The 57126-nt window shown below is 67.0% G+C and carries 50 protein-coding genes (2 of these 50 running past the window's edge); 27 read left to right on the top strand and 23 right to left on the bottom strand.

What is annotated here, in order from left to right; translation table 11 throughout:
* Positions 1-667, bottom strand: partial view of a TonB-dependent receptor gene (locus tag AC1PLA_RS00715; RefSeq protein ID WP_481105366.1) — the 5' portion only. 2114 nt of this gene lie to the left of the window's left edge; only the first 667 of its 2781 coding nucleotides appear in the window; its start codon is at positions 665-667; its stop codon lies off the left edge, out of view.
* Between the two features lie 285 nt (positions 668-952).
* Between AC1PLA_RS00715 and AC1PLA_RS00710 the strand changes: the two genes are divergently transcribed.
* On the top strand, positions 953-1975 hold the full coding sequence (locus tag AC1PLA_RS00710; RefSeq protein WP_104561984.1) for a sugar kinase: 1023 nt from the start codon (positions 953-955) through the stop codon (positions 1973-1975).
* 170 nt (positions 1976-2145) lie between these two features.
* Here the strand turns inward: AC1PLA_RS00710 and AC1PLA_RS00705 are convergent, their stop codons facing one another.
* Positions 2146-2433 carry a hypothetical protein gene (locus AC1PLA_RS00705; RefSeq protein ID WP_054591801.1) on the bottom strand — a complete coding sequence of 96 codons (288 nt, stop codon included), beginning with the start codon at positions 2431-2433 and terminating at the stop codon, positions 2146-2148.
* A 167-nt stretch (positions 2434-2600) separates the two neighbouring features.
* Complete coding sequence (gene fabV, locus AC1PLA_RS00700; protein ID WP_481105365.1) at positions 2601-3809, bottom strand: enoyl-ACP reductase FabV; 1209 nt, start codon at positions 3807-3809, stop codon at positions 2601-2603.
* A gap of 293 nt (positions 3810-4102) precedes the next feature.
* On the opposite strand from fabV, the gene AC1PLA_RS00695 reads away from it, so the two are divergent.
* Together AC1PLA_RS00695 and AC1PLA_RS00690 are read left to right on the top strand one after the other, a co-directional pair.
* Positions 4103-7453 carry an nSTAND1 domain-containing NTPase gene (locus AC1PLA_RS00695; RefSeq protein WP_481105364.1) on the top strand — a complete coding sequence of 1117 codons (3351 nt, stop codon included), beginning with the start codon at positions 4103-4105 and terminating at the stop codon, positions 7451-7453.
* Complete coding sequence (locus tag AC1PLA_RS00690) at positions 7450-7854, top strand: hypothetical protein (RefSeq protein WP_016902904.1); 405 nt, start codon at positions 7450-7452, stop codon at positions 7852-7854. The genes AC1PLA_RS00695 and AC1PLA_RS00690 overlap by 4 nt, the downstream gene beginning before the upstream one ends.
* 363 nt (positions 7855-8217) lie before the next feature.
* Here AC1PLA_RS00690 and AC1PLA_RS00685 read toward each other — a convergent pair whose 3' ends face one another.
* From AC1PLA_RS00685 to AC1PLA_RS00675, 3 genes are all read right to left on the bottom strand, one after another.
* A complete protein-coding gene (locus tag AC1PLA_RS00685; RefSeq protein WP_249503140.1) occupies positions 8218-8676 on the bottom strand; it encodes a hypothetical protein in 459 nt (152 codons plus the stop codon).
* Between the two features lie 241 nt (positions 8677-8917).
* Entirely contained in the window at positions 8918-9550 is a 633-nt protein-coding gene (locus tag AC1PLA_RS00680) for a response regulator transcription factor (RefSeq protein ID WP_024939865.1), read from the bottom strand.
* Entirely contained in the window at positions 9547-10773 is a 1227-nt protein-coding gene (locus tag AC1PLA_RS00675) for a sensor histidine kinase (RefSeq protein WP_104596909.1), read from the bottom strand. Before AC1PLA_RS00675 ends, AC1PLA_RS00680 begins: the two co-directional genes overlap by 4 nt.
* A 33-nt stretch (positions 10774-10806) precedes the next feature.
* On the opposite strand from AC1PLA_RS00675, the gene AC1PLA_RS00670 reads away from it, so the two are divergent.
* Together AC1PLA_RS00670 and lldD are read left to right on the top strand one after the other, a co-directional pair.
* Positions 10807-11373 (top strand): methyltransferase family protein, encoded by a 567-nt coding sequence (locus AC1PLA_RS00670; protein ID WP_104596907.1) that lies wholly within the window; start codon positions 10807-10809, stop codon positions 11371-11373.
* A 136-nt stretch (positions 11374-11509) separates the two neighbouring features.
* Positions 11510-12673 carry an FMN-dependent L-lactate dehydrogenase LldD gene (gene lldD / locus AC1PLA_RS00665; protein ID WP_039517894.1) on the top strand — a complete coding sequence of 388 codons (1164 nt, stop codon included), beginning with the start codon at positions 11510-11512 and terminating at the stop codon, positions 12671-12673.
* A gap of 77 nt (positions 12674-12750) precedes the next feature.
* On the opposite strand, the gene AC1PLA_RS00660 is transcribed toward lldD, so the two are convergent.
* The gene (locus tag AC1PLA_RS00660; RefSeq protein WP_481105363.1) at positions 12751-13668 is read right to left on the bottom strand and encodes a LysR family transcriptional regulator; all 918 of its coding nucleotides are present in this window, start codon (positions 13666-13668) and stop codon (positions 12751-12753) included.
* A 112-nt stretch (positions 13669-13780) separates the two neighbouring features.
* On the opposite strand from AC1PLA_RS00660, the gene AC1PLA_RS00655 reads away from it, so the two are divergent.
* Positions 13781-14944 carry a TDT family transporter gene (locus tag AC1PLA_RS00655; RefSeq protein WP_481105362.1) on the top strand — a complete coding sequence of 388 codons (1164 nt, stop codon included), beginning with the start codon at positions 13781-13783 and terminating at the stop codon, positions 14942-14944.
* Positions 14945-15009: 65 nt separating this feature from the next.
* Here AC1PLA_RS00655 and ligD read toward each other — a convergent pair whose 3' ends face one another.
* Positions 15010-17787, bottom strand: coding sequence for a DNA ligase D (ligD, locus tag AC1PLA_RS00650; RefSeq protein WP_481105361.1), 2778 nt, complete (start codon positions 17785-17787; stop codon positions 15010-15012).
* Between the two features lie 9 nt (positions 17788-17796).
* On the bottom strand, positions 17797-18756 hold the full coding sequence (ku, locus tag AC1PLA_RS00645; protein ID WP_024940465.1) for a non-homologous end joining protein Ku: 960 nt from the start codon (positions 18754-18756) through the stop codon (positions 17797-17799).
* Between the two features lie 154 nt (positions 18757-18910).
* Here ku and AC1PLA_RS00640 point away from each other — a divergent pair, with 154 nt between their 5' ends.
* A complete protein-coding gene (locus AC1PLA_RS00640) occupies positions 18911-19090 on the top strand; it encodes a hypothetical protein (protein ID WP_024940466.1) in 180 nt (59 codons plus the stop codon).
* A gap of 49 nt (positions 19091-19139) precedes the next feature.
* Here AC1PLA_RS00640 and AC1PLA_RS00635 read toward each other — a convergent pair whose 3' ends face one another.
* The 3 genes from AC1PLA_RS00635 to adh all read right to left on the bottom strand — a co-directional run bounded on the left by AC1PLA_RS00635 (position 19140) and on the right by adh (position 22250).
* Positions 19140-19535, bottom strand: coding sequence for a DUF779 domain-containing protein (locus tag AC1PLA_RS00635; RefSeq protein ID WP_016902914.1), 396 nt, complete (start codon positions 19533-19535; stop codon positions 19140-19142).
* A 21-nt stretch (positions 19536-19556) separates the two neighbouring features.
* On the bottom strand, positions 19557-20585 hold the full coding sequence (gene adhP / locus AC1PLA_RS00630) for an alcohol dehydrogenase AdhP (protein ID WP_211921498.1): 1029 nt from the start codon (positions 20583-20585) through the stop codon (positions 19557-19559).
* Positions 20586-20720: 135 nt separating this feature from the next.
* Positions 20721-22250 (bottom strand): aldehyde dehydrogenase, encoded by a 1530-nt coding sequence (adh, locus tag AC1PLA_RS00625; RefSeq protein ID WP_481105360.1) that lies wholly within the window; start codon positions 22248-22250, stop codon positions 20721-20723.
* 239 nt (positions 22251-22489) lie between these two features.
* Here adh and AC1PLA_RS00620 point away from each other — a divergent pair, with 239 nt between their 5' ends.
* Positions 22490-24373 (top strand): sigma-54-dependent Fis family transcriptional regulator, encoded by a 1884-nt coding sequence (locus AC1PLA_RS00620; protein WP_481105359.1) that lies wholly within the window; start codon positions 22490-22492, stop codon positions 24371-24373.
* A gap of 123 nt (positions 24374-24496) precedes the next feature.
* Here AC1PLA_RS00620 and AC1PLA_RS00615 read toward each other — a convergent pair whose 3' ends face one another.
* From AC1PLA_RS00615 to AC1PLA_RS00600, 4 genes are all read right to left on the bottom strand, one after another.
* On the bottom strand, positions 24497-24991 hold the full coding sequence (locus tag AC1PLA_RS00615) for a hypothetical protein (protein ID WP_481105358.1): 495 nt from the start codon (positions 24989-24991) through the stop codon (positions 24497-24499).
* 203 nt (positions 24992-25194) lie between these two features.
* Positions 25195-25575 carry a cupin domain-containing protein gene (locus AC1PLA_RS00610; RefSeq protein ID WP_039517928.1) on the bottom strand — a complete coding sequence of 127 codons (381 nt, stop codon included), beginning with the start codon at positions 25573-25575 and terminating at the stop codon, positions 25195-25197.
* A gap of 123 nt (positions 25576-25698) precedes the next feature.
* Entirely contained in the window at positions 25699-25998 is a 300-nt protein-coding gene (locus tag AC1PLA_RS00605; RefSeq protein WP_481106249.1) for a hypothetical protein, read from the bottom strand.
* A 285-nt stretch (positions 25999-26283) separates the two neighbouring features.
* Positions 26284-28422 (bottom strand): TonB-dependent receptor family protein, encoded by a 2139-nt coding sequence (locus AC1PLA_RS00600; RefSeq protein ID WP_481105357.1) that lies wholly within the window; start codon positions 28420-28422, stop codon positions 26284-26286.
* A gap of 157 nt (positions 28423-28579) precedes the next feature.
* On the opposite strand from AC1PLA_RS00600, the gene AC1PLA_RS00595 reads away from it, so the two are divergent.
* The 6 genes from AC1PLA_RS00595 to AC1PLA_RS00570 all read left to right on the top strand — a co-directional run bounded on the left by AC1PLA_RS00595 (position 28580) and on the right by AC1PLA_RS00570 (position 33753).
* Positions 28580-29782: an amino acid aminotransferase gene (locus AC1PLA_RS00595; RefSeq protein WP_016903903.1), complete on the top strand. Its 1203-nt coding sequence runs from the start codon at positions 28580-28582 to the stop codon at positions 29780-29782.
* Between the two features lie 262 nt (positions 29783-30044).
* Positions 30045-31061, top strand: a complete 1017-nt coding sequence (locus tag AC1PLA_RS00590; RefSeq protein ID WP_016903904.1) for a class 1 fructose-bisphosphatase — start codon at positions 30045-30047, stop codon at positions 31059-31061.
* Between the two features lie 23 nt (positions 31062-31084).
* Complete coding sequence (locus tag AC1PLA_RS00585) at positions 31085-31375, top strand: hypothetical protein (RefSeq protein ID WP_481105356.1); 291 nt, start codon at positions 31085-31087, stop codon at positions 31373-31375.
* 1071 nt (positions 31376-32446) lie between these two features.
* A complete protein-coding gene (locus AC1PLA_RS00580) occupies positions 32447-32914 on the top strand; it encodes a LuxR family transcriptional regulator (protein WP_481106248.1) in 468 nt (155 codons plus the stop codon).
* A gap of 79 nt (positions 32915-32993) precedes the next feature.
* Positions 32994-33380 (top strand): hypothetical protein, encoded by a 387-nt coding sequence (locus tag AC1PLA_RS00575; protein WP_237348114.1) that lies wholly within the window; start codon positions 32994-32996, stop codon positions 33378-33380.
* A gap of 118 nt (positions 33381-33498) precedes the next feature.
* Positions 33499-33753 (top strand): DUF2164 domain-containing protein, encoded by a 255-nt coding sequence (locus AC1PLA_RS00570; protein ID WP_039509942.1) that lies wholly within the window; start codon positions 33499-33501, stop codon positions 33751-33753.
* A 148-nt stretch (positions 33754-33901) separates the two neighbouring features.
* Here the strand turns inward: AC1PLA_RS00570 and AC1PLA_RS00565 are convergent, their stop codons facing one another.
* Entirely contained in the window at positions 33902-34543 is a 642-nt protein-coding gene (locus AC1PLA_RS00565) for a TetR/AcrR family transcriptional regulator (RefSeq protein ID WP_047126455.1), read from the bottom strand.
* A gap of 178 nt (positions 34544-34721) precedes the next feature.
* On the opposite strand from AC1PLA_RS00565, the gene AC1PLA_RS00560 reads away from it, so the two are divergent.
* From AC1PLA_RS00560 to AC1PLA_RS00510, 11 genes are all read left to right on the top strand, one after another.
* Positions 34722-35636 (top strand): NmrA family NAD(P)-binding protein, encoded by a 915-nt coding sequence (locus AC1PLA_RS00560; protein ID WP_237348117.1) that lies wholly within the window; start codon positions 34722-34724, stop codon positions 35634-35636.
* Between the two features lies 1 nt (position 35637).
* Positions 35638-36792 (top strand): epoxide hydrolase family protein, encoded by a 1155-nt coding sequence (locus AC1PLA_RS00555; protein WP_237348116.1) that lies wholly within the window; start codon positions 35638-35640, stop codon positions 36790-36792.
* A 195-nt stretch (positions 36793-36987) separates the two neighbouring features.
* Positions 36988-38616, top strand: a complete 1629-nt coding sequence (locus tag AC1PLA_RS00550) for a TldD/PmbA family protein (RefSeq protein WP_180970335.1) — start codon at positions 36988-36990, stop codon at positions 38614-38616.
* Positions 38617-39401: 785 nt separating this feature from the next.
* Entirely contained in the window at positions 39402-41036 is a 1635-nt protein-coding gene (locus tag AC1PLA_RS00545) for a TldD/PmbA family protein (RefSeq protein ID WP_164739551.1), read from the top strand.
* A 14-nt stretch (positions 41037-41050) separates the two neighbouring features.
* On the top strand, positions 41051-42385 hold the full coding sequence (locus tag AC1PLA_RS00540) for a TldD/PmbA family protein (protein WP_039517956.1): 1335 nt from the start codon (positions 41051-41053) through the stop codon (positions 42383-42385).
* Positions 42382-43200, top strand: a complete 819-nt coding sequence (locus AC1PLA_RS00535) for a DUF4159 domain-containing protein (protein WP_102580197.1) — start codon at positions 42382-42384, stop codon at positions 43198-43200. Before AC1PLA_RS00540 ends, AC1PLA_RS00535 begins: the two co-directional genes overlap by 4 nt.
* 246 nt (positions 43201-43446) lie before the next feature.
* Positions 43447-44439: an AAA family ATPase gene (locus AC1PLA_RS00530; protein WP_024940482.1), complete on the top strand. Its 993-nt coding sequence runs from the start codon at positions 43447-43449 to the stop codon at positions 44437-44439.
* Positions 44440-44452: 13 nt separating this feature from the next.
* Positions 44453-45349, top strand: a complete 897-nt coding sequence (locus AC1PLA_RS00525) for a DUF58 domain-containing protein (RefSeq protein ID WP_349779621.1) — start codon at positions 44453-44455, stop codon at positions 45347-45349.
* 43 nt (positions 45350-45392) lie between these two features.
* Positions 45393-46580 (top strand): BatA domain-containing protein, encoded by a 1188-nt coding sequence (locus AC1PLA_RS00520; protein ID WP_481105355.1) that lies wholly within the window; start codon positions 45393-45395, stop codon positions 46578-46580.
* Positions 46577-48850 (top strand): hypothetical protein, encoded by a 2274-nt coding sequence (locus tag AC1PLA_RS00515; RefSeq protein WP_481105354.1) that lies wholly within the window; start codon positions 46577-46579, stop codon positions 48848-48850. The genes AC1PLA_RS00520 and AC1PLA_RS00515 overlap by 4 nt, the downstream gene beginning before the upstream one ends.
* A gap of 115 nt (positions 48851-48965) precedes the next feature.
* A complete protein-coding gene (locus tag AC1PLA_RS00510; protein ID WP_481105353.1) occupies positions 48966-50723 on the top strand; it encodes a carboxypeptidase regulatory-like domain-containing protein in 1758 nt (585 codons plus the stop codon).
* 127 nt (positions 50724-50850) lie between these two features.
* Here AC1PLA_RS00510 and AC1PLA_RS00505 read toward each other — a convergent pair whose 3' ends face one another.
* Positions 50851-51495 (bottom strand): DUF938 domain-containing protein, encoded by a 645-nt coding sequence (locus AC1PLA_RS00505; protein ID WP_481105352.1) that lies wholly within the window; start codon positions 51493-51495, stop codon positions 50851-50853.
* A 183-nt stretch (positions 51496-51678) separates the two neighbouring features.
* On the opposite strand from AC1PLA_RS00505, the gene AC1PLA_RS00500 reads away from it, so the two are divergent.
* Positions 51679-52035, top strand: coding sequence for a hypothetical protein (locus tag AC1PLA_RS00500; protein ID WP_146090922.1), 357 nt, complete (start codon positions 51679-51681; stop codon positions 52033-52035).
* Positions 52036-52130: 95 nt separating this feature from the next.
* Here AC1PLA_RS00500 and AC1PLA_RS00495 read toward each other — a convergent pair whose 3' ends face one another.
* Complete coding sequence (locus AC1PLA_RS00495) at positions 52131-52919, bottom strand: EcsC family protein (protein ID WP_212579568.1); 789 nt, start codon at positions 52917-52919, stop codon at positions 52131-52133.
* 172 nt (positions 52920-53091) lie between these two features.
* Here AC1PLA_RS00495 and AC1PLA_RS00490 point away from each other — a divergent pair, with 172 nt between their 5' ends.
* Positions 53092-53565: an SRPBCC family protein gene (locus tag AC1PLA_RS00490; RefSeq protein WP_039517977.1), complete on the top strand. Its 474-nt coding sequence runs from the start codon at positions 53092-53094 to the stop codon at positions 53563-53565.
* A gap of 140 nt (positions 53566-53705) precedes the next feature.
* Here AC1PLA_RS00490 and proP read toward each other — a convergent pair whose 3' ends face one another.
* The 4 genes from proP to AC1PLA_RS00470 all read right to left on the bottom strand — a co-directional run.
* The gene (gene proP, locus AC1PLA_RS00485; RefSeq protein WP_481105351.1) at positions 53706-55196 is read right to left on the bottom strand and encodes a glycine betaine/L-proline transporter ProP; all 1491 of its coding nucleotides are present in this window, start codon (positions 55194-55196) and stop codon (positions 53706-53708) included.
* A 357-nt stretch (positions 55197-55553) separates the two neighbouring features.
* Positions 55554-55889 carry a thioredoxin family protein gene (locus AC1PLA_RS00480; protein ID WP_102250662.1) on the bottom strand — a complete coding sequence of 112 codons (336 nt, stop codon included), beginning with the start codon at positions 55887-55889 and terminating at the stop codon, positions 55554-55556.
* A gap of 21 nt (positions 55890-55910) precedes the next feature.
* Entirely contained in the window at positions 55911-56309 is a 399-nt protein-coding gene (locus AC1PLA_RS00475) for a host attachment family protein (protein WP_481105350.1), read from the bottom strand.
* 100 nt (positions 56310-56409) lie between these two features.
* Positions 56410-57126 carry the 3' portion of an alpha/beta hydrolase gene (locus AC1PLA_RS00470; protein ID WP_481105349.1) on the bottom strand. Its footprint extends 420 nt past the window's final position, so only the last 717 of its 1137 coding nucleotides appear in the window; its start codon lies beyond the right edge, outside the window — the gene reads right to left on this strand; the stop codon is at positions 56410-56412.

Genomic DNA, 57126 nt, shown 5'->3' with positions numbered 1-57126 from the left:
TGTTGTCGGCCCAGGTGTTGGCGATCAGCGCGGCCACGCGCGGGTTGGCCTTCTCGGCCATGGCGTTGTAGGCGGCCTGGCCGCTGGCGGCGAAGGTGAAGCCGTTGTAGTCGAACGGGCGCGCGGTGCGCAGGTCGACGGTGGCGCCGAGCGAGCCTTCTTCCACATCGGCCGAGGCGGTCTTGCGCGCGATCAGCTGCGAGAACAGGTCCGAGGCGAACACGTTGAAGTCGAAGCCGCGGCCGCGGTTGGTGCCGCCGCTCTGGTCGCCGGCGCCGACGGTGGTGAGCGCTTCCATGCCGTTGATGCGCACACGGGTGAACTCCGGGCCCAGGCCACGCACCGAGATGGCGCGGCCCTCGCCGGCCTCACGGGTGATCACCACGCCGGGGATGCGCTGCAGCGACTCGGCCAGGTTGAGGTCGGGGAACTTGCCGATGTCCTCGGCGACAATCGCATCGACCACGCCGGCTTCGCCGCGCTTGATGTCCAGGGCCTTTTCCACCGAGGCGCGATAGCCGGTCACCGTGACGGTGTCCAGGTCGACGGCCGGTTCTGCGGGCGCTTGGGTGGTTTCTTGTGCTGCCAGGTGGCCGCTCAGCGCAAGGCCGATCGACAACGCCAGCAAGGTAACCGGTGTCTTCCGGCTGGTGGTCCGAAATTGCATGTCCTCCCCTCCCAAGGGTCCATGAACAACATGAAAGTCTGGTTGTGAGCGGCAATGACACCGCTGGTCAAAACGACGTTACCAGCTGAATCCTCCCGTAACATCTTGCAGCGCAGCAGAAAACGTCACCAAATTTGCCCAAAAGGGGTGCAAGCGGTCACTGCGCGTCGCATCATGGGCCTCGCCCGGCGCGTTTGCCGCCGGCTAGAATGACACCGATGGTCATCCTGACGCGCGACGGTTCCCCCACACCGTGACGCACCACACAGCCGAGGTAATTGCCGCATGAGTCGTGCCCGTATCCTGTGCTTTGGAGAGTTGTTGCTGCGCCTGGGGGCGCCTGGTCACGAGCTGCTGCTGCAGCAACCGCGGCTGGACGTGCATTGCGGCGGGGCCGAGGCCAATGTCGGCGTGTCGCTGGCGCATTTCGGCCATGACGTGGCCATGGTCAGCACGGTGGCGGACAACCCGCTGGGGGCGGCGGTGCTGGGCGAGCTGCGCCGCCATGACGTGGACACGCGGCATGTGCGGCGGGTGGATGGGCGCATGGGGTTGTACTTCCTGACCACCGGCGCGATCCACCGCCCCAGCGAAGTGGTCTACGACCGCGCCGACTCGGCGTTTGCGCTGGCCCCGGCCGACGCCTACGACTGGCCGGCCCTGCTGGACGGCGTGCAGTGGCTGCATCTGTCCGGGGTCAGCCCGGCACTGGGTGCGGACGTGGCGCAGGCCACGCTGGCGGCGGCACGCGCGGCGCGTGCGGCCGGGGTCAAGGTCTCGTTCGACGGCAATTACCGGCCCAAGCTATGGCAACGCTGGCAGGGCGATGCGCGCGGCATCCTGCACCAGCTGTTCGCCTGTGCGGACGTGGTGTTTGCCGACTACCGCGACATCGGCGTGGTGCTGGGCGGCGAGTTCCCGCAGGACACCCTGGAGGCGCGTGTGGAAGCAGCCGCAACACAGGCGTTTGCCGCATTCCCGCAGTTGCAGTTGATGGCCTGCACGCAGCGCGTGGCGCACAACGTGGACCACCACAGCCTGGGCGCACTGCTGGTGCCGCGCAGTGGTGCGGTGGCGCGCGCGCCCAGCGAGGAACTGAGCCCGATCATCGACCGCATCGGCGGCGGCGACGCGTTTGCCGCCGGCGTGCTGCACGGCCTGATCGAAGGCTGGTCGCTGGACGACACGGTGCGCTTCGGCCTGGCGGCCGGCTGCCTGAAGCACTCGATTCCCGGCGATTTCAACCCGCTGTCGGTGGCCGATGTGCAGGCCTGCGTGGGGGATGCGCGGTTTGATGTGAGGCGCTGACGCGCTGGGAATCGGGAATCGGGATTGGGGAATCGTAAGGAGCTTAAGAGCGCTGGCTTTCGGCGCTCTGTCCAGGCTTGTTGCTAACGGAGCGCGGTGCGCTGAGGGCTGATGCGCCCGTGGGCAGCGGGCAGGTGCTTGCTAGGTGTTGTTCGCTGCGCTCACGCGTTTCAGGCGGGCGCACGGCTGCGGCGTTTGTTGGTGATCCATTTGAAGCCTGCGCTCAGCAGCACCACACACAGCGACGCCGGGACGCTGAAGAACAGCGTGATCAGCAAGGCGTGGTTCCAGGGCGGTGCAGAGCCGTCCTGCATCACCACGGCGCAGACAACGGCCGTGGTGATCAACAGATTGGCGATCGCCTTTAATGACCAGTGCAACCTGACGAAGCGCAGCAACACGGCACAGGCCACGCTGACCACAACGGCCAGCACCAGAAAGGCAATCAGTTTGTCCATTGGGGGCGGGGATTTGGGATTGGGGAGTGGGGATTCGTAACAGCGAGGACAGCCGGCATCGCGTGCCGATTGTCCTTGCCGCAACGCATTTGGATCCAGCGAAGATCAACGATGCAGCCACCCACCGCTCTTGCAAATCCCAAATCCCGATTCCCGAATCCCTGCTCTCAGCTCAGCTCGATGCAGTCGAACTTCACGTCCGTCTCCACATCGGCGTCGTAATCCACATCGTTGCGCTCGAAGCCGAACAGCTTGAGGAACTCGTGCTTGTAGCCGGCGTAGTCGGTGAGCTGGAACAGGTTCTCGGTGGTGACCTGCGGCCAGAGCGCCTTGCAGGCGTCCTGCACGTCGTCGCGCAGTTCCCAGTCGTCCAGGCGCAGGCGGTTTTCGGCGTCCACCTCGGCGGGCTGGCCGTCTTCGCGGTACAGGCGCTCGCGGAACAGGCGGTCGAGCTGCTCGATGGTGCCTTCGTGCAGGCCCTTTTCCTTCATGATCTTGTAGACCATGGAGATATACAGCGGCATCACCGGGATCGCCGCGCTGGCCTGGGTGACCACCGACTTGAGCACCGCCACGTTGGCGCTGCCGCCGCGCTTGGCCAGGCGCGCGTTCAACCGCTGCGCGGTGTGGTCCAGGTCGACCTTGGCCTTGCCCAGCGCGCCGTGCCAGTAGATCGGCCAGGTGATCTCGGTACCGATATAGCTGAAGGCCACGCTGCGCGCGCCGTCGGCGAGCACGCCGGCGCCTTCCAGCGCGTCGATCCACAGCTCCCAGTCCTGCCCGCCCATCACGGTGACGGTGTCTTCAATCTCCTGTGCGCTGGCCGGCTCGATCGAGGCCTGGATGATGGTGTCCTTGTTGGTGTCGATGGCGGTGGCGGTGTAGGTGTTGCCGATCGGCTTGAGCGCCGAGCGCTTCACTTCACCCGTGCCCGGCAGCTTGCGCACCGGCGAGGCCAGCGAATACACCACCAGGTCGACCTGGCCGCCCATCTCGGTCTTGATCAGCTCGATGACCTTCTCGCGCGCGGCATCGGAAAACGCATCGCCATTGATCGACTTGCTGTACAGGCCCGCGGCCTTGGCGTGCTTGTCGAACGCGGCGGAGTTGTACCAGCCGGCGGTGCCGGCCTTGCTGGGGCTGCCGGGTTTTTCGAAGAACACGCCCAGCGTGTCGGCACCGAAGCCGAACGCGGCGGTGATGCGTGAGGCCAGGCCGTAGCCGCTGGATGCGCCGATCACCAGCACCTTCTTCGGGCCGTCGTTGCGGACGCCGCGCGCGCGCGTGGCCGCGATCTGCTCGAGCACATTGCGCTCGCAGCCAAGCGGATGCGTGGTGGTGCAGATGAAGCCGCGCACTTTGGGATGGATGATCAACGTGGACTCCTGGTCAGCAAGATGCTGGCGGCATCTTAATCGCTGGCCTGCTGGCGAAACAGCCTGAGGCGCACCACACGCCGCTGTATGGCGCTGCGTGAAGCCCGCTTGCAGCGCCTGGCATGCCGCACGACCGGGCATGCATCTTCCGCGCACGGACGCGAACGAACGGCGATCACCATCGATTTCCTGCGTCAGCGCCTGTGCTACTTTTGCGCCTGCCGTGCCGTGCCTGGCCGCGCCTGATGGCGATCGTCGAGGCTCCTCCCACCGTGCGACCGGTATCCGAGCGAATGTCTCTTCGAAGCGAGCGCGTCACGCAGCTGGGCTCGGTCCCGCGGTTTCGGCTTGGGCCCTTGCTGGTCGAGCCGGAACGGCTTGCGCTGATCGACGACGGCCAGACCATCGCGCTGGAACCGCGCATGATGGAAGTGCTGATCGCGCTGGCCGAACGGGCCGGCGAGGTGGTCAGCGCCGAGCAGTTGCTGATCGAGGTGTGGCACGGCAGCTTCTACGGCGACAACCCGGTGCACAAGACCATCGCCCAACTGCGCCGCAAGCTGGGCGACGACAGCCGCCAACCGCGCTACATCGAAACCATCCGCAAGCGCGGGTACCGGCTGCTGCCCAAGGTGGTGTTTCCCGACGATTATCGCGGTGCGGTGATGGGCACGCAGGTGTGGGGACACGGCAGCCCGTACGTGGGGCTGCAGGCGTTCGATCCCGCTCATGCCGAGGTCTTCTTCGGCCGCAGCCATGCGATTGCGCAGGTGCTGGGCGCGATGCGCGCGCAATTGCACAGCCAGCGCGGGCTGGTGCTGGTGAGCGGTGCCAGCGGCTGCGGCAAGACCTCGTTGCTGCGCGCCGGCGTGGTGCCGTTGCTGGCGCAGCCCGGCGGGCTGGATGGGCTGGAAGCCATTGCGGTGGCGTACTGCAACCTGGCGCAATGCCGTGGCGGCGATGTGCTCGACACGTTGGCGCGCGCACTCGGCGACTGGGAAGCGGGCGGGCGCGCGGTGTTTTCGCCGGCGCAGATGGCGGCGTTGCCCGAGTGGCTGCAGCGCCCTGCCCCGCTGCATGCGGCCATTGGCGAGGCGATGCGTCAACGCGCACCAGCGCGCGACAGCGCGCAGACCCAGCGCCATCTGCTGCTGGTGATCGACCACGCAGAAGCGCTGGTGGCCACGCCCGGGATCACCGATGCCGACCGCGCCGCACTGGCCGCGGCCTTGCAGGCACTGTGCAGCAGCGCGCAGGTGGCGGTGCTGATGCTCACCCGCAGCGATTTCTACCCGCGCCTGATCGACGCCTTGCCGCAGATCGTCGAACTCAAACGCGGCGACGGGCACGTGGATCTGCTGGCGCCGCGCGATGGCGAGATCGGCCAGATCATCCGCGTGCCGGCGGCCATGGCCGGGCTGCGTTTCGAAGAGGACCGCGACAGCGCCAGCCGGCTGGACGATGTGCTGCGCGATGCCACCGCGCGCCAGCCCGATGCCCTGCCGTTGCTGCAGCATCTGCTGCATGCCTTGCACGCGCAACGCAGCGACGACGGGCTGCTGACCTTTGCCGCCTACCGCGCATTGGGCGGGCTGGAAGGCGCATTGGCGCACCATGCCGAACACACCTTCCGTGCCCTGCCGGCTGCCGCACAGGCGGCGCTGGGCCAGGTGCTGAGCTTGCTGAGCGTGATCCATCCCGACAGCGATGCGGTGACCGCGCGGCGTGCGCTGTGGTCGGCGCTGCCGGCGCATGGCGCAGCGCGCGTGCTGGTGGATGCCTTCGTGCAGGCGCGCCTGTTCGTCAGCGAGCTGGTGGCCGGCGAGCCGGGGTTTGCGGTCGCGCACGAAGCCTTGCTGCGGCAATGGCCGCGCGCGGCCGAGTGGATCCACGAAAACCGCCGTCTGCTGCAGGCACGCAAGCGGCTGCAGCTGGCCGCACAGCGCTGGGCAGCCGAAGGCCGGCGCAGCGATCACCTGCTCAACAGCGGGCGCCCGTTGAGCGAAGCGCGCGAGGCGGCGCGGCGCATGCCGCAGGATCTGGATGCGCTGGATCACGCGTTCCTGCATGCCTGCGAACGCTCGCAACGGCGCCGCCGCGGCCTGTATGCAGCGGCAGCGACCTTGCTGGTGGTGCTGGCAAGCGCCTCGATGCTGCTGGGCTGGCAGGCGCGGCAAGCGCAGCAGGTGGCCGAACAACGGCGCGACCAGGCCCAGCAACTGGTGAGCTACATGCTGGGCGACCTGGCCGAGCAGTTGCGCACGGTGGGCAACCTCAAGCTGCTCGACAGCGTAGGCAGCCGCGCGCTGCGCTACCTGGAGGACCTGCCCAGCGCGAGCATGCAAACAGGCGATCTGATCAACCACGCCCGTGCGCTGCGCACCACCGGCGAGGTGCTGATGAACCAGGGCAAGCTGGACGAGGCGCAGGCGGCATTCACGCGTGCCGCCGCCACTGCCGAGCAGGCGCGTGCGCGTGCACCGGCGTCGCTGGAGGCGCATGCCGAAACCGGGCAGACCGCGTATTGGCTGGGCGATCTTGCCTACCGGAGCAAGCAGTTGCCCGTGGCACAGCGCTACTGGTCGCAGTACCTGGCCGCCTGCGAACAGCTGGTACGCGCCGCGCCGCAGGATCCGCACTGGCAACTGGAACTGTCCTACGCCCTCAACAACCTCGGCACGCTTGCCAAGGAGCAAGGCCGGACCGGCGCGGCGATCGGCTTGTTTGCACGCTCGATCGCCCTCAAGCGCCAGTTGCTGGCGCGCACACCGGACAACGCGGCGCTGCGCTACGAGCTGGTGGACAGCCTGTCCTGGCTGAGCCTGGCGCAGGAAATGCAGGGCTCGCTGGCCCCCGCCGAGCAGGGTTACCGCGAGCAGATCGCCATGCTGCGCGTGCTGGTCGAGCACGATCCCGACGCGCATGCCTGGCGCAGGCGTCTGGCCGGCTCACTGATCCGCGTCTCCAACCTGGCACTGGCGCGCGGCCAGCTGCGCCAGGCGCAGACCGATGCGCAGGACAGCCTGCGCATGCTGCAGGCGCTGGTGGCCTTGCAGCCGGACAATGTCGCCTGGCGCCGCGATCTGGCGCATGCCGACGCCCAGATCGGCTGGATGGCCGCGTTGGACGGGCAGCCCGAACTGGCGGTGCGGCACCTCGAGCGCGCCCGCCAGACCATGGCCGGGTTGCTGACACAGGCGCAACCGCTGCCGGAGTGGCAGTGGCTGGACGCCATCATCGCGCTGCGCCTTGAGCGCGTGCAGCGCACGCGCGCGGGCACCCACGCCGATGGCCTGGCGCCGATCGTTGCGCAACTGGATGCCCTGCACCGCGCCAGGCCCGACGATCTGCTCGGCCTGGCCGCGCTGGCCCAGGCGCTGGTCTGGCAGGGCGAACAACAGGCCGCCGCCGGCGACGCGGCCGGCGCCCGCGCGGCGTGGCAGCGCGCGGTGGCGGTGTTGGGCAAGGACATCGGCAACAGCCGCGACAAGAACCTGCTGGACCCCTGGATTCGCGCACAGGTGCATCTGGGCCAGCGCAGCGCCGTTACGCAACAGCTCGGATGGCTGTATCACGCGGGCTACCGCCACCCGGGATTCGTCTCCCTCTATGCCCCGCTTTTCAAGGAACAGGACAGCTCATGACGGACTTCAAGATCAAGCTCACGGTGGCGCGGGTGGGATTCGGCGGCAACACCGGTGCCGGCGAGTATTTCTACAGCTTCGCCCCGGACCTGCTGATTGTGGACAAGCACGACAAGGCATCGACGCTGCTCTACTACTTCGATGAAGACGTCGTCCCCCGGCATTTCAAGATCAGGAGCCTGCTGAGTTCCGATGCCTTGAAACAGATCGGGCAACCCACGATCAGCCCCGACGGCCGCAGCGTGCAGGTCACCAACGCCAATAGCGTCCCGACCCTGATCTTCCTGACCATCATCGTCGAGGACGAAAGCCGGAAGGACAAGAAGACCTGGTTCAGCTGTGACCCCCAGGTGGGCAACGATCCGCAGATCAACCCGCAAGAAACCCCGCCCCGGCCGTAAGCCCTGCGTCGACCACCGTCTGGCGGCTCGCCGCCAGGCAGTGTGTTGCTGCGGTGTGTTGCTGCGGTGTGTTGCTGCTGCGTGTTGCTGCGATGTGTTGCTGCGGTGCGTTGACGTAGTACGTTGATGCAGTGCGTTGGCGCGGCGTAGCGTGCGCATGCACGGGACTTGGGCCAGCGATGGCCAAGCCACTGCCGTCGACCTGCACACTGGACCAGTCGCCACGGAGGAGACTCCTGGCGGTCGCGATATACCGCGCTGCGAGCTGGCTGGCGTGCGCGTTGCCGGGCGCTCCGGCCAACCGTAGATCGCGGCAGGCAGGCCCGCCGCGGTGTCGCCCGCGTCGCCTGGCGACGTTCTTGCTTATCCCACGCAGTCCGGCGCGCGCGGCTGGATGCCGGCCGGCGCGTCCGCCAGGCCGGCAGCGCAGTGCGGCGCCACCGGGTGCAGCCGGTCATCGCGCTCGGAGCCGTTGCTGAAAGCCACCTTGAACTGGCCGCGGCTAGACCACGCGCCGGGCATGCCGGTGCCGATGCGATGGGTGCTGCCAACGCCGCGCCCTGCCCATGACCGACAGGCCGGGCCCGGGCTGCAACCGCCCTGGTCGGTATGGGCGGACAAGCTGTCGCAGGTTCGTGCCGCCGCGCCCTGCGCGGTCAGCTCGCAGGGCGCCACGCCGACACGCAGGTCACGCTCGGTTGGCGGCTGCGTGTGCAGTGCGGCCTGGCCCCAGGCGATCGGCAAGTCGGCCTGGGTAGGCGCCGCCCAGGCGCTGGTGGACAACACGACGATCAACACGAACAGATACCGGACCAGGCGCATGACGGACTCCGCAGCGGACCGGAGCGCGGCGCGTCCCCGAGCGACCTCGGTGGCCGCCGGACGACCTTCCCGCCTGGCCGCCCACACGACCTGACGGCAACCTTACGGTTCTTACCCAATCCTGCCGAATCCGGGAAATCCCTTATGAAACAATGCCATGCAACCTGGTGAGTCGTGTCCGATTCCCGATTCCCGAGTCCGCTCTGACCAATCCCCAATCCCGACTCCCCAATCCCCGCCCTCAAATCACCCGCAACGTGATCGCCTTCAACACCGCCCTTGTGCGGTCGCGGGTGCCGAGCTTTTCCAGAATGGTGGAGACGTAGTTCTTCACCGTGCCTTCGGCCAGGAACAGGGTGCGGGCGATCTCCTTGTTGGAATAGCCGCCGGCCAGCAGGCGCAGGATCGCCACCTCGCGCTCGCTGAAGGTCTCGCGCGGGGGCTGCTGGTCGCGGAACTGGTAACGCGCCCGCACCGGGTCGGTGCTGACCGGCTGCAGCAGGGTCTCGCCGTGGGCAACCCGCTCGATCGCCTCGCGCAGGTCTTCCGGGGCGGCGTCCTTGAGCAGGAAGCCCTGCGCGCCGGCCTCGGTGGCGCGCAGCAGCAGGTCGCTGTCGTCGAAGGTGGTCAGCAGCAGCACCGGGGTGCGGTCGCCACGGGCGCGCAGTTGCTGCAGCGCCTGGATGCCGTCCACGCCGGGCATGCGGATGTCGCTGAGCACCACGTCCACCGTGGTGCTGACCAGCGCGTCCAGCAGGCCCTGGCCGTCGTCGGCCTCGCAGACCACCTCCACGCCCTGTTGCTGCAACAGCGCGCGCAGGCCGGCGCGGACCAGGATCTGGTCGTCGGCCAGCGCGATGCGATGGGCACTCATGCCGGTAGCCTCGCCATCAGGTGCATGCCGCCAGTGGGCGTGCGGCCAAGCTCAAGCTGCCCGTGCAGGGCGGCCAGGCGTTCGCGCATGCCGGTGATGCCGTTGCCTTCGCGGATGCGCTCGGCGCGGCGGCCATCGTCGCAGATGTCCACCTGCAGCTGCGCGCCCGCGCAGTGCAGGTGCACCGCGACCTCGTTGGCGTCGGCATGCCGCACCGCGTTGGTCAGCGCCTCCTGCACCAGCCGCAACAGCAGCTCGGCCACACGGGCATCGGTGATGCGCACGGCCGGGTCGATCTGCAGGCGCAGCGCCGGGCGCGGGAACGGTGCGGCCAGCGCGCGCAAGGCGGTCTGCAGGTCCAGGCCCTGATCGTCGCGCAGCGACTGCACCACGTTGCGGATGTCCGACAGCAGTTCGGCCGACAGCTGCTCCACCACCGCGACCTCGTCGCGCCGCGCCAACGCCGGGTCGGCGCCGAGCAGGCGCAGGTTGATGCGCATGGCGGTGAGCTTGTGCCCGGCCACGTCGTGCAGCTCGCGCGCCAGGCGCAGGCGCTCGGCATCGCGCGCGCTGTCGGCCAGCAGCGCGCGGGTGGCCAGCAGGTCGGCATTGACGTAGGCCAGCGCATCGCGCGCACGCTCGGCGCTGCGCGCGTAATGCGCGGTCAGCGCGGCGAAGGCCTGGAAACCGGCGTAGATGCCGACGATCAACCACGGTCGCTCGAACCCGGCCTGCACCAGCAGCGCATACATGCCCGCGTTCAATACGAGCGCCAGCAACAGCACGCGCACCGGTGGCCAGGTCATGCCCGCCTGCGCCACCAGCATGACCAGCAGCACCGGGGCGGTGCCGGCACGCGGCTCCATCCACACCAGCAGCAAGGCCAGGACCGCCTGCAGCAACGTGGCGACAGTGCGCAAGGCATGCAGCGACGGCAACACGGTGTGCAGCAGAAACAACGCGGTGAAGCCGGCCAGCACGCCCCAGCGCCAGGCGCCCTGCGGTGACGCATCGGGCATGAACGACAACGCCACCGCCGCAATGGTGAACGCACCGGCCAGCCGCAGCGGATGCGAGAGATGACTCAGGGAAGAATGCATGCGGCGATGCTGACGGCCGCGCGGCCACTCGGCAATGGTGCGCGTGCAGAAAGTGACTTCCGGCAGGTGGGATCGATGACCTGCGGCCCCTGTGCCGTGCGCAGCGCGTGCGCACACTGGCATCACCCCGCCACCCCATCGCCACGGAGTCACACCATGTCTGCTTCCAGTCTGTTTCTCGCTCTCACTCTGGTCTGGGGAGGCTATGAAATGCTGCTCAGCCGCCGTCGCCGCGCCAACGATGGCGGCGCGCACGACCAGGGCACGCTGCAGCAGCTGTGGCGGGTGCTGTCTGTGGCGGTGGCCATTGCGGTGGCGCTGGCCTATAGCGGGCTGGCGCGCTGGCCGCAGGGCTGGTACGCACCGCTGCAGTGGGCCGGCTGCGCCCTGATCGTCAGTGGGCTGGCGTTGCGCGTATGGGCCATCCAGGTGCTGGCACGCTGGTTCACGGTGGATGTGACCATCCAGTCAGACCACCAACTGGTACGCAGCGGCCCATACCACTGGCTGCGTCACCCGTCCTATACCGGCGCGCTGATGGCGTTCTACGGGCTGGCGCTGGGCATGGGCAATGGGTTGTCGGTGGCGGCGATCGTGGTGCCGGTGACGTTGGCGTTTCTGCACCGCATCCGGATCGAAGAGGCCGCGTTGCAGCGTGCATTTCCGGTTGCCTACCCGGCCTATGCCGCGCAGAGCCGGCGCCTGCTGCCGCTGGTGTGGTGAGAGTTGATAAGGCTGCGGCGCAGCACCACTGCGCTGGGCCTTGCCGGGCTTGCGTCCTGCAGATCGCGCAGCGGTCCACCGGCCACACCGATGGTCTTACACTCAGTGGCTACCCCGCCGCTGCCGTTCGTCTTCGATGATCATTTCCGCCGCTTCCGACTACCGTGCCGCCGCGCAGGCGCGCCTGCCGCCGTTCCTGTTCCACTACATCGATGGCGGGGCGTACGCCGAGCACACCTTGCGGCGCAATGTCGCGGATCTGGCCGATATCGCGCTGCGCCAGCGGGTGCTGCGCAACATGTCGGACCTGAGCCTGGGCACCGAGCTGTTCGGCGAGACGCTGGCGATGCCGGTAGCGTTGGCGCCGGTCGGGCTGACCGGCATGTATGCGCGGCGTGGCGAAGTTCAGGCCGCGCGCGCGGCGGCCGCACGCGGGATCCCGTTTACGTTGTCCACCGTCTCGGTGTGCCCGATCGAGGAAGTGGCGCCGGCGATCGCGCGGCCGATGTGGTTCCAGCTGTACGTGCTCAAGGACCGTGGCTTCATGCGCAACGCGCTGGAGCGCGCCAAGGCGGCCGGGGTGACCACGCTGGTGTTCACCGTGGACATGCCCACGCCGGGCGCGCGCTACCGCGATGCGCACTCGGGCATGAGCGGGCCCAACGCGTCGCTGCGGCGCATGCTGCAGGCGGTGACGCATCCGCGCTGGGCCTGGGACGTGGGCCTGCTGGGCCGCCCGCACGATCTGGGCAATATCTCGACCTACCGCGGCAGCCCGACCGGCCTGCAGGACTACATCGGCTGGCTGGGCGCCAACTTCGACCCGTCCATCGCCTGGAAAGACCTGGAATGGATCCGCGAGTTCTGGACCGGGCCGATGGTGATCAAGGGTATCCTGGACCCGGACGATGCGCGCGATGCGGTGCGCTTCGGCGCCGACGGCATCGTGGTGTCCAACCATGGCGGCCGCCAGCTCGACGGCGTGCTGTCCAGCGCGCGCGCATTGCCGGCCATTGCCGATGCGGTGAAGGGGCAGCTGAAGATCCTGGCCGACTCGGGCATCCGCAGCGGCCTGGACGTGGTACGCATGCTGGCGCTGGGCGCCGATGCGGTGCTGCTGGGGCGCGCGTTCGTCTATGCGCTGGCGGCCGGTGGCCAGGCCGGCGTAGAGAATCTGCTGACCCTGATCGAGCGCGAGATGCGCGTGGCGATGACCTTGACCGGCACCCATTCGATTGCCGAGATCAGCAGCGATGCGTTGAGCCGGGTGACGCGTGGGATGGAAGAAGCACAAGCTTGAGCTTCGCGTTGGTCACATTCGATGAACTGCACGGTCACCGGGCGCTTGGCGCTCCGATCGGCTTGGCAGTGGTGCGGTCAACCGTGGTGCGTCGCTGCCCCCGCGTCGTCTTTGAAGTTCCGGCACGCCCTCCCGAACGCGTTCAGGCTCTGGGAGACGAACTTTTCGCGGTGGCGGATGAGGAAGAAGCGTCGTGTCAGCGAGGGAAGCACACCGGTGAGTGCCACCAGTTGTCCTGACGCCAGCAGGTCGCTCACGACCCAGCGGGACAGGCAACTGATGCCGATGCCTTGCGCCAATGTGTGCTTGATCGCCTCCGAACTTCCCACCTGCTGCGTCTCCGACAAATCATGCAGGTGACGCAACAACAGCAATTCCACTTCCTCCCGGGTACCCGAGCCCGATTCGCGCAGTAGCCAGTCGGCCCGGCGAAGATCTGCCTTCGTCACTTTCGACGCGTGGGCCAGCGGATGTCGGGCCCCTACGACGATCAGCAACTCGTCCACCAGCCAGGGCTCGGCCTGTAGCTCAGGAAGGTGGCACGGTCCTTCGATCAGCCCCATGTCGAGTTGAAAATCGGCCACCTTGCGCGCAATGGCGGCACTGTTGGCCAAGTCGGCATCCACCTGAAGCAACGGGGCCGCCTTGCGCAGCGCTCCGAGCAGGCGCGGCAGGATGTAGTTGCCAATCGTGGTGCTGCATCCGACCCGCAAGCGGGCCTTGCGGTCGCCGGCACCGGGCCGGTAGGCCGCCTCGATCTGCTGTGCCGCATCCAGCAATTGCCTGGCTTGCGGAAGCAGACGCTGGCCTTCGGTGTTGAGGACCAGCCGCTTGCCCACACGGTCGAACAACCGCGTTCCCAGCACACCCTCCAACTCGTTGAGCGAGGCGCTGGTGGCCGACTGCGACAGCGAGACCGCCACCCCGCCGCCGGTGGTGCTGCCGGTTTCGGCGATGGCACAAAAGATCTGCATCTGACGCAGGGTCAGCCTCATCTGCATAACCTTCCAGACAGGTAACAGTTAGCGATATTACCCGTTATCCGAATGACCCGGCGCGCTCTAGACTTGGTCCATCGCCTCTGCATCGCCAAACGGACCGATCGCCATGCGTGAAAGCAGACTGAGCGCCATCGTCGGCGACCACCGGCCCCTGGCGGCCCTCTCCACTCCCAGGGAAGCCATCCGGCAATTCACCCCGAACTGGTTTGCCGCCACCATGGGCACCGGGATTCTTGCGCTTGCCTTGGGACAGCTGCCGTTTGCAGCGTCCTGGCTCAAGACCATTGGGGAACTGCTGTGGTGCTTCAACATCGCGCTGTTCGTCGTGTTCAGCGTTCTGTATGCCAGCCGCTGGATGCTGTTTTTCGACGAAGCCAAGCAGATCTTCGGCCATTCCACCGTCTCGATGTTCTTCGGCACCATTCCCATGGGCCTGGCGACCATCGTCAACGGATTTGTGCTGTATGGCCTGCCGCGCTGGGGGAGCGGAGTGCTGCCGCTAGTCGAGACCTTGTGGTGGATCGACGTGGCCATGTCGCTGGCGTGCGGGGTGCTGATCCCTTTCATGATGTTCACCCGGCAGCAGCACAGCATCGACCAGATGACCGCCGTCTGGCTGCTGCCTGTGGTGGCTGCGGAGGTCGCCGCAGCCAGCGGTGGCTTGTTGGCACCGCATCTGGCCGACACGGCCGGCCAATACACGGTACTCATCACCAGCTACGTGCTGTGGGCCTACTCGGTGCCGGTGGCGCTGAGCATCCTGGTCATCCTGTTGCTACGCATGGCACTGCACAAGCTTCCGCACGAAAGCATGGCCGCATCCAGCTGGTTGTCGTTGGGACCGATCGGGACCGGCGCGCTGGGCATGCTGGTGCTCGGCGCCGATGCGCCGGCGATCTTTGCCGCGCAGGGATTGAGTGCCGCCGGGAGCATGGCAGCCGGCCTTGGCCTTATCAGCGGCTTGCTGTTCTGGGGGCTGGGCATGTGGTGGATGGCATTGGCGATGCTCATCACCGCGCGCTACGTCAGAAAAGGCATTCCTTTCAACCTCGGCTGGTGGGGTTTCACCTTCCCGCTCGGGGTGTATGCGGTAACGACCTTGCGCCTGGGAGCGAGCCTGCATCTGGTGTTTTTCCAGGGCCTGGGCACGGCGCTGGTGTTGTTGCTGGCGGTCATGTGGGGGCTCGTCTTTTCCAAGACGGTGGCCGGTGCCTACCGCGGCAACCTCTTCGTCTCGCCCTGTATCGCGTCCTTGACCAAGCCAGGTTGAAGCCAACGCCCGCGCTGAGACTGCGCGCGGGGCAGCGGCGGCGACGTTGGTGGCCGCCGCTATGCTCAGCGTGCGTTGTCGGCAGTGGGCAAGTATTGCTGCAACGCCAGCACCGATTCCCAGGGATCTGCACGCTGACGCTTGGCCCGTTGCAGGGCCTTGTCCATTGGGAAGGCATCCGGGCCGCTGATCTTGCCGAGTTCTTCCCAGCGCAGCGGCACGGCGACAGTGGCCTTTTCGCGTGCTCGCAGCGACCACGAACACACGCTGGTATTGCCGCGCCCATTGCGCAGCCAGTCGACGAAGATCACGCCGTGGCGCTTGGCCTTGCTCATGGTGGCCACGTAGCGGTCCGGCGCGTGCGTGGCCAGCGCCTGGGCGAAGGCCTCGCAGAAATCGCGCGCCTGCTCCCAGTCCGCTTCCGGCACGATCGGCACCACCACATGCAAGCCCTTGCCGCCGGACAGGCGCACCGCGCTCTCCAGGCCGGCACTGCGCAGCTTGGCACGGATGTCGCGCGCGGCCGCCACCACGTCGGCCCAGGACACCCCGTCGCCAGGGTCCAGGTCGAACACCAGCCGATCCGGATGCTCCGCGTCGTCGACCTGCGCGCCCCAGGGATGCAGCTCCAGCGTGTTCATCTGCACCAGCTCGAGCAGGCCGGCGGCATCCTCGACGTAGATGTAATCCTCGGTGCCGCTCTTCTGCTGCAGCGGAATCGCCTTGATATGCGTGCCCAGGTGGCGGCCTTCGTGCTTCTGGAAGAAACAGTCGCCGCCGGCACCATCGGGGCAGCGCAGCAGCGACAAGGGGCGGCGCGCGATCTCTGCCAGCACCAGCGGCGCCACTGCGCGGTAATAGCCGGCCACATCGCCTTTGCTGATGCCCGCTGCAGGAAACACCACCCGCTCGGGATGGGTGATGGTGATGCCGTCCGTCGACGTGGCTGTGGATTTGGATGTTGTGGATCTGGATGTTGTGGACTTGGACGCCGTGGATTTGGAGGCCGTGGACGTGGACGCTGCAGCCTTTTTGGATGTCGTGGTCGCGGTCGTCTTCGATGCAGTCGACCGCACGCGCTTGCTGGCGGTGCTGGTGGATGCTTCGACCGTCGTTCTCGACGTTTTTTTACTCGCCGCCTTGCGCGCAGGCGCGGCGGCCGTGGTCGCAGCACTGCCTTTACCTGCAGCACGCGCCTTGCCTGGCGAGGCGCGGTCGCCGCCTAACTCGCTCATGGGTTTGTCCTCGCGCAGACGCTTGAATGCGGCCTGCCGCAGCAGGCCTTCCTTCGCCCAGCCGCGGAAGGCGACCTCGGCGATCAGGACCGGCCGTACCCAATGCACATCGCGTGGCCGCCCCGGGATATGGGTCGGCAATTCCAGCGTGGCGGTGTCGCTGTGCAGCGCCTGCAACAGCGCGGTGATCTTGCCAAGCAAGGCATCGTCGAAGCCGGTGCCCACACGTCCGACGTAACGCAGCGTCTTGCCCTCGCGTTGCGCCATCAGCAAGGCGCCGAAGCCGCTGCGCGCGCCCTTCGGGTCGGTGTAGCCCACCACCACGAACTCGTCGCTGTCTTCGTGCTTGGTCTTGACCCAATCGGCGCTGCGCCCTTCGCGATACCGCGCATCGGCGAGCTTGCTGACGATGCCTTCCCAGCCGGTGCCGGCGCTGGCCGCAAAGACCTCCGGTCCGTGGCCGATCACATGGTCGCTAAACGCCAGCGTGCCCGGCACATCGCCCAGCACGTCGTACAGCAACTGCTTGCGTTGCAGCAGCGGGGTGTCGCGCAGATCCACCCCGGCCACGCCGAGCAGGTCGAACACGATGTAGCGCAGCGGCTGCGTGACGCTGCCATCGAGCGCGCGTTGCAGTGCCGAGAAGTCGCTGCGCCCTTGCGCGTCCAGCACCACCAGCTCGCCATCCAGGCGCGCATCGCGCACCGGCAAGGCCTGCACTGCACGCACCACGTCCGGGAAGCGCTGCGTCCAGGCCTGGTCGTTGCGCGAGCGCAGCTGCACCTGGCCATCGACCATGTCGGCCAGCAGGCGGTAGCCGTCCCACTTGATCTCGTGCAACCAGCGCTCGCCATCCGGCGCCTGCTCGCGCAGCAAGGTCAGTTGCGCGCGCAGCTCAGTTGGGCATGGCGCATCGCGCGCGCCGTCCAGCGCCAGGGCGCGGGTACGCCATTGCCTAGAGTCCGCACGCGCCGGGCGCGTGCGTTTGCCAGCCGCAGTCGTCTCGGCGCTCGCCGTTGATGCCGGCGCGCGCCGCGCCCGGCTGGCCTTGGCACGGGTTGCCGGCGCGGCCGCAGCCGGTGCGCCGGCGGCCTGCTGCGCCACCAGCGCATCGGCATCCAGATCGGCCGCATACGCATCGCTGCGCTTGAACAGCAGCCATTGCGGTTTGCCACCGCGCATCTGCGTGCGTACCAATGCAAAACCGCCGCGCAGCAGCGTACCCTGCAGTTCGAATTCCAGCTTGCCGGCTTCCAGTGCCGCCAACGCATCGCCTTCGCACTGCCAATGCCCGTGGTCGAACACATCCACATGCCCGGCGCCGTAATGGCCCTGCGGAATGTCGCCCTGGAAGCTGGCGTACGACAGCGGGTGGTCCTCCACCTGAACTGCCAGGCGCTTTTCGCCCACGCGCAGCGATGGGCCCTTGGGCACGGCCCAACTCTTGAGCACGCCGTCGGCTTCCAGACGGAAGTCGTAATGGCGCGAGCTGGCGTGGTGCAACTGCACGACGAAGATCGGCTGCTTGCTGGCGCGCGCCGGCGTGTCGCCGGCCGGCTCCGGGGTCTGGTCGAAGCGGCGCTTGGCGTTGTAATCGTGCAATGACATGGGCGGGGCCTAGCCGGCCTTGCGGCGCGGTGCCGCCTTGCTGGCGGTGGTCTTGGTGGCCTTGGTGGTCTTGGCCGCGGTCTTCTTGGTGGCCTTCTTGGCCACTTTCTTGGTGGCGGTCTTTTTGGCCGACCCGGTTGCCGGCGTGCTGCTCTTCTTGGCCGGCGTGCGCGTATTGGCCTGCAGGCTCTTCTGCAGCAGCGACATGAAGTCGACCACGTTGGTGCTGGCGTCTTCGTGCTGCGGTGGCTCGACATCCACGGTGGTGGTGCCGCCCTTGGCCTGGATGCGCTTGCGCAGGATCTGCTCGAGCTTGCCGCGGAACTCGTCGTGGTAATCCTCCGGCTGCCAGGTGCCGGACATCGACTCGATCAGCTGCTTGGCCATCTCCTGTTCCTTGGGCGTGATGCGGTACTCGCCCACCGCGCCGGCCGGCAGCTTGAAGTCCTGCGGGTCCACCACTTCCTGCTGGTAGCGCAGCAGCAGCAGGATCAACGCATCGCCCTGCGGCATCACCGCGGCCAGGTATTCGCGCGTGCGGATGACCACCTTGGCAATGCCCACCTTGCCGGTGTCGCGCAGCGTCTCGCGCAGCAGCACGTAGCCTTTTTCGGCCTTCTTGCCCGGCACCAGGATGTAGGGCTTTTCGAAATAACGCGGGTCGATATCGGCAGCGTCGACAAAGGTCTCCACCTCCACCGTTTCGTGGCTTTCCGGCGAGGCCGAGCGGATGTCCTGCTCCTCGACGATGACATAGCTGCCCTTGTCGTACTCGAACGCCTTGACGATCTCCTTCCACGGCACCTCATCGCCGGTGTCGGCGTTGACGCGCTCGAAGCGGATCGGCTTCTTGTCGCGCGAATCGAGCATGCGGAAATGCAGATCCACCTTGCGCTCGCCCGACATCAACGACACCGGCACATTGAGCAAGCCGAACGAGAGGGTTCCGGTCCAGATCGGTCGTGCCATCGGCGTGTGACTCCGGGTGTTGTGTGAGTTAACCCATAGCTGTAGCGCGGCCACCGTGATCCATCCGTGAGCCGTGCGTCTGCAGCTGCCACTGCGCCCCCTTCACTAGGCGCGCGGTGAACTGCGTGTCCATCCCGATGACCAGGAGCACCGCATGTCCCGTGACCCACTGCGCGACCAACCCACCCAGCCGGGCGAACAGCACGGCAAGCGCGATGCCGAACACTACGAAGACCGCGGTGCCGGCGATGCGCCCGACACGCTGGTTCCTGCCGATGGCGACACCCCGGCCAAGACGCCGGGCACCGCGCCGTCGACCGTGGCAGACCGCTGAAACCAGCCGGCTGATTCCCCGCCCGGCAGCACCGCCAGGCGGGCCAGGGTTACGCCCGGCCTGCCCGCTGCAGTTGGGCGAACTCCTCGTCGGCAAACAGGCGCGAGCGCACCAGAAAGCGCACGCCCTCGCCGTTTTCCAGCGAGAACATGCCACCGCGTCCCGGCACCACATCGATGATCAGCTGGGTGTGCTTCCAGTACTCGAACTGCGAGGGGCTGATGTAGAACGGCGCGCCGCCGATCTCGCCCAGCAGCACGTCGCGGTCGCCGACGATGAAGTCGCCCACCGGGAAACACATCGGCGAGGAGCCATCGCAGCAGCCACCGGATTGATGGAACAGCACATCGCCGTGGCGTGCGCGCAGCGTGTCGATCAACTGCAACGCCGCCAGCGTGGCCATCACCTGCAACGGCGGGTCTGTCTGCGTGGTGGTGCCCTGCATCGTCTGCCTCCTGCGGCGCGGTCAGGCCGCCATGTCGAGCACGATACGCCCCTCGATCGTTCCGGCGTGCATGCGCGCGAACACGTCGTTGATGTTGTCCAGGGTGTCGGTGGCCACGGTCGCCGCAACCTTGCCCTGCTCGGCGAAGGCCAGCGACTCCTGCAGGTCCAGCCGGGTGCCGACGATCGAGCCGCGTACGGTCACGCCATTGAGCACCATGCCGAAGATGTCCAGCGGGAACTGGCCCGGTGGCAGGCCGTTGAGCGACACCGTGCCGCCACGCCGCACCATGCCGATCGCCTGCTCGAACGCCTTGGGCGATACCGCGGTGACCAACGCGCCGTGTGCGCCGCCGATTTCCTTCTTCAGGTACGCCACCGGATCGGTGGTGCGCGCATTGACCGTCACCGTGGCGCCCAGGCGCCTGGCCAGTGCCAGCTTGGCGTCGTCCACATCCACGGCGGCCACGTTCATTCCCATCGCCTTGGCATATTGCACTGCCATGTGGCCGAGCCCGCCGATGCCGGAAATCACCACCCACTGGCCCGGCTTGGTATCGGTGACCTTCAGGCCCTTGTAGACGGTGACGCCCGCGCACAGGATCGGCGCGACCTCGACGAAGCCGATGCCCTTGGGCAGATGCCCGACGTAATCGGCATTAGCCAGCGCGTATTGCGCGAAGCCGCCGTTGACCGAGTAGCCGCTGTTCTGCTGCGCCTCGCACAGGGTTTCCCAGCCACCCAGGCAGTGCTCGCAATGCCCGCAGGCCGAGTACAGCCACGGGATGCCGACGCGGTCGCCTTCCTTGATGTGCTTGACGCCTTCGCCGACTGCCACCACGTGGCCAACACCTTCGTGGCCGGGAATGAACGGCGGGTTCGGCTTGACCGGCCAGTCGCCTTCGGCGGCGTGCAGGTCGGTGTGGCAAACGCCACAGGCTTCGATCTTGACCAGGATGTCGCCGGCGGCCGGGCGCGGCACCTGCACTTCCTCGATCACCAGAGGCTTGCCGAACTCGCGTACCACTGCAGCTTTCATCGTCTTGTCCACATTGCACTCCTGTCGCTGTCGTTGAGGAACCTTAGCCCCGGGCCGCAACCGGGGCCTTGATCGAGGTCAAAGCCGCGGCGCGCACGCACGGCGCCAGCCGATCGTCGCCGCGCACGAGCGCGACCGGCATGGGTGTCAGAAGAAGCCCAGCGCCTTGGGCGAATAGCTCACCAGCAGGTTCTTGGTCTGCTGGTAATGGTCGAGCATCATCTTGTGATTCTCGCGGCCGATGCCCGACTGCTTGTAGCCGCCGAACGCGGCATGCGCCGGATAGGCGTGGTAACAGTTGGTCCACACGCGGCCGGCCTGGATCGCGCGGCCCATGCGATACAGGCGCGCCGCATCACGGCTCCACACACCGGCACCCAGGCCGTACAGCGTGTCGTTGGCGATCGCCAGCGCCTCGGCCTCGTCCTTGAAGGTGGTCACCGACACCACCGGCCCGAAGATCTCTTCCTGGAACACGCGCATCTTGTTGTGGCCCTTGAACACCGTCGGCTTGACGTAGAAGCCGCCGGACAGCTCGCCATCGAGCGTATTGCGTTCGCCGCCGATCAACACCTGCGCGCCTTCCTGCTTGCCGATGTCGATATAGGACAGGATCTTTTCCAGCTGCTCGCTGGAGGCCTGCGCGCCGACCATGGTGTTGGGATCGAGCGGGTTGCCCTGCTTGATCGCGGCCACGCGTGCGAGCGCCTTTTCCATGAACTTCTCGTAGATCGATTCCTGGATCAGCGCGCGCGACGGGCAGGTACACACCTCGCCCTGGTTGAAGGCGAACAGCACGAAGCCTTCCACCGCCTTGTCGAGAAAATCGTCGTCTTCGGCCATGACATCGGCAAAGAAGATGTTGGGCGACTTGCCGCCCAGCTCCAGCGTCACCGGGATCAGGTTCTGGCTGGCGTATTGCATGATCAGCCGGCCGGTGGTGGTTTCGCCAGTGAAGGCGATCTTGGCAATGCGCGGATTGCTGGCCAGTGGCTTGCCCGCCTCCAGGCCGAAGCCGTTGACCACGTTGAGCACGCCCGGCGGCAGCAGGTCGCCGATGACTTCCATCAACACCAGGATCGAGGCCGGGGTCTGCTCGGCCGGCTTCATCACCACGCAGTTGCCGGCGGCCAGCGCCGGTGCCAGTTTCCAGCACGCCATCAGCAGCGGGAAGTTCCACGGAATGATCTGCCCGACCACGCCGAGCGGTTCGTGGAAGTGATAGGCGATGGTGTCGCTGTCGATCTCGGAGATGCCGCCTTCCTGCGCGCGGATGGCGCCGGCGAAATAGCGGAAGTGATCCACGCACAACGGCACATCGGCATTGAGCGTCTCGCGCACCGGCTTGCCGTTGTCCCAGGTCTCGGCATGGGCGAGCAGTTCCAGATTCTGCTCGATGCGGTCGGCGATCTTGAGCAGCACATTGGAGCGCTCGGTGGTGGAGGCCTTGCCCCAGGCGTCCTTGGCCGCATGCGCGGCATCCAACGCGGCTTCGATGTCCTGTGCGTTGGAGCGCGCGATCGAGGTGAACACCTTGCCGTTGATCGGCGTGGTGTTGTCGAAGTACTGGCCGCTGTGCGGCGCCACCCACTTGCCGCCGATGAAGTTGTCATAGCGCGGTTTGAAGATGGACTGCGGGTCGGTGTTCAGCGGCTTGGCGGATGTGACGGCATTCATCGGTGTCTCCTGCGGTACATGGGAGGAAGCCCGTGACGGGCGTCTCCGTTGTCACGCAAGGGCGATGCCAGGTTTTGCCTGCTGCGCTGCGTCAGCCCGATCGCGCCGCGGCTGCGAACGATGGGCGCGGTCTTCGCTGCGGCGCATCACGCGCGGCGCTTGCGCTGTGTCCGCAAACATGGTGTTTATCGCGACAGTGATCTTCTGGACTGTCGCAGATTGCGACACGAGGTGGCGGAATGGCGATGTCGACGGAGCAGCAGCTGGGCCGGGCGCGGCGATCGTTCTTCGAGCGCGGCGCGATGCCGGCCGGGCAGGTACCGGACGCGATCCTGCAGTCGTGGCGACGCTGCCAGCGCCAGGGCCTGGCCGCCGAGTCGGCACCGGCGATCGAACCGGTCAGCGCCGCACGCCTGCGCGAGATGCGCGAACGCCACGAGACCCTGTGGCGGCGTGCGCGCGCCGAGCTGGAAGGGCTGTCGGCCGACGCAGCGGCCACCGGCAGCGTCGTGCTACTCACCGACGAGGCTGGCTGGATCCTCGATGCCGAGGGCAGCACCGGCTTCCTCGAGCGCGCCGGGCGGGTGGCACTGATGCCCGGCGCCTGTTGGAGCGAGAGCGTGTTCGGCACCAATGCCATCGGCACCGCGATCGTGGAGAGCCGCTCGATCGAGGTCCGCGGCGGCGAGCACTACCTCGCCCCGCACGGCATCCTCAGCTGTGCCGCGGCGCCGATCTTCGATCCTTACGGGCAGTTGGTGGGCGTGCTCGACATCTCCGGCGACGCGCGTCTGCAGCACATCCACGCGCTGGGACTGGCGCGGCGCGCAGTCGCCAGCATCGAGCACCGCTACTTCGACGACGGCATCGCCGATTGCGAACTGCTGCGCGTGCACCACGACCCGGCCCTGCTCGGCACCGCGCGCGAGGGCCTGCTGGCATTCCGCGGCGGGCGCCTGGTGGCAGCCAACCGCGCCGGCCTGCAGCTGTTCGGGCTGGAGCGCCACGAGCTGGGGCGCGCGCGCTACGACGCGCTGTTCGAGGAGCCGCTGACCCGGCTGCGCCACGACGGCGCCCTGTTCGATCGCCAGGGCCGCGCCCTGTACGGGCGCGTGGACGAGCGCGGCGACGCGCGGCCGCGCCGGCGCGCCACGCAGCCACCAATCACGGTCTCGGCCGCCCGCCAGGACGGTGACCGCGACGCGCCGCTGTTCGAGGCCGAGATCGAGCGCCTGCTCGGGCGCGCCTGCCGGGTGCTGGATGCCGAGCTGCCGGTGCTGGTGCAAGGCGAGACCGGCACCGGCAAGGAGGTGTTTGCGCGCGAGCTGCACCGCCGCTGCACGCGCGCCGGCCGCCCGTTCGTCGCGGTGAACTGCGCCGCGCTGCCCGAGGGTCTGATCGAGGCCGAGCTGTTCGGCTACGAGGACGGCGCCTTCACCGGAGCGCGCAAGCACGGCAGCCCGGGGCTGCTGCGCCAGGCCGAGGGCGGGGTGCTGTTCCTCGACGAGATCGGCGACATGCCGCTGGCGCTGCAACCGCGGCTGCTGCGCGTGCTGCAGGAGCGCGAACTGTCGCCGCTGGGTGGCGGCAAGCCGGTGCGGCTGGACTTCGCGCTGGTCTGCGCCACCCACCAGGACCTGCAAGCGGCGATCGCCGACGGCCGCTTCCGCGCCGACCTGTACTACCGCATCGCCCATCATGCGGTGGCGCTGCCGGCGTTGCGCGCGCACGCCGACCGCCCGCTGCTGGTGCAGGAGCTGTGGCAACGCCTGGGCCAGGGCCGCCGGCTCAGCAGCGACGCGCTGCAGGTCCTGGCCGACTACGACTGGCCGGGCAACCTGCGCCAGCTCTCGGCCTGCCTGCGCACGCTGGTGGCGCTGAGCGAACCCGGCGAGTGCATCGACCGCGACGCACTGCCGGGCTACCTCGCCACCCGGACCGCAGTGTCGGCGGCCGCCGGTGCCGCACCGGCACCGGCACCGGCCGATAGCCTGGAGCAGATGGAGAAGGCGGCGATGCGGCAGGCGCTGGACGCCTGCGGCGGCAACGTCGCGCAGGCGGCACGCAGGCTCGGTATCAGCCGCAGCACGCTGTATCGCCGGCTCGGCCCGCAACGGGCCTGACACTGGGCGCGCAAACGCATCGCCCGCCGACCCGGCCCAGCAGGGCGCGGATGCGCATGCCCACCGCCAAGAACCCCTCGCCATGGATCGCGACGGGTGACTTGCCCGCCGTGCGCACGCACCTCAGCCGCGCGGTGCAGTCGGCTTGAAGACGTCGGGATCGGCCATGGCAGCAGCGCAGTCCTGCACGTTTCTCAGGTGATAGGACTGCAACTGCCAACCCGCTGTGGCCGATGCCGCAGTCCACCGATACGTCCAGTGATAGCGCATCCCCGCGCCACATGCGTCGATGGCGACCGCATCGCCAGGCTGACCATGTTCCGGGAAGGCCACCTCGGTACTGGTCAGGTCTGCACGCCCGCCGGCAGCTGGCGCGTGCGTGCGGTAACTGGTGCGCAGCTGGCCTAGCGCGGCGGCGCTTGCCGGGGGCTGTTGCCTGGACGGCTGCGCCAGCAACCAGCGATGCACCTGCGCCACGGCGGGGCTATCGGCCGGATAGGTCCGCGTTACCTGCAGCATGCCTGGTTCATCAGAAGATGCAGCGGCATTGGCGACGGTGCCGCTCAGGAGACTGGTCGCGCCGAGCGCCGCAACCGACACCACTTGCAGGAATGTCATCCCGTGCTCCATGCGTTGTGTGCAGAAAACCGAGCCTAGCACGCACCCCACGACCTGCTAGGCGCAGGCGCTGCAGCGCTGCTGTGCAGGACCAGGTGCGCCCTACGCAGCTCGGTGTTTGCAATAACCCGCCATGCAGGAGTGGCTGCGTGGATGCAAACCGATGCCGCCAGCACCCGAGTGCCGAGTGCCGAGTGCAGCGATCAGATCCAGACGTCGTTGTCTGCGGTGTATGCGCCGCCCGCATCGCCGGTATTGACCACGCCGCGCGGCTCGACCAGCAGCACGCTGCATTCGTGCTCCGCCGCCGGGCGGTGTTCGACCCCCTTGGGCACCACGTGCATCTGCCCGGCCGACAGCGCCACCACGCCGTCGCGAAACTCGATGGTCATGTTGCCGTCCAGCACGATGAACACCTCGTCCGTGTCCGCATGCTGATGCCACACGAACGCACCTTGCAGCTTGACCAGTTTGAACTGGTAGTCGTTCATTTCCGCGACGACACGCGGGGACCAGTGCTGCGACAGCAGGGCGAGCTTGTCGCTGAAATCGATCGGGGCGTAGCGCGTGTTCAACGGAAACATCCTTGTGCGGGGAATGCGCTTGCAAGCTTAGTGCATCGCATTGCCGGCAGTCACCGCTGCATCAACGCGGCGCATTGCAGCCGCGCGGCGAACAGCGCAAGCGGTTTGCACGGCGCGATGGGTTCATGCGCGCGCGGTGCTGGCGTCTGCCGCGCGCCACGCCCGCACCGCTGCGATGACCTGCGCACCGTGGCTGGCGCTGACATCACGCGCGGCAAAGTCGTGCGGCCGCCATTGCACCTTCGCGGCCAGCCGTGCGCAGGCGGCATGCCCGTCTGCCAGCACGTCGGCCTGCTCGGTTGCGTTCAATGCCAGCAGGAGCGAGAAGCCGGTGGCCGAGATCGTGCAGTTGATGTCCAGCCAGTAGCGGTTGTCCGCACGCAGTAGAAACCAGTCTGCGGGGGTGTGATCGATGACGATCATGGTGGGGCCTGGTGTGGTGGTCATAGGTGTGGCGTGTCGATGGCAGACCGTGCGTTGGCAGGACGGCTTTGTCGCGCCCGGGTGCGCTCCTACGGGCGGTGTGCGTGTTGTTGAACGCGCACCGCCTGCGGCCGGCTCAGCCTTCGAAATCACGCTGCAGGCCGAGCGTTTGTTGGAGATGCATCGCCGCGGCGACGCGTGCTTTGGCGGGATGGCTTTGTCGCGCCCGGGGGCGCTCCTACGGGCGGTGTGCGTGTTGTTGAATGCGCGCCGCCTGCGGGTAGCTCAGCCGCCGAAATCCCACTGCAGGCCGACCGTGTAGGTGCGGTCCGGACCGGGTTCGTAATAGCGCCCGTTGCCGTCGTTGACGATCACCGAGCCGATGTAGTGCCGGTCCAGCGCATTGTCGATGCGGGCGAAGGTGCGCAGCCCGCCCAGCGTGGTGGTCCAGCGCCGGGACGCTTCCAGGTTGACCAGCGCGTAGCCGGGCGCACGCTCGGTGGCCAGGTCGTTGACCACGGTGGCGTCGGAGGCCACCGTTTCGGCGGCGAACTGCCATTGCAGCGGCTGCCACTGCCAGCGCGCGAACAGCTGCTGGCGCGGCACACCCGGCAGGCGCGCGCCGCTGGCCACCGGCGCGGTGGGCGTGGCGCAGCCGCTGCTGGCGCAGGTGAGGTAGCCATCGCGCACGGTGGCATCGACGAAGGTGTAGGCCAGCTGCAATTGCTGGGTGGTGCCCACCGGTTGATTCCAGCTCAGCTCCGCACCCTGGCGGCGGGTGGCACCGATGTTGCGATAGGTGCTGCGGCCATTGGTGTTGCTGGCCACGGCCAGTTCGTCGTCGGTGTCGGCGCGGAACAGCGCCACTTCCACCGCTGCGCCGCTCTGCGCGCGCCACTTGCTGCCGATCTCAAAATTGCGGCTGGTCGCCGCGCCCAGATCCAGCGCCAGGCCGGCGCCGCCATCGCTGCGATAACCGAGTTCGTTGAAGGTGGGCGTTTCGAAACCGCGCCCGACCGAGGCGTAGAAACGCAGGTCCTCGGCGGCACGGAACACGATGCCGGCCACCGGCGTGGTTGCCGAATAATCGCGCCGGCCGCTGTCGTCGGGGTTGCGCCCGAGGATGTAGTGATCGTCCGAGTCGAAGCGCACCTGGCTATGCCGCACGCCCAACAAGGCCGACCAGCGCGCGCTCCACTGCCACCACGCCTGCGCAAACTGGTCCACGTTCTCGACCTGGTCGCGCTGGTTGCGGCGCAGCGCGCCCTTGACGCCCAGCGTGTCGCCGACGAAGTTTTCGTAACCGGTGCGGTGCTGGCGCTGACGATCGACGTTCGCGCCCACGGTCAGCTGCAACGGCCGGCCCAGCGCCTCGCCCTGCCAGGCCCAGCGCGCATCGGCGCCTTCGTAATTGCTGTCCAGATCGATCACCCCGCCCGAATGCAGCGGGTTGCGCTGCACCGCCACCGGGATCGCCAGGAATTGCTCCACGCTGCGCTGGCCGCCGTAGGCCATCAGCCGCAGCGTCTGGCTGTCGAACTGCTGGGTGAAGATGGCGCCGGCCTGCGACTGGCGCACCGATTTGCGGGTGTTGAACTGGGTGGCCACCGCCGTGGCCTGCGCCGGGTCGGCATTGAACTGCGCGCGGGTCAGGCCGAGCGGGTCCTGCGCGTCGGGCGCGTCCAGATAGTTGAGCACCAGGTCCAGCCGGCGGCCCTCGGCCAGATCGAAGCCGAGCTTGGCGTTGACCGAATCGCGCTTTGCGCGGCTATGGGCGCGGAAGCCATCGGTTTCGAAATGATTGGCGGCCAGGTTGTAGTGCACCGCGCCCTGCTGGCCGAGCAATTGCGCACCCACGTTGACGGTGGCATTGCTGCCGTAGGTGGCGCGCAGCCGCCACGGGTCGCCCGGCGCGCCGTCGGCGCTCCACAGCTGCAGCACGCCGCCGGAGGAGTTGCCGTACAGCGCCGAAAACGGCCCGCGCAGCACTTCCACCCGCTCGGCGCCCAGCACGTTGAAGTGCGAGAGCTGGCCCTGGCCATCGGGCATGCTGGCCGGGATACCGTCGACCAGCAGGCGCACGCCGCGCACGCCGAAGGTGGAACGCGCACCGAAGCCGCGGATCGACAGCTGGGTGTCCTGCGCGTAGTTCTGGCGATCGCGCGCCACCAGGCCGGGGATGCCGTCCAGCAGTTCGGAGACCTGCGCGCCGCGACGATTGTCGTCGTCGGCTGCCACCACGGTGAAGGAGGCCGGCAGGTCGAAGTCGTCCACCCCGCGCACGCGTGCGGCGTCCACCTGCACGGTGGGCAATCGCTGGATCGGCGTGGAGGCGGGCGGCGCCGGATCGGCGGCCAGGACGGGCGGCGCGGCGCTCGTGGCGAACAGGCCGCAGGCGGCGGCCAACAAGGTAAGTCTGGGCATGGGCGTAGTGTCCCTCATCCGTACTGTGGCCGCATCGTTGCGTACGGAACGAAGCATGCTACGCCGGCCATGGGCTGCTACGATGAAGTGGTTTGGCCCAGCCGCGGCCGAGCATCCCGGAAGTCCCTCACTCTTTCGTCCTTCAGCGAGTCATGCCGTGTCCTTCTTTGCAAACGTGGAACAGGTTCCAGGCGACCCCATCCTGGGCCTGACCGAGGCCTACAACGCCGACAGCCGCCCCAACAAGGTCAACCTGGGCGTGGGCATCTATTACGACGAAAACGGGCGCATCCCGCTGTTGCGCGCCGTGCACAAGATCGAGCAGCAGCTCGCGCTGGACGCCAAACCGCGCGGCTACCTGCCCATCGACGGCCTGGCCGCCTACGACAAGGCCACCCAGGAGCTGCTGTTCGGCGCCGAGTCGGCGCTGGTGGCCTCCGGCCGCGTGGCGACCTCGCAGACCGTCGGCGGCAGCGGCGCCTTGCGCGTGGGCGCGGACCTGCTCAAGAAACTGCTGCCCACCTCCACCATCGCCATCAGCAACCCGAGCTGGGAAAACCATCGCGCGGTGTTCGGCGCGGCCGGCTTCGAGGTCGTGGACTACACCTATTTCGATGCCGCCAGTCATGGGCTGAACTTCGACGGCATGCTCGCCGACCTGGCAAAACTCGAACCGGGCACGGTGGTGCTGCTGCACGCCTGCTGCCACAACCCGACCGGCGCGGACCTGAGCAAGGAGCAGTGGAAGCAGGTTGCGGGGCTGTTGAAGGAACGCAACCTGTTCCCGTTCGTCGACATCGCCTACCAGGGCTTCGACAAGGGCATCGAGGCCGATGCGTATGCGGTGCGCCTGCTCGCTGCCGAAGGCATCGACAGCTACGTGGTCGCCAGCTCGTACTCCAAGTCGTTCTCGCTGTATGGCGAGCGCGTGGGTGCGCTGTCGGTGGTCTCGGCCACAGCGGCCGAAGCCAAGGCCGTGCAGTCGCAGGTCAAGCGCATCATCCGCACGATCTACTCCAGCCCGTCCACGCATGGCGCCGCATTGGTGGCCGGCGTGCTGACCAGCCCGGAGCTGCGCGATCTGTGGGAGCAGGAGCTGACCGAGATGCGCGAGCGCATCCACGCCCTGCGTGCGGGCCTGGTGGCCAAGCTGGCCACGCTGGGCGCGCCGGAGTTCGAGTTCATCCAGCGCCAGGCCGGCATGTTCTCGTACTCGGGCCTGACCAGAACGCAGGTGGACCGCCTGCGCGAGGAATTCGCGATCTACGCCGTCGGCACCGGCCGTATCTGCGTGGCCGCGCTGAGCCAGCGCAACCTGGACTACGTGGCACAGGCCGTGGCGACCGTCAGCCGGATGTAAGCGCATCGCGATCGGCCGACACGGCCGACGCCTGCAAACCGGGAGCGCGCCAGCCTCCCGGTTTTTTTATGCGTGTTCGCCGCTCCTGCGTGTGTGCAGAGCTGCGCCAAGACCGCGTGGTACACGTCGGCAACCCCAGTCTTGGGCACCACATTCGCGCATGTTCGATCAGGTTTGCTGCAAAACGCGCATCCAGTGATCGAAATCTAACGGCGCAATGGCGACAATGGCGGACCACTTCCTACACAGGCTGCCCGCTCCCATGTCGCGTCCCTCGCTGACCCGCTTCCTGATCGAAGAGCAACACGCCGGCCGTATCGACCCGGAATTGCGCCAGCTGATCACCATCGTCTCGCGCGCCTGCAAGCGCATTTCCATCGCCGTGAGCAAGGGCGCCCTGGGCGGTGTGCTTGGCGATGCCGGCACCGGCAACGTACAGGGCGAGGCGCAGAAGAAGCTCGACGTGCTCAGCAACGACATCCTGCTCGAAGCCAATGCCTGGGGTGGCCACCTGGCCGCATGCGCGTCGGAAGAAATGGATCACAGCCAGCCAGTGCCCGACCAATACCCCAGCGGCGATTTCCTGCTGCTGTTCGATCCGCTGGACGGCAGCTCCAACATCGACGTCAACGTCTCGGTGGGCACCATCTTCTCGGTGCTGCGCGCGCCCAAGGGCACCGAAAAGCCCGGCGACGAGCACTTCCTGCAGCCGGGCACCCAGCAGGTGGCCGCCGGCTACTGCATCTACGGCCCCAGCACGATGCTGGTGCTCACGCTCGGCCACGGCACCCACGCCTTCACCCTGGAACGCGAGGAAGGCAGCTTCCTGCTGACCCAGGCCAACATGCGCGTGCCCGAAGACACCGCCGAATACGCCATCAACATGTCCAACCAGCGCCACTGGGAACCGGCCATGCAGTCCTACGTCAGCGACCTGCTGGCCGGCAAGGACGGCACCCGCGGCAAGGACTTCAACATGCGCTGGATCGCCAGCATGGTCGCCGACGTGCACCGCATCCTCACCCGTGGCGGCATCTTCATCTACCCCTGGGACAAGAAGGACGCGTCCAAGCCAGGCAAGCTGCGCCTGATGTACGAAGCCAACCCGATGAGCATGCTGGTGGAACAGGCCGGCGGCGCGGCCACCACAGGGCGCGAGCGCATCCTTGACCTCCAGCCGACGCAGCTGCATCAGCGTGTGCCGGTGTTCTTGGGGTCGAAGAACGAAGTGAACGAGGCCACGCGCTATCACGTGGAGTTCGACAAGGCGCAGGGCTAGACTCTGGTATAGAAAATTCCAGCATGGCATCCCGGTTCGTGGTGTCATGCTGGACGATAACCTTCTCGGACGACGAAAGCGTCGCGCCAATCGATTTCATCAAGACCAGCGCCAACGATCCGATTCTTGTAACCGCGTCGATCGGTAACGGCAAATGTCCGGCCGGACAACAAAACTGGGCGTATCTCAACATCGGCATTATGGTCGATACGAATTTCGCTAGATTTGATCACTGCACCATCGAAACTGACACGGATTTTTATGCTTGTCGCATCTGGACCGCCTGGTGCTCCGTCGCAAACAGCCACGAATAGTACGTACCGACATCAGTAGCATCCCCGGACTCCGACCCGACGCTGATTAGGGCGGACGGATACACCGCTGATCGGGGCAACGCCGACATTGCATGACGCCGACCGCTGGAAGATTGCTAGCAGACCAGTTCGAGTCTGGGCAACGCATCGCCGTCTCCTGGTGCTTCTAAGATCGAAAGCGAACCAACTTTGAATTGCGGCTTCACATAAGGCATTATGCGATTGGGTAAGGCCTTCGCCTGCTGGGGGAGCAGCACTCTTATTATCTAAGCATGTGAATAATTATCACGGCCAGGATACAGCATGCTTTCCTCATTAACTCCGGCCGACATGGGACTACACCCGTCAGCAAAATACATATATCGTATAATTTTTAACAGGGGGACTTCCAATGAAGCTTAGCGTTCTGTTGTTATTTCTTTTTGCTCCTAGCAGTGCTTTTGCGGACACCACACAGAAAGGAACAATATCTCGCTTCGTTGTCGAGCTAACTTACTTATCTGTCTGGCTTGAAAATCAGCCTACAAACAACGAGTGCCTCTCAGATGGCAGATGGGTAGTAGATTTTTCGAGCGACCCAATCGCAAAAGAAAAATATTCAGCAATTCTTGCCGCTGCGACCTCTAGAACGCCCATAGTGCTGCAATACACTTCCACTCAGGGGTGCGGTGCCTTTGGCGCAAAGAAAATACATTACGTAGACGTTTTATATTAATAATCACAAATAGCGCGCGCCGGTTTTTTGGGATTCTAAGAATGAAGTGAATGAAGTCACACGCCGCGCTGACGCATGCCAGACACCCGCCCCGTGCGGGTGTCTTTGTTTGTGAGACAACGGCTGATTACGCAGTCAGTGATGGTCTGCAGAGCGCCGAGAACTGCGCCAGCAGCCACATCCTGCCGCAAGTTGACTCACCACCGGGCAGCGGTGAGTATCGCCCTCGGGCCGGAGTGGGACGGTCTACGGGAAGTCGATCTCTACGCGCAATGCCTTGCAAGCAGTCGCCTGACTGCACGCAGGGATCACATATCGATCAGGGAGTTCACATGAAGACCGCATGTGTTGCACTGGTGGCTGCCGTCATGTTGCAGGCCACACCCGCCTTCTCCGCATCAACCGCGCCATCGCCACTGGTCGGAACCTGGCTGCTGGATACCAGCAGCCTGCCGATGCCGGCAGCGGTACGACCCAAACGTGTCGTCCTGGAGTTCAAGGAGGTTCCAGGCAACAAGTGGGCAACCAACGCCGAGATCATCGAACACGACAACAAGACGCTGCAGGCGCAATCCACGCTGTTGCTGGACGGCACACCGGGCAAGGCCTCGGGCACTTACCTGGTGGATCGCGCCGCAGTCAAAATGCCCGAGCCCGGCGTGCTGGTGATGCAGTTGATGTATCAAGGCGTCCCGGCATCCACACGCACCTATACGGTCAGTGCCGACGGCAAGGTCATGACCGAGATTGAAGCGTACTTAAAGGATGGCAACCCGGTGATGCGCACGGCGTATTTCAAACGCGCGGCAAGTCAGTCCAAGTGAACACGGGCGAGCCGACGCCGCATCGCGGCGCGGCTCGTTTATTTGAGGAGCAGCGACAGTTTGAAGGCAGGGAGCCTGTATGCGCTATCTTTCACCGATCGATCTTGCAGCCACATTACGGCGCAGCAGGTCGGTCGAGCAGTTTCTCGGAAAAAGTCCAGTCGATACAGCATACATTCGCCATGTCGAGTTACGGCCGGCAAACAATTGCATCGAGGTATGGGTGTATGACGTCGAGGACGTTGGCAGCGAAGACTATTCGGATCTATATGACTTCGCATATTTCGAGCCAGACGGGCCTTGTGCCCCTGCCGCCATCTTTGCGGACGCTGCCGCTGCCGTGACGTATGCCAGCACATTCCTGGCGGCGGACCCTACGCGCTGGACCAACCTCGGGATTGCCGAGTCCGAATACCTTGACTACCTTCGGGCAGACAGGCCTTCCCGTTGGCCGGTTGCCATCTGACCCTTCATCTCGATGCCGACCAGGCAAGCGCTTGGGTTCAACCCCAGCCATCGCCCCAAGTTGTCTGTGTCGCAACGCACATCGCCCCGATACCGTAGTTGAGCCAACCAGAGCATCCATGACCGAGATCAAATTCACCGAAGGCGAGCGGGCGGCGATCACGCGCAAGATCCAGCTGTATTTCAGCGAGGAACTGAAGCAGCAGATCGGCCGCTTCGATGCGGAGTTTCTGCTGGATTTCTTCGCCGAAGAGGTGGGAGCCTATTTCTACAATCGGGGCGTCTACGATGCGCAAGCCATCGTTGCCAGCAAGCTGGACGACCTGGGTGAGGCGATCTACCAACTGGAACGCCCTACCGACTTCAAAAAGTGATCCGTCACCTCACATGCCGCAGCACTGAGAAGTTCCATTTCGCTGCTGTGAGCAGGGACAACATGCGCGCGTCAGAGATACCGCCGAATACGCCATCAAGTCGCGTCGTTCCGCTGCGTTGTTCAAGGATTCCTGCAATTCCAGGGTGTCACTGAGGACTTCCGGTCTCCAGCTGGCCAGCATCCTTGAGAAGTGCAAGCGCCCACTCCACACGCGCCGATGCGGTGGCGATCAGATCATCCGGGTGCTCGCCCAGCAGCGCGCGCAGTTGATGCGGGGCAAAGACCAGGTCGACGAAGTGGCTTGCCAACGCAGACGGATTGGCCGGTTGATCCGGGCCGTCCAGGATCGTCATCTGCACGCGCCGCAGCCCGCCCTCCCAGCCGATGCGGTTGACTTCAGCGGCAAGCGCTGGCGCGCGAATGGAGGTGCCGACGACCAGGCGCATCATGGCCACCGTCTGGGGCTGTAATGCATGCGCAAGGATCCCTTGTCCTGCGTGTCTCAGGCGCCCCTCCAGATCCGTGGGGACGCTGACTGCGGCAGGCAGCGGCTGGGTGTCGACATCGCGACGGACCACCGCCTCGAAGATGGCGTCTTTGTTGGCATAGCGCGCGTAAAGGCTTGCCTTGCCCGCGCCTGCCAGCCGCGCGATGTCCTCGCACGAGGTGTGCTCGAACCCGCGTTCCAGGAAGAGTTGCAGTGCCGCATCGAGTAAGCGCCGTTCGACATCACCCGCCTTATCGAGTGGCGGCCGTCCGCCTTTTGATTTTTGCTTGACCGCTTTCATGCACGAAAACTTACACGCCGCTTGCATTGCCATCAACTGAACGTTATCGTTCAGTTATTCGCTGCGTGGTCTGCCAAGCCGGCGAATGGCCTGGGTGCTGCGTGACAGACAGCCTGCATCTTCTGTTGCAGTTCCCGTTGCCGTCGTTGGCGCAAAAGACCCAAGCGAGAGGCAAGTCGTGACGCCAGATGTGAGATCCCCAATCGTTGTTGCAGGCGCCACCGGCGACCTGGGTTGCCGCATCGCCTTTGCCCTGCAGGACCAGGGCGCCGCGGTGGTTGCGCTTGTTCGGCAAGGCGCAGGCAAGGACCGTATTGCGGCCCTGCAACGCAGGAACATCACGATCCGCTACGTCGAGATGGAAGACGCCAAATCCTTGCGTGAAGCGGTCGGGAATGCCGCATGCGTCGTTTCCGCGCTCAACGGCCTGGAAGACGTCATGCTGGGTCAACAGGGGAAGCTGTTGCATGCAGCGGTCAGCGCCGGCGTGCCTCGCTTCATCCCGTCTGATTTCTCGCTGGACTATACGAAGACACGGCCGGGCGACAATCGAAACCTGGATTTGCGGCGCCGGTTCAGAGACCAACTGGATGCCGCGCCGATCGCGGCCACCTCGGTTCTGTGCGGTGGTTTTCTGGAGCTTCTCGAGGGCAGTGCGCGCCTCGTGGTGCCGGGCCGTCGTGTGATGCATTTTGGCGACGCCAACCAGCAGCTCGATTTCACCGCCAAAGATGACGTCGCCAGCTACACGGCGGCGGCCGCACTGGATTCCACGGCCCCACGGGACCTGCGCATTGCAGGCAACAGCATTTCACCCAACGACATCGCGCAACTGCTCACCCAACTCACCGGGCAGCGCTATCGCACGCTCAGGCCGGGCGGGCTGGGGACGATGTCGGCAATCATCAGTGCGGTGCGTGCACTCACGCCCGCAAGCGATGATCCCTTCCCTCCCTGGCAGGGCATGCAATACCTGCGCGACATGATGAGCGGGCGCGGCAAACTGGTCCCGCTGGATAACGATCGCTACGGTGCGCGCGCCTGGCAAACAGCCCGCCAGACACTGGCCAATACGTATGTACGGGAGTCTTGAGATGCGCGATGGCATTGCAGCGTTCCATATCCAGGTTGCACAGGCGGAGCTGGATGACCTCGCACACCGGATTAGGCAGACGCGGTGGCCGAGCAAGGAAACCGTGGAGGACCACAGCCAGGGCCCACAGAGCGAGCGCATCCGGCGCCTGGTGGACCGCTGGCAGTCTGGCTACGACTGGCGTGCGACCGAGCGGTTATTGAACGGCTGGAACAGCAGTCGCACCACGATCGATGGACTGGAGATCCAGTTCCTGCATGTACGCTCGCCGGAGCCAGACGCGCTTCCGTTGCTGCTGACGCATGGGTGGCCCGGATCGGTGCTCGAATTCCGCGAGGTGATTGGCCCCTTGAGCGACCCGGTGGCCCATGGCGGGCAGGCGTCGGACGCCTTCCATCTCATCATCCCATCCTTGCCTGGCTTTGGTTTCTCTGCAAAGCCGACCGCCCGTGGCTGGGGCGTCGGGCGCACGGCTGCCGCATGGGTCGAACTGATGCGCCGTCTGGGTTATGGCGAGCGTTGGGCCGCACAGGGCGGCGATTGGGGCAGTGCGATCACCACCGCGCTTGGATTCATGCAGCCACCCGGCTTACGGGGTCTCCATCTGAACATGGTGATGTTCGAACCCAGCACGCAGGACATCGCCGAGGCCACACCGGCCGAGCAGAAGATGCTGGAAGACGCCCAGCGCTACTACGCGGAATTTTCCGGCTACATGAAGCTGCAAAGCACACGGCCGCAGTCGGTGGGTTTCAGTTTGGCTGACTCCCCGGTGGGCCTGGCTGCATGGATCTATGCACTCTTTCAGGACGTCTCACAAAGCGACGGCGAGCCGGAGAACGTGTTCGCCTTGGACCACCTCATCGATGACATCATGCTGTACTGGCTCCCGAACGCAGGGCCCAGCTCTGCACGCCTGTACTGGGAAGCCGCGCATGAGGCGATGGCGGAGATGCCTTCGCATCCAATGCCCACGCCAACCGGCATCAGCATGTTTCCCGGGGAGCAGGTGCGCATTTCCCGGCGCTGGGCAGAGCGACGCTTTGCGGATCTCCGCTTTTTCGGCGAAGCGGAGCGGGGCGGACATTTTGCGGCAATGGAGAATCCGCCGGTGTTTGTCGATCATCTGCGAACGACCTTCCGGTCGCTGCGGTGACGGCGGCCGCGCCTGGCATGCCCGCACTGCCTTCGCGTCACGGCCCTGCCGACGGCGCCGGCGTCTCCGCTTTGTAGTTGGCGCTGCCTGACGCCATGCCGGCACTGCCCCCTTGACCGCCGTCGCCTGCACGGGCCAGTCTCGGGGGCTGGCGCGGCGGGGAGTCGTGCCGCTGGCCTTCAACGGAGAACCGCCGTGGACCGTCGTACCTTCCTCACCCTGTCCGGCATCGGTGCTGCCGGGCTGCTGCTGCCGAACACGCGCCTGATCGCGGCCGAGCAATTGCTCACACCCAACGATGCCGCGCGCAGCCGTCGCTTGTCCGATACCGCGCTCAGCACCGCCAAGGCGGCAGGTGCCAGTTATTGCGATGTGCGGGTGGGCCGTTATCTGCGCCAGTTCGTGATCACCCGCGAGGCGCAGGTGGAGAACGTGGTCAACGCCGAATCCAGCGGTGTGGGCGTGCGCGTGCTGGCCGATGGCGCGTGGGGGTTTGCGGCCACCAACACGCTCACCAGCGATGGCGTGGCCACCGCCACGCGCCAGGCGGTGGCGATCGCCAAGGCCAACGCGCGGCTGGGCGGCTCGCCGGTGCAGCTGGCGCCGGTGACGCCGGCCGGACAGGTCAGCTGGAAGACGCCGATCAGGAAGAACGCAATGGAGGTGCCGCTGCAGGACAAGGTGGCGCTGCTGATGGACGTCAACGCGGCCGCGCTCAATGCCGGCGCCACATTCGTGGCTTCGCGCCTGTTTGCGATCAACGAGCAGAAGTACTTCGCCAGCAGCGATGGCTCCTATATCGATCAGGACGTGCACCGGTTGTGGCTGCCGTTCACCGTCACCGCGGTGGACAAGGCCAGCGGCAAGTTCCGCACCCGCGACGGGCTGTCCTCGCCGATGGGCATGGGCTACGAATACCTGGATGGCGATGCCAGCCAGAAGCACCGGTTGCCTGGCGAACTCATCGGCTACGGCCACAGTTACGACGCGCGCGAAGATGCGATCGCCGCCGCCAAACAGGCACGCGCCAAACTCACCGCGCCGTCGGTGAAGGCGGGCAAGTACGATCTGGTGATCGACCCGAGCAACCTGTTCCTCACCATCCACGAGTCGGTGGGCCACCCGCTCGAGCTCGATCGCGTGCTCGGCTACGAGGCCAATTACGCCGGCACCAGTTTTGCCACGCTCGACAAGCGCGATGCCGGTTTCCGCTGGGGCAGCGATGCGGTGACCTTCGTCGCCGACCGCACCCAGCCCGGCAGCCTGGGCGCAGTGGGGTACGACGATGAAGGCGTCAAGAGCAAGCAGTGGGAGCTGGTGAAGGACGGCATCCTGGTCGATTACCAATGCACGCGCGATCAGGCGCATCTGCTCGGCAAGACCGCATCCGATGGCTGCAGCTATGCCGACTCGTGGTCCAGCGTGCAGTTCCAGCGCATGCCCAATGTCTCGCTGGCCGCGGGCAAGACGCCGCTGGCTGTTGCCGACATGATCAAGAACGTCGAGCGCGGCTTGTACATCCACGGGCGCGGCTCGTATTCGATCGATCAGCAGCGCTACAACGCGCAGTTCGGTGGGCAGTTGTTCTACGAAATCGAGAACGGCCAGGTCACCCGCCTGGTGGAAGACGGCGCCTACCAGATCCGCACGCCGGAATTCTGGAATGCCTGCAGCGCGGTCTGCGATCAACGCGATTTCCGCCTGGGCGGCTCGTTCTTCGACGGCAAGGGCCAACCCAGCCAGGTATCAGCGGTCTCGCACGGGTCGTCCACGGCGCGCTTCGATGGCATCAACGTGATCAACACCGCGCGCGCCTTGGGTTGAGAGAACCTGGTCGGTCGCGGGCGCGGTGCCCCAGAGATTGAGCTTGCGCACCAGCATCGAACAGCGCGCATCACGCACTGCTCTTACCGCTCTTCACTGTGCACACCGATCATCCCGACAGGTCCTTGCCCGCCCACCGTCGCGGGACCTTACGCGGCATGGATGCCGCGTAAGAGCCTACACGGACGTACTTGCGGCGTGTCCCGTGATGGTGGGCGGGCAAGGGCCATGCAACAAACCGACAGCGTCGAGAACGCGGCGAGGACACCGCACCAGAAAGTCCGTCGGTTGCCTTATCGAAAATCATGCGCGCCGACCATCTCGACAGGTCCTTGTCCGCCTACCGTCGCGGGACCTTACGCGGCATGGATGCCGCGTAAGCGCCTACACGGACGTACTTGCGGCGTGTCCTGCGAGGGTGGGCGGGCAAGGGCTCTGCAACCAAGCCGCAGACCAAACGCTTTCAGCCAGACCCCCATGAAGCAACACCGCACCCGATGACCTGCGGATCGCACATGCACGATCGCAGACAAACCACGCATGCGTGACATCCAGAGCTCTCGACGCGTAGCCACATCCATCGCAGCCGGTCAGCAGCGCTCGCCACACGCGCAGGCTTGGCGTGCCACTCGCTTCATGCAGGTATAGCGTTTGCGCAACGACCCCTGCCGAAAGTCATTTGACGCAGCGTTCATCGCCCGGCAAGAATCGGCGATACCGCGCAGATAGCGATCTGTGCGTCACCACACTACCTGCGCGCCGCGCGGGATCATTGGGGAGTTGCCGTGCAGCGACGTGATTTCCTGGCCCTGACCGGGCTGACCATGGGCGGGCTGATCGTGCCCGCCTACTTCGGCAAGGCGATCGCCGCCGAGCAGTTGGTGACGCAGCTGGATGTGGGCCGCAAGAAGCGCCTGGCCGATGCCGGCCTCAACGCCGCGCGCCAGGCCGGTGCGAGCTATTGCGATGTGCGCATCGGCCGTTATCTGCGCCAGTTCGTCATCACCCGCGAGGACAAGGTGCAGAACGTGGTCAACACCGAATCCATCGGTGCGGGCGTGCGCGTCCTGGTGGCGGGCGCCTGGGGATTTGCCGCCACCAACGAGCTCACCGAACAGGGCGTGGCCAAGGCCGCCTCGCAGGCCGCCGCGATCGCCAAGGCCAATGCCAAGGTGCAGGGCACGCCGGTGCAGCTGGCGCCCACGCCGGGCGTGGGCGAGGTCAGCTGGAAGACGCCGATCAAGAAGAACGCGATGGAAGTACCGATCAAGGACAAGGTGGACCTGCTGCTGGGCGTCAACGCTGCCGCCACCGCTGCCGGCGCCAACTTCGTCAATTCGATGCTGTTCGTGGTCAACGAGCAGAAGTACTTTGCCAGCACCGACGGCTCGTATATCGACCAGGACGTACACCGCATCTGGGCACCGCTGAGCGTGACCGCCATCGACAAGGCCAGCGGCAAGTTCCGCACCCGCGACGGCTTGTCCGCGCCGATGGGCCTGGGCTACGAGTATCTGGATGGCGCCGCCTCGGGCAAGTTCGTCTCGCCCAATGGCGTGGTGAATTACGGCCTGTCCTACGACATGAAGGAAGACGCAATCGCCGCGGCCAAGCAGGCGCAGGAAAAGCTCAAGGCGCCGTCGGTGAAGCCGGGCAAGTACGATCTGGTGCTGGACCCCTCGCACACCTGGCTCACCATCCACGAGTCGGTCGGCCACCCGCTGGAGCTGGATCGCGTGCTCGGCTACGAGGCCAATTTCGCCGGCACCAGTTTCGCCACGCTGGACAAGCTCAAGGCCGGTTTCCAGTACGGCAGCGACAAGGTGCATATCCTGGCCGACAAGATCCAGCCCGGCAGCCTGGGCGCGGTGGGCTACGACGACGAAGGCGTCAAGACCAAGCAGTGGGACCTGATCCGCGACGGCAAGCTGGTGGACTACCAGGCCATCCGCGACCAGGCGCATATCCTCGGCAAGACCGCCTCCGACGGGTGCTGCTACGCCGATTCGTGGTCGAGCGTGCAGTTCCAGCGCATGGCCAATGTGTCGCTGGCCGCCGGCAAGACACCGTTGAGCGTGAGCGATCTGATCAAGAACGTGGAAAACGGCATCTACATCATCGGCGACGGCTCGTTCTCCATCGACCAGCAGCGTTACAACGCGCAGTTCGGCGGCCAGCTGTTCTACGAGATCAAGAACGGCGCGATCACCCGCATGCTCGAGGACGTGGCCTACCAGATCCGCACGCCGGAATTCTGGAACGCCTGCAGTGCGGTGGCCGATCAACGCGACTACCGCCTGGGCGGCTCGTTCTTCGACGGCAAGGGCCAGCCGAGCCAGTCCTCGGCGGTCTCGCATGGCTCGTCCACCGCCCGTTTCGACGGCATCAACGTCATCAACACCGCCCGCTCGCTCGGCTGACAGGAGAAACCCACATGAGCATCCTTACCGAAGCGCAGGCCAAGGCCATCCTGGACAAGGTCATCAAGCTGTCCAAGGCCGACGAGTGCACCGCCACGCTCAGCGGCTCGATCGACGGCAATATCCGTTTCGCACTCAACAACGTGTCCACCAGCGGCATCGTCGACAACACCGACCTGCAGGTGCAGGTGGCGTTCGGCAAGCGGGTGGGTATCGCCACCATCAACGAGTTCGACGACGCCGCGCTGGAGCGCGTGGTGCGGCGTGCCGAAGACCTGGCGCGGTTGGCGCCGGAAAACCCGGAATTCATGCCGGCGGTGGACAAGCAGACCTATAAACCCAGCCCCACCTTCAGCGAATCCACCGCCGCCATCGACCCGGCGTTCCGCGCGCAGGTGGCCGCCGATTCGATCGCTCCGTGCAAGGGCAAGGGATTGATCGCGGCCGGCTTCCTGGAAGATGGCCAGAGCTTTACCGCGTTCGCCAACAGCAAGGGCAACTTCGGCTACCAGCGTGGCGCGCGTTTCGACTACACCTGCACCGTGCGTACCGAAGACGGTCGCGGCTCGGGCTGGGTGGGCCGCAACCTCAAGGATGCCGCCGATTTCAAGGCCGAGCAGGACATCCGCATCGCCATGCGCAAGGCCAGCGACTCGTCCGAAGCCAAGGCGCTGGAACCGGGCAAGTACACGGTGATCCTGGAGCCGGCAGCGGCGGCAGGCCTGATTTCTTTCATGATGCGCTACTTCGATGCGCGCATGGCGGACGAGGGCCGCAGCTTCCTGTCCAAGAAGGGCGGCGGCAACAAGCTGGGTGAGCAGGTCTACGACCCGCGCGTGAACATCACCGCCGACCCGTGGGATGCGCGGGCCGCCGTGCTGCCGTGGGACGAGGAAGGCCTGCCGCGCGAGAAGATGCCGATCGTGGAGAATGGCAAGATCGCCAACCTGCAGTATTCGCGGTTCTGGGCGCAGAAGAACGGCAAGCGCGCGGTCGGCGAGCCGGGCAACCTGCTGATGGCCGGTGGCGACAAGAACATCGCCGAGCTGGTGCGCGGCACCGAGAAGGGCATCCTGGTCACGCGCACCTGGTACATCCGCATGGTGGACCCGCAGACCGTGCTGCTGACCGGGCTGACCCGCGACGGCACCTTCTACATCGAGAACGGGCAGATCAAGTACCCGGTGAAGAATTTCCGTTTCAACGAATCGCCGATCATCATGCTCAACAATATCGACGAGCTGGGCAGGCCGGTACGCGTGGCCGGCGATGAATCCAGCTACGTGATGATGATTCCGCCGATGCGGCTGCGCGACTTTACGTTTACCTCGTTGTCGGATGCGGTGTGACTGAGAGCCGGGAATCGGGAGTGGGGAATCGGGAATGGGAGAGCGGAGCAAGCTCTTCGCGGCCCGATGGTTTTCCTGCACATCCCGTTCCCGGTCTACACGCCCTGGCGGCGCCCGCGACGCGTCGTCATTTCCTTGGATTGCTGCTCGGTAGCGTCGCTGCGTTGGCGTTGCCGCAGCGCGCGCGGGCGGCGGGCAATTACGATTTCTGGTTTACCCGGCTGCGCTACGACTCGGGCGATTGGGATGTGGATGCGCGCATGCCGTCCAACCTGATCACCTCGTTGATCGACTACACCCAGCTGCGCGTGGACCCGCAGGAGCATGTGCTGGACCTGGCCGATCCGCGCATGCTGCAGGCGCCGTTCTGCTATCTGTCCGGTCACAAGCTGGTGGAGTTCAATCCCGCCGAGCGGCGCAACTTCGAGCGCTATGTGCGCAATGGCGGCTTCGTGTTCGTGGACGATTGCAACCACGATATCGACGGGCTGTTCGCCACCTCGTTCGAAGCGCAGATGACCTCCATCTTCGGCAAGACCGCGCTGCAGAAATTGCCCAAAAACCACCGTCTCTACAGCGCATTCTTCAAATTCCCCGACGGCCCGCCGGCCACCAGTTTCGAACTCAATGGCTGGGGCGACGACCTGGTGCACGATTATCTCAGGGGCATCAGCATCGACGGCCGGCTCGGCGTGTTGTACAGCAACAAGGATTACGGCTGCGAATGGGATTACGACTGGCGCAACAAACGCTTCCTGGCCGAAGACAACACCAAGTTCGCAGTGAACATCGTGATGTATGCATTGACCAACTGAAACCACCCTGTAGGAGCGCGCTTGCGCACGATGCCTTCCCGGCAACGCCGCCTCGCGCGCCAGCGCGCTCCTGCACAGATCGCGTGAGATGTTTCACAGGCACGGGCACGGCATCCACCGCCAACCACCGCCGTCGCACCCGCGAGCCCCGCACGCCTTTGTAGGAGCGCGCCTGCGCGCGATGCCTTATCGCTAACCCCGCAGCGCGCGCTCCTACGCCAGCAGCCCCACAACGAGACGTTTCCCATGACTTCCCCCAACGACGACACCCTCACCCGGCAGCTCTCCCAACTTGGCGCGTTGCGTGCCGCCCTGGCGCAGGCGGTGGTGGGCCAGGACGCGGTGGTGGAGCAACTGCTGATCGGCCTGCTCGCCGGCGGCCACTGCCTGCTGGAAGGCGCGCCCGGCCTGGGCAAGACGCTGCTGGTGCGCTCGCTGGGGCAGGCGCTGGAGCTGCAGTTCCGCCGCGTGCAGTTCACCCCGGACCTGATGCCCAGCGACATTCTCGGCACCGAGCTGCTGGAAGAGGATCACGGCACCGGACATCGCCAGTTCCGGTTCCAGCAGGGGCCGATCTTCACCAACCTGCTGCTGGCCGACGAGCTCAATCGCACCCCGCCCAAGACCCAGGCCGCGCTGCTGGAGGCGATGAGCGAGCGCACGGTGAGTTACGCCGGCACCACCTATGCGTTGCCGGCGCCGTTCTTCGTGCTGGCCACGCAGAACCCGATCGAACAGGCCGGCACCTATCCGTTGCCGGAAGCGCAGCTGGACCGCTTCCTGCTGCATGTGCGGGTGGACTATCCCAGCGAGCAGGAAGAGCGCGACATCCTCAGCCAGACCACCGGCACCAGCAGCGCGCAGGTGCCCAGGGTGATGGATGCCGACAGCGTGCTGGCGCTGCAGCAACAGGTGCGGCACGTGCACGTGGGCGCAGATCTGCTGACCTGGATCAATCGCCTGGTGCGGGCCAGCCGCCCCGGCCCGCAGGCCAGCGAGGACGTGCGCCAGTGGATCAAATGGGGCGCCGGCCCACGCGCCGGGCAATCGCTGGTGCTGGCGGCCAAGGCGCGTGCGCTGTTGCATGGCCGCCTTGCCGCCACCCGCGAGGATGTCGTCGCGCTGGCCGCGCCGGTGATGCGCCATCGCCTGTTGCTGTCGTTCGCCGCCGAGGCCGAACAACGCAGCGCCGACGATGTGGTCGCCGCGCTGCTACGCGCCGTGCCGTTCCCGGCGTGAGGCGGGTCGCGGCGTGAGCATGGATGTGCCGGCACTGATGCCTGCCGAGCTGCGCAGCCGCCTGCGCGGCCTGCAGTTGCGTGCGCGGCAGGCGCAGGGCGCGCAAGGGATCGGCCAGCACGCCAGCCGCAGCCGCGGCGCCGGGCTGGAATTCTCGCAATACCGCGCCTACGAACCCGGCGATGCCTTGCGCCAGATCGACTGGAAGCTCTACGCCCGTTCAGACCGGTTCTTCGTGCGCGAGGCCGAGCGCGAAAGCCCGCTGACGCTGTGGGTGTTGCTGGACGCCACCGCCTCCGCCGGCCAGGCCGACCAGGCGCGCCCGCAGGTCACCCGCCTGCAGGCGATGGCGACCCTGGCCGCGTGCGCTACCGAGGTCGCGCTGCGGCAAGGCGACCAGGTCGGCCTGTTCGCGGTGCATGGCGATGGCCTGGTGGCCGTGCCGGCCGGTGGCGGGCCGCGCCAGCGCGACCGGCTCTGGCTGGCCCTGCACGGGCTGCGCGCAGGTGGCCGCTGGCCGGGCATGGACGCGCTGCGTCCGCTGTGGGAACGCATCGCCGCCCATGCGCTGGTGCTGTCGATCGGCGACGGCTTCGACCAGGACCTGCTCGGCGCGCTGGAAAAACTCGCCGCCGCACGCCGCGAGGTGATGCAGCTGCAGGTGCTGACCTGCGACGAACGCGATTTTCCCTTCAGCGGCGGGCACCGCTTCCGCGACCCGGAAACCGGCGAAGAACTGCTCGGCGACGGCGCAGCGATGTGCGCTGCGTATCTGCAACGCTTCGGCGCTGCCCAGCGCGCGCTGCAGGCACGCTGGCAGGCGGCCGGCATTGCGCACGCGGTGCACTATCTGGATGCGCCACCGGATGCGGCATTGCGCGAGCTATTTGCACACGGTGCGCGGCGATGAGCCAGCGCGCCGGCGCCAGCGCCGCAGCTGAGGGAGCGCAGCAGTGAACCTGCTCCTGCTGTTCCCCTCTGGCCTGGCCGCGTTGGCCGCACTGCTGCTGCCGTTGCTGATCCATCTGGCCCGACGCAGCGAACACCGGCCCACCGACTTTGCCGCATTGCGCTGGCTGCGCGCGCAGCCGCGGCCCCGGCATCGGCTGCGTTTCGACGAATGGCCGCTGCTGCTGGTGCGCCTGCTGCTGCTGGCCGCAGTGGCGCTGCTACTGGCCGAGCCGGCCTTGCGCGACCCCCAGCAGGCGCGCCCGCGCGTCGTGGTCAGCCCCGGCGTGGATCTGGCCGCGGCCCGGGCGCTCGGCCACGCGGCCAACGCGCAGTGGGAGTGGCTGGCCCCGGGCTTCCCGCCGATCGCTGCCGATGCGACACACCCACCCGCCACGCCCGCCGGCACCGCGCCGCCGGTCGGCAGCCTGCTGCGCGAACTCGATGCCAGCCTGCCGCCGGAGACCGCGCTGCGCGTGATCGTGCCCAGCCAGTGGGGGCCGCTGGATGCGCAACGCCTGCAGCTGTCGCGCGAGGTGCGCTGGCAGGTGCTGCCCGGCCAGTCGCCGGCGGCCGCCGTGGCGCCCGTCCCACCGTTGCGGCTGCAGGCAATTACCGACACCCCCACCGAGCCGGCCCTGCGCTATCTGCGCGCCGTGCATGCCGCCTGGGCACTGCCCGGCGCATTGCCGGTGAGCGCCCCCAGCGCGGCCGAGCCGGCGCGCTGGCCAGCCGGCACGGTGGTGGCCTGGCTGTCGCAGCGCCCGCCGCCGGCGCCGGTCATCGCCTGGGTCGCGGCCGGCGGGCAGCTGCTGCTCGATGCGCAGACGCCGGCCCCGCCCGCACTGGCGGGCCCGCGGCAAGCGCTGCTGCAGGACGCACACGGCGCCGCGCTGATCGATGCCGCACCGGTTGGCCGCGGCCGCCTGCTGCGCTGGGCCGCGCCATTGCAGCCGCAGCGGCTGCCGGCGCTGCTGGATGCCGACTTCCCCACCCGCCTGCACGACGCCCTGCAGTCGACACCCGCACCACAGCGCGCGCTGGCGCAGACCCAGCAGCCGCAGCGCGGCCCCGCCATCCGCCTGGCCAGCGCCCCCTGGCCGCTGGCGCCATGGCTGATCGGCCTGGTGTTGCTGCTGTTTGCGATCGAACGCTGGCTGGCCACCGCGCCCCGCCGGAGCAACGCGGCATGAGCACGCCGGCCCTGCACCACGCCTGGCAGGCCGCGCGGCGACGGCAGGCCGCAGGCGTGCTGCTGTGCGGGCTGCCGCTGGCTGTGCTGCCGGCGCTGCTGGCGTGGCGCACCGGTACGCAGCCGGCGATCCTGCCGTTGCTGCTCCTGGGCCTGCTGGTGCTGATCGGCGTGGCGCTGCTGGCGGCACGCCGGCTCGACCAGACCTGGCTGATCCGCCGGCTGGATCGCGACGCCGATCTGGAAGACAGCAGCGACCTGCTGTTCGCCCCGGCCGGGCAGCTCGGCCCGTTGCAGGCCCTGCAGCGCCAGCGCCTGGAACAACGCCTGCGCAGCACCCCGCGTGATCTGCGCCCGGCCTGGCCCTGGCGGCGCGCCTGGGCATGGGGCCTGCCCGGCCTGCTCGCCTGCGCCGCGGTGCTGCTGTGGCCGCACCCCGCTCACCGGCCCACCGCAGGCAACGACCGGATCGCCGCTGCCCGCGCCGGCACCGGCGCCCCCACCCTGGGTCAGGCGCGGCTGCACAGCACCCCGCCCGCCTACACCGGTCTGCCGCCCGCGCCCCTGCCCGGCCTGGATGCGCGTGTGCCCACCGGTACCCGGCTGCACTGGCAGTTGCAGGTCAACCCGGCCCCGCGCAGCGTGGCGCTGCGGCTCAGTGACGGCCGCCGCATCGCGCTGGCCCGGCAAGGCAGCACCGATCGATGGCAGGGCCAGTGGGTCGCCGAGCGCGCCAGCCTGTACCGCATCCTCATCGACGGCGCCCCGGCCGACCGCCAGCTGCATCGCCTCGACGTGCTGCCCGACCGCCCGCCGCAGGTACGCGTGCTGGCACCCGAACAGAGCCTGGTGCTGTGGACGCCGTCCCAGACCGGCAATCGAGGCTGGACGCTGCGCTTCGAAGCCAGCGACGACTACGCGGTCGCCGCCAGCGCCGAGCTGCGCCTGACCCTGGCCCAGGGCAGCGGCGAAAACATCACCTTCAAGACCCAGCGCCGCACGCTCGGCGGCAGCGGCCCGGCCCGGCTGCGCGGCTTTTCCACCACGCTGCCGCCGCAGGCGCTGGGCATGGCCGCCGGCGACGACCTGATCGCTCAGCTCATCGTGCACGACACCCGCCAGCCCGGCCCGCAGGAAGGCCGCAGCGCCAGCGTGATCCTGCGCTGGCCACCGCCGGAGCAGACCATGGCCGCCGGCCTGGAGGCCAGCGTCAAGCAGACCTTGCCGGCCTACTTCCGCAGCCAGCGGCAGATCATCATCGACGCCGAGGCGCTGCTAAAGGAAAAGCCGCGCCTGGACCCGGCCACCTATCTCAAGCGCGCCGACGCCATCGGCGTGGACCAGCGCCTGCTGCGGCTGCGCTACGGCCAGTTCCTGGGCGAGGAGAGCGAAGGCGCGCCCAAGGGCCCGCCGACCGCCGACGAAGCGCCAACCAGCGACGCCCCGGCCGACGATCTGCCCACCGCCGACATGCCCACCGCGGATGCGCCGGCAACGCCTGCGGCGCCCGCGCCCGCCAGGGACGAACACGGGCACGATGCGCACGACCATGCCGCCGGGGCCGGCGCTGCCGCGCTGGACGACCACGACCACGACCATGCGCATGGCGACGGCGGGCCGGAGCGCGGCGGCTTCGGCCAGGCGCAGGACGTGCTGTCCGAGTTCGGGCACACCCACGACCATGCCGAAGCCGCCACCCTGCTCGACCCGCAGACCCGCGCGCTGCTGCGCGCCGCGCTGGACCAGATGTGGCAGTCCGAGGGTGAGCTGCGCCAGGGCCACCCGGAGCGTGCGTTGCCGTTTGCCAACAAGGCGCTGGGCTTCATCAAGCAGGTGCAGCAGGCCGAACGCATCTACCTGGCGCGGGTCGGCACGCAGTTGCCGCCGATCGACCCCGGCCGCCGCCTGAGCGGCGACCGCGCCGGCCTGGGCGACCGTGCCGCCGGCCTGGACAGCCGCCCGGATCCGGACCCGTCGGCGCTGCAGCTGTGGGACGCGCTCGGCGAGCAGGCCCCGGTACCCGACGCCACCCTGGCCCGCTACGCGCAGCGGCTGCAGAGCCAGCAGGAGCGCCTGCAGGATCCGCTGGGCCTGGCCGCGGCGGTGGAAACCCTGCGCGCCGAACCCGCTTGCGCCAGCTGCCGCGCCCAGCTGCGCGCCCAGGTCTGGCGCACGCTGGTCGCCCCGCCGGCCCCGCTGCACCGCCGCGCCCCTGCCGACGCGCGCGGCCAGCGCTATCTGGATGCCCTGCGCCAGGAGCCGCAACCATGATGCTGCCACCGCCCCGGTTGACCGCACGCGGCAGCTTGCGCCTGCTGCATGCGCGCGCGGCAACCCGGCGCCTGGGGCCACGGCGGGCTGGATGCACGCAAACGGAGCCGCAGGCATGACGCTCGCGCTGCCCTGGCTGGTCGGCAGTGCCTTGCTGCTGCTGGTGATGCTGAGCTGGTTCCGGCTGCTGCGCGCACACGCCCGGCAACCACGCGCGCGGCTGTGGCTGTTGCTTGCCGCCCAAGCGCTCCTGGCCGGCCTGCTCTACCCGGTGCTGCTGCCGCCGCCGCGCGCCGGCAGTACGAGCGAACTGCATGTCGCCACCGCAGGCACCCCGGCAGACCAGGTTCGCCCGACTGCTGCGCCGTGGGTCGCCCTGCCCGAGGCGCCCGCCTTGCCCGGCGTGCCACGCGTACCGGACCTGGCCACCGCGTTGCGGCGCGCGCCCGGCACCACCGCGCTGGTCGTGCATGGCAGCGGCCTGCCCGCACGCGACCGCGACGGCCTGCGCATCCCTGTGCGGCTGGCGCTGGCTCCGGCGCCGACCGGTCTGGTCGCCGTCTCCACGCCGCCGCCGGTCGCACCCGGCGAACGCATCGCCATCAGCGCGCGCGTGCAGGGCCTGCCGGGCGCGCGGGTGGAGTTGCTGGATCCGGCCGGGCAGGTGGTCGACACCGCCACCGCCGATGCGGCCGGCCAGGTGCAGCTGCGTGGCCTGGCGCGCGCACCGGGGCAGCTGCTGTTCGCACTGCGCCTGCGCGATGGCGCAGGCGCCGAACGCAGCCGCGTGCCGCTGCCGGTGCTGATCGCCGCAGTGCCGTCCGCACGCGTGCTGTTGCTGGCCGGCGCGCCGCAGCCGGAACTGAAATATCTGCGCCGCTGGGCCAGCGATGCCGGCATGCAGGTGCGCAGCCAGATCGCCGTCGGCCCCGGCGTGCAACTGGGCGACGGCGCTGCGCTGGATGCGGCCAGCCTGGATGCGCTGGACCTGCTGGTCATCGACCAGCGCCGCCTGGTCGCCCTGGGCAACGCGCAGCGCCAGGGCGTGCGCGCCGCGATCGGCCGCGGCCTGGGCGTGCTGGTGCGCACCGACGGCCCCCTGGATGCTGCCGCCCGCGCCGCGCTCGGCGAGTTGGGCCTGGCCGTGACAGGCGGCAGCACCGGCGCAGCGGTCCCCGCGCCGCGCTCGCTGGTGGCATCGCCCGGCGCCATCGACCCAGCCGCAACGCCGGCCGACGCCGCGCCACTGCCGCCCCTGCAACGCCGCACCCTGCAGCCGCAACAGGCCGATGCCGTGATCGCCGCACGCGCAGACGACGGCAGCGCATTGGGCTGGTGGCGGGCACAAGGCCGCGGCCGCATCGGCATCGGCCTGATCGAAGACAGCTTCGCCCTGGTCCTGGCCGGCCGCGGCGACCTGCATGCCGCGCTATGGGCGCAGCTGGTGAGCGCTGTCGCCCGCGCGGGCGGCAGCGCGCCCGCTGCGGTACAGACAGGCTGGTCGCAGCACCGCATGACGCTGTGCGGTGTCGCCGCAGACGCAGCCGTCATCGGCCCCACGGGTACGCCCCAGGCGCTGCTGATCGATCCCGCCAGCGGCACGCGGGCCTGCGCCGCCTATTGGCCGGCCACCGCAGGCTGGCATCGTCTGCAGACCGGTAACGAACAGCGCTGGCTCTATGTCCGCGCGCCCGGCGATGCCCCCGCGCTGCACACCCAGCAAACCCGCGACGCCACCGTTGCGATGGCCGCCATCGACGCGCCCGCAAGCGTCGGCGCGCCACCAGCACAACCCGGCACGCGCTGGCCCTGGCTGCTGGCCTGGCTCACGCTGGCCGCAGCACTGTGGTGGCTTGAACGACGCAGGCGCTGACTGCCGCAGTGCAACGCCACATCAGCGCAAGATCGCGTGCAGTGCTGCTTTCAGACAGTCGCACTTGAAATGCATTGAGTTGGTAAACAGCGGTGCTGCAACATCGGCAGACCATCGGCGACACCCATCAACGCAACTGACGCGACCACACCCGGCAACAGTTGTTCGCCGGCAACGCCACATCGTCGATCAACTGCAAGCCCACCGACGCCGCCAGTGCATCCACCGCTTCGGCATCGCGAATGCCCGATGCGGCATCGCGCTCGCGCAACATCGCATCGAACGCGCGATTGCTCTGGCTGGTGAAGTGGCCATCGCGGTTGAACGGCCCGTACACCACCAACAGCGCATCCGGTGCCATCACCGCAGGCAACCCCGCAAACAACGCCTGCACCTGCGGCCAGCCCATGATGTGCAAGGTGTTGGCGCTGTAGACCGCGTCGTAGCCGGCAGGCTCGCCTGCCTGCACAGGCGGCAATGGTGGCGTGGGCGCCAGGCCCGGTGTCGGCGTCAGCACCGCCTGCAATGCAATCGGTGGCGGCGTATTCGGTAATGCCGCCTCGTCCAGCCACTGCGTCATGCCCGGCAGATGGTCGGCATGATCGCTGGCCTGCCAGCGCAACCACGGCATCACCGCCGCAAAATGCACCGCGTGCTGCCCGGTCCCGGCGCCGATTTCCAGCACATTGCGGCGGTCGGCAAAGTGCCGTTGCAACACCTCCAGGATCGGGTCGCGGTTGCGTGCGGAGGCTGGTGAGAACGGTTTGATCATAAGTAGCATCGAAAGAAACGTCAGGACATCTCTGCATTATGGATGCAAAACATCCAGCGAGCTCATGCGCTCATCGGTGGTTTTCACACAGGCGCATGCCCATCGATTTAGCGATACCCATCCCAAATGCCTCGCTATCGTTTGTGCATGATGACGCGGGGACATACTCCGGAGGAGATCTGCATGAACAAGGCCGTTGCTTTTTTGACCACGAGTTTTCTAGCGATTGCTGCGAGTTTTGCTGCCGCACCCACTGCAAATGCACAAGCTTCGACTGTAATACTCGACTGCACAGGCAGTGATTATTGCTGGGCTGGCGTAGATAGCCCGGGATCACCAACGCCATTCAAATATGCATGGACCTTTAACAATACTGCTGGCGCCATCTTCCCCAGAAATTGCACCAACAGCGAAGATTGCAACTTCTATTGCCCACGCAGCAGTACGTTCATCACCGCCAATGTAATGGTGAGCGACGCCAACAATCAGTTCATCGGCTCGGCGAGTGCGCGCGCCCTCTGTACACCGCAACCGCTCTGAACTCAGGCAGGAACATCGTTTGTTGATCAGCTGAAAGTGGCACCGGATCGCAAGGATCTGTCCCCATCCTTGCGGGTCCGGTGCCTTATCACCGTTTAGCTGGTCAATTTCTCATAAGCACGTCGCACCGCATCCTCGCCATAGCGCCGCTCCAGCCGGCGCATGATGAAGTGCCCGCGCGCCATCGCCTGGAAGTGGCGCATGAACACGGTATTGAGGGTTGCGCCGCTCACCGCACCGACCAGCGGCACTGCCTGCACGGCGAGTTTTTCACCGACATTGACCGAGAACTTGGCCGCAACGCGCGATACCAGCGACACCAGCACCGGTGCGCCCTTGCTGGCAAAGCCGTGCGCGGTGACGTAATGCGCCGCAGCGCTGAGTTGTTGCGCCATTGCTGCGCGCACCGCGAAATAGCCCGATTCGGCACCGTCGTCGCTGACACTGCGCCCGCCATGCGCCAGCACTTCCAGGCAGGCCAGCGCGGTTTCCGGATCGTGCAGCGATTCGCCTTCGGAACGGGCGATATCGGCGATGGAGCGCAGCATCACCGTGGTGGTCACCGGCAGCTCCACCAACAGCCCGGGCAGGCCGAAGAATCCACCCGCACCACCGGCGACAGCCACCGCCATGGTGTGGCGTGCGGTGGACGCAGGCTGCTGCAGATCGGTCTTGCCGCGCAGGCTCAGTAATGCCGATTTCATCGCCACCTGCAGCGCGCGGCGGGTCACGCCGTCGATGCTGCGGGTGACCAGCTTCGGCAGCCGTCGAGTGATCAGGCTCTCGATCGGCGCGCCCATTGCATTGGCCAATCGGGCGGCCACGCCGGGGTTTTCCAACAGCGCGTGCGCGGTGGCCAGATCGCGTTGCGCGGCAACGTCCATCACCGGGATCGGAAGCGTCGTCATGCCTGCTCTTCGTCGTTGGGGGCTTGCACCGATGGTACCCAGCGCCATGTGAGCGCCGGACGAGCGAACTCGGCAAGCGAAAACACTACCCTGCAATTGGCTGGCAAAATGCGCCATCATCGGGGTTCAAGCAGCTAATGCCGATCAGATGAATCGTGAGATCCGCCACAGCATCGTCATTGCGGCCGCGCCCGAAGTGGTCTGCGCCGCATTGTCCGAGCCCATGCAGCTGGCGCGCTGGTGGACGCGCGAGGTGAGCCTGGTCGAGGACCGGGTGCGGCTGGACTGGAGCCGGCAGGGCTGGCGGGTGGAGCTGAGCATCGACGACGGCGCCGACTACCGCCTGGTGCGCTGGCGCTGCCACGCCTCCAACATGCTCGACACCGACGCCTGGAAGGGCACGGTGATGCGCTTTGACCTGCGTTCCACCAGCCAGGGCACGCAGGTGGAGTTCGAACACTCCGGCTACCGCGACTCGCCCTGCAAGGAAGCCTGCGCACGCGGCTGGCGCTTCTTCCTGGGCAGCAGCCTCAAGCGCTATGTGGAAACCGGCGAAGGCATGCCGTCGGCCGACATGCGCGCCCCCGAGCTGCCCGACAGCGGCGGTCGCGCGCTGCGCTAGCGGCGGCTGATGTCACGGCCGCCCACTGGCTGGCATAAGGGCGATACGGTAGACGCCGATCCATCAAGCCACGCGCCCTGGCGTGCCAACTGTCGTCCCCGATGGCGACATAGCGGACCGCTCGCTCACGCCGGGTCCGCTTACGCCGTATGCGGCTGGCCCATGGCAGGCGCCGTGCTGCCGGGCAGCTGCGCATCCACCGTCACCGGACTGTCGCTGCGCAGCAATGCGCGCGCCTCGGCATCGGTGGCCACCGCCGGCGGCGAGCCGCGCAGCGGCAGGCCGGCGGTTTCGCGCACGAACAGCATGGTCACCAGGCCGATCGCCGCCGCGCCCATCAGGTAGTACGCCGGCACCAACGGGTCACCGCTGCGCTCCACCAGCCAGGCGGTCACCAGCGGCGTGGTGCCGCCGAACAACGACACCGACACGTTGAAGGCGATCGACAACGCGCTATAGCGCACCGGCGTGTAGAACAGCGCCGGCAGCGTGGACGGCATCGAACTGGTGAAGCACACCAGCGCCAGGCCGAGCAGCATCAGGCCGGCGAAGATCAAGCCGTCGTGGCCGCTGCCGATCAGCAGCAGGCAGGGGATGGCCAGCGCGAACAACGCGACGCAGGCGCCGATGATCATCGGCCGGCGGCCCAGCCTGTCGCTGAACAGGCCGCCGACGATGTTGAGCGGCATCATCACCAGCATCACCAGAATGATCAGCAACAGGCCCTTGCTCTCGGCATAGCCCATGGTCACGCTGAGATAGCTGGGCATGTAGGTCAGCAGCATGTAGTCGGTGACGTTGAACACCAGCACCAGGCCCACGCACTTGAGCAACTGCGGCCAGTGCAGGCGCAGCATCGTCAGCAGGCCCTGCGCGGCGGTTTCGCGCTCGCGCTGTTCGGATTGCTCGGTATAGGCGCGAAATGCCGGGGTTTCTTCCAGTTTCATGCGCATGTACAGGCCTAGCAGGCCCAGCGGGCCGGCAATCAGGAACGGCACGCGCCAGCCCCAGTCGAGCATCTGCGCCTGGGTTACGGTCATGTGCAACACCGTCACCGTGGCGGCGCCGGCGATGTAGCCGCCCAGGGTGCCGAATTCCAGCCAGCTGCCCATCAACCCGCGATTGCGGTCGGTGGCGTATTCGGCAATGAAGGTCGCCGCGCCGCCGTATTCGCCACCGGTGGAAAACCCCTGCAACAGCCGCGCCAGCAACAGCAGCGCCGGTGCCCACAGACCGATCTTGGCGTAGGACGGAATCAGGCCGATGCTGAAGGTGCCCAGGGCCATCAGGATCATGGTCGCGGCCAGTACCTTCTGCCGCCCGTAGCGATCGCCGAGCGGGCCGAACACCATCCCGCCGATCGGCCGCACCAGGAAGGCGACGGTGAAGGTGGCAAATGTGGCGATCAACTGCGCGGTGGGATTGCTGGCCGGAAAGAACACCTGCCCCAACGTCACCGCCAGGTAGCCGTACACGCCGAAGTCGAACCATTCCATCGCATTGCCCAGCGCGGCGGCGCCCACCGCCTTGCGCAGCATGCCGCGGTCCACCACGGTGACTTCGTCCAGTTGCAGTTGGCGGCGGCGCTTGAACCAACCGAAGTGCGAGGCAATCGCGCGCGTGTCGTGCATGTGTTGTGTCTCCATGTGCGGCCATCGCTGCCCGCTCGCCCTGGCAACGCACAGGACACGGCGCATCACGCAGGCATGGCAATGGCACATGCACAAGATGACGCCGGAGGCATTCCCGGACGGCCGCGTGGACTCAGCGACGCTGCGGGACAGACGACCAAGGGATGGGCAATGCCCAAGGGCTTGATCAGCCCGTTATGGTACTACAGCGCGCAGATTGCTGCAGCAGCGATGGCGGAGCATCGCTGAAAAGCGCTTGTTTCAAGGCATCTGGCGGGTTGGGCGCGTACATTGCGCCCTCAGTGCACTGCGCATGTCCTGCCATAGTGCGCGCCATCGATCAGGCGCTGTACATGCTTACACCAGCGCCGCACCCAGCTGCGACAGCAGCGGTTGCAGATCTTCGCGCGTCTGCGGGCGCACGGCGCGCGCCACTTCCACACCGTCGCGCAGCAGGATGATGGTCGGCCATAACGTGACGCGGAACGAGCGGCCCAGGGGCCGCCCTTTTCCATCTTCGATCTTGCGGTAGTCGAGCGCCGCCACGCCACCCAGCAGTTTCTGCAGCAGCGGTTGCGCGGCAATGCAGTGGCCGCACCAGTCGGTGCCGAACTCCAGTACCTGCAGACCGGCCTGTGCATCCACCTCGCTGCGTTCGGGCGCCTGGGTGGCGTAGTCGCGAACAAACCCCATCGTCTAGCCGCTCCGGTGTGCTTACGACAACGCGCGCTGGATCTCTTCCAGCGGCAGGTTGGTCAGGTCCTTGGCCAGGTCGCCGACTAGGCGCTGCTGGGTTTCCTTGTGCAGCAGCGGGCGCACGCGGCCCAGCGTGGTCGGGTCGGCGACCAGTACCAGGTGCGTGTATTCGTGCTTCAGCGCGCCATCGTTCAAGGCGTGCGACAGCTGCTTGGCAAAGGTCATTTCGTCCATGTCCGCGTCGCTGAGATCCTGCGGCGCCTTGCCGGCCGGGCCATCGTCGTCGACGTTCTGCACATCGGTGCGCGCGTGCTGGCGCAGCACCACCTTGGCCTCGTTACCCGTGTTGGTGAACCAGCGCGCTTCGCCGCCATCGGCCACCACCACCAACGCACCCTGAGGAATTTGCAGACTCATTCGACTCTCCTGATAGAACGGCGCTGCATGTGCAACGCCAGTCGGCCTCAACCTAGGTGAGAGGATGTAAGCGCCGCGCCTAGCTGGTGTCAGCGTGGCGTTAGCGTGGTGCGGCCAGCGACGGAGGCGGCAGGCCCAGGTGCTTGCTGAAGAAACGCGCGGCCACCCGCAGCGCCTGCTGGCTCTCCGGCAGTGCGTTGGTGAGGTGGAAGGCGTGCCCCAACCCATCCCACACATGCAGGTCCGATTCGCGGCCCAGGTCCACCAGGCGCGCATGCGTGTAGGCGGCATTGCTCAGCTCGGCAGCACGCGTGGCGGTCAGAAACAGCGTCGGCGGGAACTGCTGCAGCACCGCATCGGAAAATACCGGTGACACCAGCGGGTCGTGGAAGTCCACGTTGTCGCCGTAGTACAGGTCTTCCCAGATCGGCAACACACCGGCCTTGTCCGGCAACAAGGCATCGTTGACTGCCGCCACCACAATGCGCGAATCGCCGCGGTAGCGCGCATCGCCTGCGGCGCAGAACAGCCCGGCCGCCGCCGGCATCGGCAACTTCTCCTTGGCGAACCACGCCAGCGATTCACCGGTGAGCACCCCGCCTGCCGAACAACCGAACAGGCCGATGCGCTCTGGCGCATAGGTCTTGAGCGCGGCGCGATACACCGCCGCCACATCCTCGCTGGCAGCCGGGAAATGGTGCTCGGGCCCCATGCGGTAATCCACCGCGACCACGGTCATGCCGGTCATCGCCGCCAGCGGAATGGCTTCCATCAAGCCGAACGAGGCCGCGCTGCCCATCACGAAGCTACCGCCATG

The organism is Xanthomonas sp. NCPPB 1826 (assembly GCF_056725285.1).
The sequence above is the reverse complement of the archived record's forward strand: the minus strand, read 5'-3'. Positions and strand labels throughout refer to the sequence as shown.

What these genes read in the sequence shown, in the direction of transcription:
- AC1PLA_RS00610 (WP_039517928.1), bottom strand. Translation starts at nt 25,575, where the DNA reads ATGTTTCCGTTGAACACGCGCTACGCCCCGATCGATTTCAGCGACAAG.
- AC1PLA_RS00475 (WP_481105350.1), bottom strand. Translation starts at nt 56,309, where the DNA reads ATGAGTCTGCAAATTCCTCAGGGTGCGTTGGTGGTGGTGGCCGATGGC.
- AC1PLA_RS00530 (WP_024940482.1), top strand. Translation starts at nt 43,447, where the DNA reads ATGACTTCCCCCAACGACGACACCCTCACCCGGCAGCTCTCCCAACTT.
- AC1PLA_RS00555 (WP_237348116.1), top strand. Translation starts at nt 35,638, where the DNA reads ATGCGCGATGGCATTGCAGCGTTCCATATCCAGGTTGCACAGGCGGAG.
- AC1PLA_RS00480 (WP_102250662.1), bottom strand. Translation starts at nt 55,889, where the DNA reads ATGGGGTTTGTTCGCGACTACGCCACCCAGGCGCCCGAACGCAGCGAG.
- AC1PLA_RS00570 (WP_039509942.1), top strand. Translation starts at nt 33,499, where the DNA reads ATGACCGAGATCAAATTCACCGAAGGCGAGCGGGCGGCGATCACGCGC.
- AC1PLA_RS00705 (WP_054591801.1), bottom strand. Translation starts at nt 2,433, where the DNA reads ATGGACAAACTGATTGCCTTTCTGGTGCTGGCCGTTGTGGTCAGCGTG.
- AC1PLA_RS00490 (WP_039517977.1), top strand. Translation starts at nt 53,092, where the DNA reads ATGAATCGTGAGATCCGCCACAGCATCGTCATTGCGGCCGCGCCCGAA.
- AC1PLA_RS00605 (WP_481106249.1), bottom strand. Translation starts at nt 25,998, where the DNA reads ATGATCGTCATCGATCACACCCCCGCAGACTGGTTTCTACTGCGTGCG.
- AC1PLA_RS00680 (WP_024939865.1), bottom strand. Translation starts at nt 9,550, where the DNA reads ATGAGTGCCCATCGCATCGCGCTGGCCGACGACCAGATCCTGGTCCGC.
- AC1PLA_RS00615 (WP_481105358.1), bottom strand. Translation starts at nt 24,991, where the DNA reads ATGACATTCCTGCAAGTGGTGTCGGTTGCGGCGCTCGGCGCGACCAGT.
- AC1PLA_RS00600 (WP_481105357.1), bottom strand. Translation starts at nt 28,422, where the DNA reads ATGCCCAGACTTACCTTGTTGGCCGCCGCCTGCGGCCTGTTCGCCACG.
- ku (WP_024940465.1), bottom strand. Translation starts at nt 18,756, where the DNA reads ATGGCACGACCGATCTGGACCGGAACCCTCTCGTTCGGCTTGCTCAAT.
- proP (WP_481105351.1), bottom strand. Translation starts at nt 55,196, where the DNA reads ATGCACGACACGCGCGCGATTGCCTCGCACTTCGGTTGGTTCAAGCGC.
- AC1PLA_RS00685 (WP_249503140.1), bottom strand. Translation starts at nt 8,676, where the DNA reads ATGCGCCTGGTCCGGTATCTGTTCGTGTTGATCGTCGTGTTGTCCACC.
- AC1PLA_RS00540 (WP_039517956.1), top strand. Translation starts at nt 41,051, where the DNA reads ATGAGCATCCTTACCGAAGCGCAGGCCAAGGCCATCCTGGACAAGGTC.
- AC1PLA_RS00710 (WP_104561984.1), top strand. Translation starts at nt 953, where the DNA reads ATGAGTCGTGCCCGTATCCTGTGCTTTGGAGAGTTGTTGCTGCGCCTG.
- AC1PLA_RS00505 (WP_481105352.1), bottom strand. Translation starts at nt 51,495, where the DNA reads ATGATCAAACCGTTCTCACCAGCCTCCGCACGCAACCGCGACCCGATC.
- AC1PLA_RS00510 (WP_481105353.1), top strand. Translation starts at nt 48,966, where the DNA reads ATGACGCTCGCGCTGCCCTGGCTGGTCGGCAGTGCCTTGCTGCTGCTG.
- AC1PLA_RS00590 (WP_016903904.1), top strand. Translation starts at nt 30,045, where the DNA reads ATGTCGCGTCCCTCGCTGACCCGCTTCCTGATCGAAGAGCAACACGCC.
- AC1PLA_RS00670 (WP_104596907.1), top strand. Translation starts at nt 10,807, where the DNA reads ATGTCTGCTTCCAGTCTGTTTCTCGCTCTCACTCTGGTCTGGGGAGGC.
- adh (WP_481105360.1), bottom strand. Translation starts at nt 22,250, where the DNA reads ATGAATGCCGTCACATCCGCCAAGCCGCTGAACACCGACCCGCAGTCC.
- AC1PLA_RS00575 (WP_237348114.1), top strand. Translation starts at nt 32,994, where the DNA reads ATGCGCTATCTTTCACCGATCGATCTTGCAGCCACATTACGGCGCAGC.
- AC1PLA_RS00640 (WP_024940466.1), top strand. Translation starts at nt 18,911, where the DNA reads ATGTCCCGTGACCCACTGCGCGACCAACCCACCCAGCCGGGCGAACAG.
- AC1PLA_RS00565 (WP_047126455.1), bottom strand. Translation starts at nt 34,543, where the DNA reads ATGAAAGCGGTCAAGCAAAAATCAAAAGGCGGACGGCCGCCACTCGAT.
- AC1PLA_RS00515 (WP_481105354.1), top strand. Translation starts at nt 46,577, where the DNA reads ATGAGCACGCCGGCCCTGCACCACGCCTGGCAGGCCGCGCGGCGACGG.
- ligD (WP_481105361.1), bottom strand. Translation starts at nt 17,787, where the DNA reads ATGTCATTGCACGATTACAACGCCAAGCGCCGCTTCGACCAGACCCCG.
- lldD (WP_039517894.1), top strand. Translation starts at nt 11,510, where the DNA reads ATGATCATTTCCGCCGCTTCCGACTACCGTGCCGCCGCGCAGGCGCGC.
- AC1PLA_RS00660 (WP_481105363.1), bottom strand. Translation starts at nt 13,668, where the DNA reads ATGAGGCTGACCCTGCGTCAGATGCAGATCTTTTGTGCCATCGCCGAA.
- AC1PLA_RS00695 (WP_481105364.1), top strand. Translation starts at nt 4,103, where the DNA reads ATGTCTCTTCGAAGCGAGCGCGTCACGCAGCTGGGCTCGGTCCCGCGG.
- AC1PLA_RS00655 (WP_481105362.1), top strand. Translation starts at nt 13,781, where the DNA reads ATGCGTGAAAGCAGACTGAGCGCCATCGTCGGCGACCACCGGCCCCTG.
- AC1PLA_RS00690 (WP_016902904.1), top strand. Translation starts at nt 7,450, where the DNA reads ATGACGGACTTCAAGATCAAGCTCACGGTGGCGCGGGTGGGATTCGGC.
- AC1PLA_RS00500 (WP_146090922.1), top strand. Translation starts at nt 51,679, where the DNA reads ATGAACAAGGCCGTTGCTTTTTTGACCACGAGTTTTCTAGCGATTGCT.
- AC1PLA_RS00585 (WP_481105356.1), top strand. Translation starts at nt 31,085, where the DNA reads ATGGCATCCCGGTTCGTGGTGTCATGCTGGACGATAACCTTCTCGGAC.
- AC1PLA_RS00675 (WP_104596909.1), bottom strand. Translation starts at nt 10,773, where the DNA reads ATGCCAGTGTGCGCACGCGCTGCGCACGGCACAGGGGCCGCAGGTCAT.
- AC1PLA_RS00620 (WP_481105359.1), top strand. Translation starts at nt 22,490, where the DNA reads ATGGCGATGTCGACGGAGCAGCAGCTGGGCCGGGCGCGGCGATCGTTC.
- AC1PLA_RS00495 (WP_212579568.1), bottom strand. Translation starts at nt 52,919, where the DNA reads ATGGACGTTGCCGCGCAACGCGATCTGGCCACCGCGCACGCGCTGTTG.
- AC1PLA_RS00635 (WP_016902914.1), bottom strand. Translation starts at nt 19,535, where the DNA reads ATGCAGGGCACCACCACGCAGACAGACCCGCCGTTGCAGGTGATGGCC.